The following is a 57,671-nucleotide window of genomic DNA, read 5'->3' as shown; positions in this document are numbered from 1 at the left end:
AAAAACAATTAAAAAAGCCTTTTTAGACACAGAAGACGGACAAATTTTTTACCGAATAGGAGGAGAAGGAGAACCTCTGGTTTTACTTCACATGACTCCTCGAAGTAGCGATGAATTTAAAGAGTTAATGGCAATTTTAGCCCCTAAATATCGTGTTATTGCTATGGACTTAATGGGGTTAGGAAATTCGGATAAACCTCCTAGAGAATATTCTATTGCAGACTATGCTAAAACTGTTATTTTATTGTTAGATGAATTAGGGATTCAAAAATGTAGCATTTTGGGCAGTTTAACAGGGGGTTATATTGCTGGAGAAGTTGCCGTATCTTATAGCGATCGCCTGAATAAATTAATTCTTTGTAATGTTCATGGTTTTGATGCAGAAGAAGCAGAAAAAATTGGCGAAAGGTATAGGCAAGGATTTACCATAAAAGAAGATGGTTCTCACCTCATGGAAAGATGGTTAACGCGGAGTAACTATCTGGAAGCAGAATTAAATCACCGTTGTCTTATTGATGATTTAAAAACTTTTGGTAGACCTATTTATACTGGTTTAGCAGTTAGTAAATATTGTGTTTCTGCCCAAGAAAGGTTTAAACTTATTCAATGTCCGACCTTAGTTTGTACAGGAGCTAAAGCATTAGAACCTATTGAAAAATATGGTTTAGCAAAAGCAGAAAATCAAGGTTGGTTATCTGAAGCAATTCCCCATAGTCAAGCTTTTGAAGTTGAAGGGGGAACCATTTGTATGATTAATCAAATGGCTGAAGAAATATCTAGAGTTGTTATTGATTTTTTAGATAACTGTTAAAGGAAAAAGTAACCTATTAGGAGTTTAACTTATGAGTTCTATTGACGAGACTACAGAAACCCATGAAATAACAAAAATGACTAATCTCTATGAAACTGACTTTGTGGAGTGGACTATTAAACAAGCTCAAGCATTAAACGATCACGATCTAAAAGCTCTTGATTGGAACAATTTAAAAGAGGAAATAGAAGACTTGGGAAAAGAACAAATTCATGCTGTCAGTAGTTTTATCAAAAGGTTAATTGAACACAAACTTAAACTAGACTATTCCTCTAATATTTATCCTCGAAACCACTGGCAAACTGAAATTAACAACTTTCAAGATGAAATTGAGAGAAGACTAACTAAAACTCTGTTAAACAAAGTAGATATAGATAAAGAGTACGAAAGAGCTAAAAGATTAGTTTTAAGTGAATATAAGTTAGACCTTCCCGATCAATGTCCTTATACTTTTGCAGATTTAATGCAAAGATTACCAGAAAATTGACAAGAATAATCATAAGTTACTGTTAATTTTTTTAGACAAAAATGTAGATGAGGAGAAATTAAAATTATGAAAATAAAGAGAGCATTTTTAGATACAGAAGACGGGCAAATACATTATCGAATTGGAGGAGAAGGTGAACCACTAATTTTGCTACATCAAAATATAAAAAGTAGCGATGAATATCGAGAATTAATGCCAAGATTTATTAAAGAAGAAAAGTTAGTTATTGCTATGGATTTTTTAGGTTTTGGTGAATCGGATAAACCTCCCAGAATGTATTATATAGAAGACTACGCCAAAACAGTTACTTTAGTTCTAGATCAATTAGGAATCAAAAAAGCAAATGTTCTTGGGCATCATACAGGTGCTTTCGTAGCAGCAGAAGTAGCAGCAGCATACCCAGAAAGAGTTAACAAACTGGTGTTATCCTGTATTGATTATTTTGAGGAAGAGGAGAGAAAAATACTTTATAGTAGGTTTTCTAATGCTTTTGAAATAAGAGAAGATGGTTCTCACCTAACAAACAGATGGCCTGTTCGTTTAAGCTATGTAGGTTCAATAGAATTAAATCATCGTTGTTTATTAGATGAGTTTAGATGCCATGGTTATCCTCCCTATGGTCCTTTTTCAATAATGAATTATGCAGAGAAAAGCTTAGAAAGATTTGGATTAATTAATTCTCAAACCCTAATCTTGTCTGGAACTGAAGACATTAAACAACTAGAAAAATTAGGACTGGCAAAATCAGAAAATAGAAAACTAATTACTCAAACAATTCCTAATGCTAAGAAAGTTGATATTGAAGGTGGTACAATTTACATGATGAATCAAATGTCTGAAGAAATTGCTAAAATAGTGGTGGAATTTTTAGATAATTAGAGAATTAATAATTGTATTTTTTGTTCAGTTATAAGCGATATACATAAGATAAAACCCTCCCAGGTTTTGAAATATCCCGATCGACTCGAACAAATGCTAAAAAACCATCATCAGTAATATTTCTAGGAACAGTTGAAAAACTCGGACAATAGTGAAACCAATTCTTAATCAATTGATAATTACCTAGATTCATATACCCGACTAAAGTATATCCTTCTTCGTTATAACTTTGAATTGCTGGATAATGTCCATAATAATGAGGGAGAATAGCGATTAACCACACACCTCCCCCATTATTATCTTTCCTTAAATACTTCTTTTTAGCCACTTCAAATTGGCTAGTTTCTGTTTTTCCCCAAGGTAAAAATTTACTATCCAATGCTGGAATAAACTCACTCATTCTAGCATCAGGATGATCTATTTCTGAGGCTTCATATTTAAAGGGAACTACTCCATTTTCCATCCAAAGAATTTCTAGAGGTTCATCTCCTAAAACCTTCCAATTATCAACTCTAACTCCAGCAGGAATAAAAGAGTAACTATGTTTATCTAATTGCCATTCTCCTATTTGAATAACTCCACTCAGAACAAAAAAAATTTCTAGATCGGCTGTAAATATTCCTGCGGGAGCTGTAAATTGAGGGGGTAAACTTACCCTAGATGTAGATGCACCACAATTATGCCAAGATAATAATCTTCTTGTTGCGAAAGGGACAGTTTCTGGCATTCCCTGGATGCGCCAATCTAAAATTTCTGGTACAGTATTAGAGTCGAAAATTTGGTATTGACGAGGGATAAACTGAGGAGAAATTGCTGTACTTCTCCCAGATAAATTCATCCGTCCTCTACCATCTCCTCCCCAGTCTTCTTTAATTGATGGTACTTCAAATTCACTATTGCTATTTTCTTGGTTTTCGCCCATCATACTTTAGTCCCCTGTTGAAATTGGTATTTTTTAAGTAAACTATAATGTAATCTATAGTTCTTTGAAATGGCAAGTTCCACTATGCAAAATTAATTTAATATTTGGTGGAGGTAGAAAATAAGGAATAGGGAATAAAAAATATATCTGAGTAGTAAATATACAGCAGTTTCCGAAGTTATGAGGTACATATATTGATACTTTTAGGGAGTAGGGAGTAGAGAAGATGGGAATTAGGGTAGTGAAACAAGCAAAAAATATTTACCCCGAGTTGTACCGCATTAGTTTGAAATCTGCTATATCAATAATTGTGTCTACCTATTTATAGGAGATAAAATAGACTAATCTAAATATTAATCTCTGAACCTAAAACTTAACTATTTTAAGAATTATGAAAGTTGCTTTAATTACTGGTGGAACTCGTGGAATAGGGTTAGCTATTTCTCGTAAATTAGCTGAAGATGGTTTTAATCTGATCCTGGGATATCATTCTAACCATGATGCTGCTCTTGCAGTTAAAAAAGAGTTAGAAAAATTGAATATTAAGGTTATTACTGTAGCTGGAGACATCAAAAAATCTGAAACTGTTAATGCTTTATTTCAGGTAGTTGAAGAAAACTTTAATAGTCAACTCACAGCTTTTGTTCATGTCGCTGGTTATGCTATTACCGCAACACTCCCAGGAAATTTTACTTTTGAACAGTATGAAGCAGCTCAAGAAATTTATCCTAAAGCTTTTATTCGTTGTATAGAAAAAGCTCTAACTTATATGGTTGATGGTCAAGGTAGAGTCATTGTTATTTCTGCAACAGGTGTTCATAACCCAGGAAAAGTTTATGGAATGGCCGCACCCGCAAAAGCAGCAATGGAAACTTTGGCCAAACATTACGCGATCGCTGTTGCTCCACGGGGAATTACTGTTAATATTATTACCCCTGGTTATATCAAAACTCAAGCTTGGGATGGCTATCTTGATAAAGTTCCTTATATTGATAAAATGCCTCCCCAAGTCACCCCCATGGGAAGATGGGGACAACCGGAAGATATAGCTCCTTTAGTGGCCTTTCTTTGTTCTCCAGAAAGTCGATTTATCACAGGTCAACATATCTATGTTGATGGGGGACTAGAATTATCTTTATTTTGGAATATTCATCGGTTTAGTCAAACTCTATAGCGCTACGCGCTAGGGAATAGGGAATAGCAAACTGTAAAAGGATTTTAGGATTGAAAAATGTCCGGACCAATTCTTGTATTGCTATAGAACCCCTGATCGTATCTTCATAAATATGCGCGTTTTTTTAGCTAGGAGACAGGAGACAGGAGACAGAAGACAGGAGGTAAGAGGGAAGATGTGGGGAAAAATAATACAAAAAATTCAACACTCCTTGCTGATGATTTTTCCTCAAAATTGATGCGCGAAAAGACTTGAGAACCATAATTATATAGATCTCAAATGGGTGCTATAAAAGCAGAATAATCGATGATCGTGATGAAAACCGCGATCATCAATTTTCTGGCAATCTTTTCATCAAATCTTCAAAAGTATAAGGACAAATATCGGGTAAACTAACATCATATACTTTTAAAACTTTACGCTTTGCTCGCTCATATTCAGGTTGAATATTGATTTTATTTAATAGGGTATTAGTAAGTCTTCTCTCAATTTCATCTTGGAAATCATCAATTTCATCAATCCAATGTCCGCGCGATTGGATATCATTAGTGTAGTCTAGCTTTAATCTGTGAATTATAATTTGTTTTAAAAAGCTATGAACTGCATTAATTTGCTCTTTTCCCAAGTTGTCTATCTCCTCTCTTAAATTCTCCCAATCAAGTGCTTTTTCATTATGTTCACTCAAAGCTTTTGCTTGTTCTTCTGTCCATTGAACAAAATCTGTTTCATATAGATTAGTCATTCTAATCTTTATATTGGTTTGTCTAGTCACGTCAATAGAATTCATCAGTAAAACTCCTAATTATATTATATCCGTTTAAATAGTTATAAATAAATGACGGAGAAGTCAGAATTCAGGAGGGAAGAAAGAAGAAAAGAAGGAGAAAGTTTTTTGATCACTATATTAGATTTTTAATTTGCTGGTGATGCATTGTAATTATTTTTGTTACCAGAAACGGTAGTGGGAGCATCTTGCTCCCTTATTAGCGGGCAGGATGCCCGCACTAGGCATTGCTTCTTCCTATTTACCATTACGCTCCGCAGAACTACCCTTAATTTTATAACTCTCAAGGAACTACAATAATTTTTCCCATCAAACGACGCTCCTCCATTTTCGTCAATGCTGCTGACACTCCCTCCAGACTGACTACTTCCTCGATGGTCGGTTGCAACTTTCCCTGCACAAATGCTGGTATAATTAAATTTTTGAGAGTTTGCCAACTTGCCTGATAATCACTGTTATACCAAAGGGCAATACCGTAAACTGCAATATTGCGCCCCAGTAATTTTCCCATTGGTAAAGCAGCATCTAAACCAGTAGTCGTACCATAGCAAGCAATACGACCATTATTAGCTATAACTTCTAAACAGTCAGCAAATGTCACTTTACCAGCACCATCCACTGCCACCTGTACCCCTATATTATTTGTAATTTTTCTGACTTCAGAAACTACATTTTGATTGCTATAGTCAATGCAATAGTCAGCACCCAGTTTCAATAAGTATTCCACTTTAGCTCTATTACCAGCAGTGGCGATAACTTTTGCTCCCAATAATTTCGCTAGTTGTATTGCTGCCGTCCCCACACCACCACTACTAGGATGGACTAATACCCACTCTCCAACCTGAACTTTTGCCCGATAAATAAGAGCTAAAATAGCGGTCAAATAATTAATAGGTAAACTGGCAGCTACTTCAAAGGAAATATCATCAGGAATAGGTAATAATTCTGTTGCTGGAGCGATCGCCATTTCGGCAAAACCTCCTTTAACCTGCCCTACTACCCGCATTCCTGGCAAAAACCCTTCAACTTTTTCCCCTACTGCATCAACTATACCTGCTGCTTCTTGACCCAAAATTTGAGGTAGTGCATTATTCCCTGGTCTTTTATATTTTCCGTAGGTCATTTGCAGGTCTGAGTTATTAATTCCTGCTGCTCCTACACGCATTCTAATTTCACCAATATTTGGTGGCGACATTTCTGTTTCTTCTACTCGAATACCAGTAATACCTGTATATTCATGTATGCGAACTGCTTTCATTTTTGGTGTATTATTTAAACTATTTGGTTGTCCTGCTCGCGAACGTGTGAAGATATATATTTTTTAATTTCTGACCACACTCCCCATCCCCCCCATCTCCCCATCCCCCCCATCTCCCCATCTTCCCTCCTGACTCCTGACTCCTGACTCCTGACTCCTAATTTAAGACTCTTTCTTCTTTAATTATTGTTCGTTTAACTATTTGATGATTATTAAACCAATGCCAAGTTCTAGCGCGATGATTATTATCGGGACTAATATTAATCATTTCATAGATATATAAATCTGGCATTCCTTTATATGTAATCCACAAAATAATTGTTGAATCATCTACTTCCCAAGCATAACCATCCAACCTTTCTGTATCAAACCAAATTTTTTTATCTCGATATATTCCAGGAAATTTATATTCTTCTTTTTTACCATCTTCCCACTCATAACGATTAGTTTGAAAATAGGGATATTCTCCATTATCTGGAAATTGACAAGTTAAATGAGAACTATGGCGATCGATAATATTACCCTGATTATCTACTATTGTATATGTTCCTTTCCAATCTCCTTCATGACGGACTAATACGGACATTTCTTCTCTAATTTTGGACATAATCTAACTCCTGATGGGACAAAGATAATTATGTTATAGCAGAAGGAAGAAGGAAAAAGGAAGAAGGAAGAAGGAAGTAAGTTTGTAGGTTGGGTTGATGCCAGGTTAGCGGAGCTTATCCTCCGGATAAACCCAACAAAAACAGGTAGATGTTGGGTTGCACTACCGCTTTTAATGTTCCACAGACGATCAACGGTGCGTTACGCTTTGCTAACACACCTTTTGCCTATTGCAACTGGAATTATTACTTTTATTATTGAAAAAACTCGTCAGGAGCCAACTTTAGAAGATGAAGTACAATTGGTGGCTCAGGTAGCTTATTTAGAAAGTTTACGAAGATTTTTAATAGACCATTCTGAAATATCGGAAAAACTGACAGAAACTGAGGCATCGGAAGCGGTACAAAAACAGATTAAAAAATTGGATGAAGAAATAGATTTTAATGACAAAGGACCTGGGAAAATTTTGGTTAGTTTCTATGATTCACCTTTGATGGAAAAGTTTGATGAAATTTTGATTGAACGTTTTAAAGAATCTGGTTTAGCTGAAAATAAAGCCAAAATTGTTGCCGAAAGAATTTCTCGCAGTACCCACCGTTATATGAAAGAAGCAGTGGTAGAGGTGAAAGACAATGCTAAGAAATTAGCCGGAATTTATGGATATGGGTGGCAACGATATTTGGAAATTTATGGCAGTATCGATAAGTATTTAGAGAAGAATATTGCTACTAAACCAGACGAAGAAGTATTTGATGAAAAATTCACTTTTAGGCAAATTTATGTGCCACTGTTGGACAATAGTTAGCCTTGCTAATTCAATCTAAAAGTATTGAAAGATAAAGGTTTGACCATTGATTTTTGAAGTAGCATTCTCACATCTGTACCGCGATAGCGATCGCTGATTTTCAGACTTTATTGATGTTTGATTTATCTGTTGGACAATAGTTAGCCTTGCTAATTCAATTTAAAAGTGTTGAAAGATAAAGGTTTGACCATTGATTTTTGAAGTAGCATTCTCACATCTGTACCGCGATAGCGATCGCTGATTTTCAGACTTTATTGATGTTTGATTTATCTGTTGGACAATAGTTAGCCTTGCTAATTCAATTTAAAAGTGTTGAAAGATAAAGGTTTGACCATTGATTTTTGAAGTAGCATTCTCACATCTGTACCGCGATAGCGATCGCTGATTTTCAGACTTTATTGATGTTTTATTCATCTGTTGGACAATAGTTAGCCTTGCTAATTCAGTCTAAAAGTGTTGAAAGATAAAGGTTTGACCATTGATTTTTGAAAAAATTACCGTAGAAAAATACATATTATAATATTTATATCAAAGCAATTTGAAGGAATAAAAATCATGTCAGAACTACAGGAATTAAGAAAAAAATCTCTGAATTTATCAGTAAGCGATCGCCTGTTATTACTTAAGGCAATTACAGATTCTTTGAATGAGGAACTTCGCCCTCGGCCAGAGTTACCTCCTGATTTCTTAGACAAGTTCCGAGGCATAGGAAAAACAGATAGTCCACCTCCAAATGATGAGGAAGTTGAAGCTATGCTAGAAGAACGTTTAGTGGAGAAATATTTAAAATCCTGAGAAAAATACATACTATAATATTTAGATAAAAGCAATTTGAAGGAACAAAAATTATGTCAGAACTACAGGAATTAAGAAAAAAAGCTCTGAATTTATCAGTAAGCGATCGCCTCTCTTTACTCAAGGACATTACAGATTCTTTGAACGAGGAATTTCGCCCCCGTCGCGACCTCAAAGCTGCTATAGAAGGTTTGCGAGGTATAGCAAAAACTGATGACCCGCCTCCGACTGATGCTGAGGTTGAGGCGATGCTAGAGGAACGCCTAGTGGAGAAATACTTAAAATGAAAGTTTTAATAGACACTAATATTGCGCTTGATTTTCTCCTACAGAGAGAGCCATTTTTCGGCGATGCTGATGCTTTATTTGAAGTTATTAAAAATCAGCAAATTGAAGGTTTTGTGACAGCAACAACCTTAACTAATATTTTTTATATTGTCAGAAAACAAACCAAAAGTATTGAAAGAGCAAGAGAAGCAGTTGCTATGACATTAGCATTAGAAATTTGTGACGTTAATCGTAATATTTTAGAAACTGCTTTTGCTTCTAATTTGAGAGACTTTGAAGATGCAGTGCAATTAGCTTGTGCTTATGCTAAGAATCTTGATGCTATTATTACTCGTAATGCTGATGATTTTGCTGGTGCAAGTCTGCCTATTTTGTCAGTTCAACAGTTATTTGAACAGATAAATAATTCTTGAGTAATATTATATTCGGACAATAAAGTCTTTGTTTGTAGTTGCACTTCAGCGCTGCTAGATATATTTGAGGCGCTAAAGGGCAACTATGAGCTGTTATTATAAGTGTTGGTAGTCCTCAATAGTAATAGTATGCAGGAACTAAGGAATATCTTATATCATGTTCCCCCTCCAGGGGAGCTACGAATTGCGGATAATCAGTTATAATAAAATTTAAGGACTCCGGGTATCGACAGTACCAAACAAATACTTAAATTATCAATACTATTCTCGAATATTTGTTCTTTTTCTCCTTTCTTTCCTCCTGACTAGGTCCTTCCCCTCCTGGGAGGGGTTAGGGGTGGGTTGACTCCTGACTCCTCACAACAGTCATTTATAAGTATTCAACCGTTAGCGTAGTTCCCCCGGAGGGGGAACATGATATTACACGGGAGCAAGATGCTCCCACTGTTATGCTTCGTCAAAAAAATAATGACAATGCACGACTATTACTGTAATCTTTCCTTCAAATGTTCCCCTACCCGCAAAGCATTAGCAATAATTGTCAATGCAGGAGTCACTGCCGAACTTGATGGGAAAAAACTGCTATCCACAACATATAAATTATCCACATCGTGGGTACGACAGTTAATATCCAAAACTGATGTTTTCGGGTCTTCCCCAAACCGACAAGTACCACATTGGTTTGCTACAACCTCAATGGGAACTTCCCCACGGGGATAAATGCTGCCGCGCTTCAAGACAGAATTTCCTACCTCTTTGTCTACCAACTTCAATACATCCATCCAACGATGTACTAGGCGATCGTGTGCTTCCCAGTTATTGGGAGTGTAATGGAAAAACAGTTTATCCCCTTTGACTTCAACTCGGTTATTGGGGTCTGGTACTATTTCCGAATGCAACCACCAACCAATGGAACGTAATGCTAACTGCTTCAACCCAAACCCTGGCATCGCTTTTGCTAACACAGATAAAATGGGTGGAGACTCAGCAAAAGTAATATCTTGCAGCAGACCACCTGTATTTTCTATGTGACCCATGGGATAGGCAAAATTCTCATCCCCCCAATAAAAATCATTCACACTCACACTTCTGAGAAAGTTCCCAGAGTTTGGTTTAGGACTAGGTTGCACTACGGCAGTCATCAGATGTTTCATCAGGTTGCGTCCCACTTGTCCGGAACTGTTTGCTAAACCATCTGGATGTTTTTCATTAGCAGAACGTAATAGTAATGCTGCTGAATTTACTGCTCCACAAGCAAGTACGACAATATCGGCAAAAAATAGAAATGATTGTTTGCCAATTTCTACTTCTACTGCTTTAACTGTGTTACTCGATGAGTTGGTGAGTAAACAGACTACTTTTGCATTAGCTTTAATAGTAATGTTAGGAGAGTCTAGCAGTGGTGCAATACCGAAGACTTCCGAGTCTCCAGTGGGGTCTTCCTCTTCGCGGGTAAGAGTTAATGGTAAAGTTTCTGGATGTAAACCTTGCCCGGCGATCGCATCGACAACTTTTTTAATTTCTGGATCGTGGTCAACTGCGGGATAAGGATATTCTGCACTGTGGGTAGGTTCGGTTGGGTCTTTGCTAACTTGACCGTGAACTTTATAAAGTTTTTCTGCTTCAGTGTAATATGGTTCAAAGTCTTTGTATTTGAGACACCATTCTGGAGAAATTCCTTCTTGATGTTTTACTGTTTCAAAGTCTTTTTCTCGCATCCTAATGAGAGCAGCACCATAGATTTTGGTATTGCCACCTACGGCATAATTTGTCTGAGGAGAAAAGGGTTCGCCTGCGTTGTCATACCAATTTTCGGGGGCACGATAAAGTTCTTTTTTGAAGATATCAACGTTAGCTCTATTTTGAATTTCTAGGGGCATGAAATCACCCCTTTCTAAGATGAGTATTTTTTTTCCGGTACTAGCAAGTTTAGAGGCTAAAGTTCCTCCTCCTGCACCTGTACCGACAATAATTACATCATAATGTTGGTCGTCAATAATCATTTTATTTTTCCTTTAATAATTTTTTTGAGATGTATTGAATAAGTATATAGGAGTCAGAATTAATGGAATGAGAATTCAACTTAAACTATCAATATTTAATTTTTGGGTAGTGGGAGCATCTTGCTCCCATATTAAAAATTCTCCTATTTTCAGATTTTGGTAGTGGGAGCATCTTGCTCCCATATTAAAAATTCTCCTATTTTCAGATTTTGGTAGTGGAAGCATCTTGCTCCCATATTAAAAATTCTCCTATTTTCAGATTTTGGTAGTGGAAGCGTCTTGCTCCCATATTAAAAATTCTCCTATTTTCAGATTTTGGTAGTGGAAGCGTCTTGCTCCTATATTAAAAATTCTCCTATTTTCAGATTTTGGTAGTGGAAGCATCTTGCTCCCATATTAAAAATTCTCCCATTTTTAGATTTTGGTAGTGGGAGCATCTTGCTCCTATATTCAAATCACCCCATTTTCAGATTTTGGTAGTGGGAGCATCTTGCTCCTATATTCAAAATTCTCCCATTTTCAGATTTTGGTATGTGGAAAATTCTCTCATTTTCAGAATCTATGCGTGAGCGAGACGCTCACACTACCAACATTTTCAAATCTTGTAGACAGACCGCTACAAAATTTATTCTGACTCCTGACTCCTGACTCCTGACTCCTGAATTCCTAATTATTTCACTGCCAAATATAAATGAGGATAAACAAAATAATCCAAATTACATCAACGAAATGCCAAAATAAAGAAGTAGCATTAATGCCAAAGTGACCGTTATCATAGTTACCAGGAATGAAAGAACGGCCCAACATAATACCCTGCAACAAAATACCTGTCATAACGTGCAGACCGTGAAAACCAGTCAACAGATAGAAAGTTCCACCGAATACTCCCGTTGTGAAACCAAATTCTAGACTATTCCATTCAATTCCTTGACCTACTACAAAGTAAGTTCCCATTGCCATTGTAGCAAACAGAAATATGCGAAACCAAGTCAAATCATGACGTTCTAAAGCTTTTTCGGCAAAATATATAACGAAACTACTAGAAACCAAAACTACTGTATTAATTGCAGGTTCTCTAATTTCCAAACCAGAAATACCTTCTGGCAACCAGTTGGTGGCACTCGTTTTGTAGACGATGTATCCGACAAAGAAACTCAAGAAAATTACGCTTTCTGAAAGTAGGAAAACGATAAACCCGAACATACTATTACCTTCTTCATCGTGGGTATGTTCGGCAACTGCTGAATGCAAAGGTTCCTGTAGTTGTTCTGATGCGATCGAACTATCCATGTTTTAATTCTCCTTTAATTTACTGGTTTTATCCTCGCTATAGTTGCCGTAGGTTGGGTTGAGGGGTCCCTCAACCCAACAGATGCATATTACAGACAGATATTTTTGTTGGGTTGCGCTTTCGCTTAACCCAACCTACTGGACTAAATTTGAGAGGAGCGAGAATCTCCTAGACGACTGCTATATTACAGACAAATATTTTTGTTGGGTTGCGCTTTCGCTTAACCCAACCTACTACTACCACCTAATTAATTAACAGGTTCGGGAACTTCTGCATGATGTCCATTGGGGTCATTAGAAGTCAAAGGTTCCGACTTACCATAACCGTAGGGTTCAGCAATAATTATCGGAATTTCTTCAAAATTCTCCACATCTGGTGGAGAAGAAATCATCCACTCTAAACCGATCGCTCGCCAAGGGTTAGCAGGTGCTTCCTTACCTTGTATCCAGGAACTGACAATATTTAAAATGAATGGTAAAGTAGACATTCCTAATAAAAATGCTCCCAGACTTGCAACCAAATTCCAAAATTCATACTCAGGTGCATAAGAAGAAACTCGGCGCAACATTCCCTGTAAACCTAATGGGTGCATGGGTAAAAAGTTGAGGTTAGTACCGATGAATGACAGCCAAAAGTGCAACTGTCCCAAACCTTCATAATACATTTTCCCAGTCATTTTAGGGAACCAATGGTAAATAGCAGCATACATTCCCATTGTTACCGTACCATAGAGAACGTAGTGGAAGTGACCGACAACGAAATAGGTATTGTTAACGTGAATATCTACCGGAACAGCAGAGAGCATAATGCCAGTAATACCAGCAAACACAAACATGATCAACCCACCCAAAGCAAATAGCATGGGAGTATTCAGTCTAATTTTTCCACCCCAAATAGTCGCCACCCAGGCAAATACCTTAATTCCAGTAGGTACAGAAACACACATAGTTGAAAGCATAAAAATCATCCGCATCCAGGGAGGAGTACCACTCGCATACATATGGTGTACCCAAACTAAACCACTTACCCCAGCGATCAGCATTGATGAAATTACCACCACTTTGTACCCGAATAGTGGTTTGCGACTGTAGACTGGGAATATTTCAGAAAAAATGCCGAAGATAGGCAAAATAATCACATAAACTGCGGGGTGGGAGTAAAACCAGAAAAAGTGCTGGAAGAGAACCGGGTTTCCTCCGTTGGCAGGATTAAAAAATCCAGTTCCCATTGTGATATCAAATAGTAACATCACTGCACCTGCTGTTAGTGCTGGCAGTCCGAACAATTGAATAATCTGAGCAGCAAATACTGTCCAAACAAAAGCTGGCATCCGGAAAAATGTCATACCAGGCGCTCGCATTCTCACAATAGTTGTGACAAAATTAACTGCCCCCATAATGGAGGAAACACCAGAAATGGCAACGGCAAGAATCCATAGTACCTGACCGTTGATTAAATTACCCGTGGGATTTTGTATACTTACTGGAGGATAGGCCCACCAACCTGACTGTGCGGGACCACCGGGAACAAAGAAACTAGCTATCATCAGGACGCCAACTACTGGCACCATCCAAAATGCAGCAGCATTTAGACGAGGAAATGCCATGTCTCGCGCCCCAATCATTATGGGTACGAGATAGTTTGCCAGACCAACTAAAGATGGGAATGTCCACAGAAACAGCATGATCGTGCCGTGCATGGTGAACATTCCGTTATAAATGGTGCGGTCTACAAGGTCTGATTCTGGTGTCATCAGTTCGCCACGAATTACCATGGCGAATATTCCACCTACTAGGAAAAATAGGAAAGAGGTAACTAGATATTGAATACCGATAACTTTGTGGTCGGTGCTAAAGCTGAAATATCGTCGCCAGTTAGGCGGTTGTTCGTGTTCTGGTTTTTCCGTGACATCACTGATGCCGTCAATTGTTATTTCTTTCATAAAATATTTTTTTCCTTGATATCTGCAAATAAAAATCTACTGCCATTTCTGAAGTGTAACTTCAGTCAATATCCCATTAAATTTACCCGCCTCAAATCTTTTTCTTAATTCCTGGCGCTGAATTTTACCGATCGCTGTTTTGGGAATTGTTTCTTTAGAAACCGGAATCAAGTAATTTGGACTCACGCCAATCTTTTCCACAATCTTATCCCGAATTTTCTGCATCAGGACTTGTAAGGAATTATCCTCAGTGTCAGTCGCACTGAAAAAGATTGCCAACTTATCAGTATTGTCCTCTGATTCTCTAACTGCACAAGCAGCAGTATAAGAGACTTCAATACCTGCAATTTCTTCTACGACTGCTTCAAGATCATGGCAATAATAGTTAGTACCACAAATAATAATCAAATCTTTCTGCCGTCCCGTAATAGTTAAACGCCCATCCTGGAGAAACCCCAAATCTCCAGTATTGAACCATCCATCCTGAGTGAAGGCGTTTTGGTTTGCTTCGGGATTTTGATAATACCCAGACATTACAGTTAACCCTTTAACTTGTAATCCGCCAATTTCCCCCTCTGAAACAACCTGATTTTGATCCTCGACAATTCGCAAATCAACTCCAGGAATTGGCGACCCAACTTCCACAAACAAATCATAATCTGTGGTGGAATCCAGGGAAAAATTATGGGAGAAAGTCACACCAGAAGAAACTTCTGCCATCCCCCAAGAAGGACACATCACCGTAGGAGCTAATCCGTGGGGTGCTAACAACTGCAAAAAACGCCGTGCTGTTTTTGTCACAATAGGTTCCGCTGCGTTTAAGAAAAATTTGATCGACGATAAATCCCATTGTCGTTTTGAGATAGTTTCAGCACAGTCATTGATTAAACTGTATGCAAAATTTGGGCCGAAGGCAATATTCACTTTAAACCGATCGATTAAATCTAGCCAAATTAGCGGTTCTTGCAAAAATAATTCAAAAGGAAAATGAATCTGTTTGCTGCCTAAATAAACATCTCGAATGTGGAAATATACCAGTCCTCCTACATGATCGATTGGAACCCAATTCAAGCTAATATCTTTCCTGGTAAAACCATTCATTTGGACTGAACCCATTGTTTGACTCAGCAGGTTTCTGTGACTCAGTACCACTCCTTTTGGTATACCTGTACTCCCAGAAGTAAACATCATGACTGCCACATCATCCGGTTGACTAGAATGCCAGTTAGTATCAGGTTCATTCCCGCACAATTCCTCAACTGTCAGCACTGGAAACTTTCCCACCTGCGATAGTTCTGGAATCTGAGGAATTTGTTCAGCAAATACGACATCTGTCAACAACAATGGCTGCTCTAGCATCTGTAAGGTATGGGCAAGTCTGCTAGTAGTTTTGTTGATTTGTTCAGGTGTATAGTTAATACTCCTAACTGGAACTGGAACAAAACCACCAAGGACGCACCCCCAGAAACTACTGATAAAGTCTTGATAAGATTCAATTTGAAAAACCACCTTTTCTTGTGGTTTTAATCCAAATTTTCTCAAGCCTGACAGAATCTGTTGAGCTTCTAAAAGTAAGTCTTTATAGGTTTGGGTTTTTTCTGATTTATCCGGTTGGATATAAACAATTTTTTGGTCTGTTTTGGCTGCTGTTTGTAAAATTTCAGCAAGAATAGTTGGGCTGTTTCCCGATATTACGGGGTAAATTTTTTTCATAGAGCTATATTTTTATCTCTTCCCTTACCTCCCTCTCAACTATGATAATTAACAACAGGAGGTGCAGCGGGTTTAACAGTAGGCCAACCTGCTTCCACTGGTGCTGTTGATTTTTCCATATATTCAGTGGTTGCCTGATTTGCTGCGGGAGACAGTTCGGTATTTGCTGCTGTGGCCAGCCAGCTTTGATAATCTTTAGCAGATTCAACTACTACATCTGCTTGCATAGTGGCAAAATATGTACCGCTATATTGGGAGTCAGTTAGACTATATTTCCCAACACGAATGGGAGTAAATTCAAAATTTATTGAATGGTTGGGAATAATGTCTTGCTTCAGTCGGAATGCTGGAATATAAAATCCATGCAGCACATCTTCTGAATTTAATGCTACCCGTACTCGCTTATTTGCTGGTAAATGTAGTTCAGTGCTAGTAACGCCATTTTCTGGATATCTAAATACCCAAGACCATTGTTTGGCAATAACTTCAATTTCTTCTACAGGTTCAGTTACAGGTTTTAGTGGGTCTGCAATTGCTGATTCCATTTCTAATGGTGTATGCAGATGTACTAATTCCATCGGTCCCTGAATTCCCATTTGTTGGTAAATATTGTAGCTATAAGCAGCAATCCAAAATACGAGAAAAATAGGAATTGCTGTCCAGACAACTTCTAGGGTGACGTTGCCTTCAATGTGGGGTCCGTCGCTGTAGTCATATTTAGCAGCACGTTGGAATAGAACTGAATACATTAGAGTTCCAGTTACCCCCAGAAAGATGAATGTACCAAGGGTGACGAGAAAACTAAATAGGTCATCAATTAATATAGATTCTGCTGCTGCTTGAGGTGGTAACCATGAATAGGATAGTCGTCCAACCCAAATACTAACAGCAGTTAAAACGAGAGCGATCGCTCCCAATGTCAAAATAGTCCTGATTTTCATATCAAAATACCCTACTAAATTACTTAGGGAAATCTAAAAGCATTAACATATAAAGACAAGTGCCTTTTTGGGGTCGAAAAAAGTGCCTGGTTTTCAGCTCTTGATGCTCATGCATGGCTTGTATTTTAGGCGCATAGTTGGGCAGAAAAATCATTCTTACAATTCTTACCGAAAAATTGTGATTTAAAGCCTCCCCTGAAAAGGGGATAAAAAGAAAAATTTCCTTAAGCGTCAATCCTATTACAGGAGAGGTAATTGTTAATTATTAATTATTAATTGTTGAATCCTACCTCGTATAAATTTCCCGTTCCTCCTGTCTCCTGTCTCCTGTCTCCTACCCCTACTAAAAGACTTTTGAGCGCAAACCCTACTTAAGCACTTGGTTGGGATTTTCGCCTATTTTTAGCAACGCATCAGCAGTATTATGTACTCCAAATTCAGCAGCTAACTGTGCTCCCAGAGTCCCGTGAACATACATCAGAAACATGATGAATAAACCCACTGCTAAATAGCTCCACTGCACTTGTTGGAGTTTGTCCTTAGACCAGATATAGCGTTGAAATCCTCTCCAGATTGTCATACCCACAATGAAGGCCAACAGGAACACACCACCAACACCGTGCCAGAGCATAGTATCCATAGCTCCCAACCCCCAGGCACTTTTTAGCTCTGCGGATGGTCTCGCTAGCATGATTTCATAAAAACCTGCTGCTACCGTGAAAAATGTAATTATTGATGAAGCTAGCATATTGTACCAACCTACATCAAAAAAATTAGAACGAGTAGTGGATATTGCTAAAAGTTTAAAGACTGGTTTTTGTAGAGGAAAGAGTATACCCACGATATCAAAGGCGATCCCCATAATAAACAAACCTAAAGTCAGATGAACTAAATTAGGATGAATTGGGATGCTGTATGGGAGACCATTTGCTCCTAATTGAGAACTCAAACTATCTATTAATTCTGGGTTCATTGTAAAATTCCCTCCTCGATCGCTTCTACTACTGGCACTGTATGTAACCCATATACCCAAACCAGTTTATCCCCAAGATATACCTGGAAGAAAACTATACCTACTAGCACCAACCCCAATCCCAGATATGGCATCGGCAGTTTTTCTGTATTATTTGAACGAATCACATACCGCCAACCAGTAAGTGCAGCAATGATTCCTGATAGAGACCAACCAATCAAGGTATGTAAATTTAGGACTGGTTGGACTACTTCGTAGGGTTGTGCCAGACCAGCTTCAAACTGACCAAATATTATGGCGATAAAAATAGAAATTGTGGCGAAAAACATATTCCACCAGCTTACTTCATATAAACGGTAATTACGAGTAAAATAACCAATAAGATCGCATACAAAAGCAAATAATACCATCGCTATTACGAAGTGGACAACGATGGGATGTATTGTATCTGGATAGGGTAAGTAATGATCGTTTAATGGTGGTAGATACTCCCACATAGTCTTCTCCTTCAGTAGATAAGTAGATATGCTTGAAAAAAATGTAAATTTTACGAGTTACTACAGGCAAATATTTTCATCAATTTTTTCTTACAACTTTCTAACTGAATTTATAAAATCTGTCTATTTTTTACCGTATCAATTCTCACAGTTTTTCTCAAAACATACTCATTTTTTTTCTTTAATCAAAGTGAAAAAGTAATGTAGTCAAGACAACATAATTTTTTTTTCAGATTTTACGGTTTGTCATAATTAACTAAACTATTTTTATTCTGAAAAGGTAAAAAATCTTATAATCTATAGGTCTGACAATCCTTAAAATTACATATCTTTTCTGTAATGACTATATAGCTTAATTTCAAAAGATTATAGGTATTTAATTAGAGGGGATTATAAGTCGGATTTTGTATTAGCAATAATCGACCTCAACTCTACAAAAGCTAGATATTTAATTAAAATTTAATATTATGATATTTTCAATCTGACTCAAATCCTGTAACTAAATTTACAGAACAATTTAATGTTTTTCACGCTAAATCAGTCTTGCTTTCCAGATTTTTTTATGCTATAATTGAGATTAGCTGAAAAAGTATTTTAGTAGGGGTAAGAGACAGGAGACAGGAGATAGGAGAAATGTGAATGAGCGAGGAGGTAGAAATAAGAATTGTCCCAAGATTGTTCTGCCCAACTATGCGCCTAAAATACTGACTTTTTGAGCGTTTTTGACTGAAACAGGCGCACTTTTTTCGTTCCCAAAAAAACACTTGTCTTTATAATATGTCAATGCTTTTAGATTTAATCAGCAGAGCAATAATTAATGATTAATATTAATCTTTATCCCTTATGGGTTTAATACCCCACCGTCTACACGGTGCAAATGCGGTTGGTGGGGTGAGAATCCCCATCGACCCCATTCTCCTGACTCCTGACTCCTGACTCCTTCTTCAAATTAATAATTTCCTTAAGAAGTTTTCTCTAATCAAGTTGGGAAGTGAGCGAAATTTGAGAATATATGTAACGAAGACAAACTTTCTCCACAATCGGAATGCTATAATTTATCTAAAATTAAGAATCTAAAATTGAGTTACTCTGCCCAGTAAATAACTACATTTTTGGGAGGATTAGTAATGATTTTTACGAGAAAAGACGATACAAACTTCACAACAACAGTTAGGGAAATAACTGCACCAAAAAAAACAAAACAGACGTTAGTAATTATTGACCGCCGTGTGGATAATTATCAGCAGTTGGTTTCAGGAACTTATCCAGAGACAAAAGTGGTGGTGCTGGATGTGAGAAAAGATGGCATTGAACAAATTACAGGAGCTTTATCAGATGAACTAGCTACCAGTCTTCATGTAGTTTGTCACGGTGCTGATGGTATTTTGTACTTGGGTAAAACTCCTGTGAGTCAGGAGAATATTTATCAATATAGAGGGTTACTGCAAGAATGGGCAGTTGAGGAGATTTTGCTTTATGGCTGTAATGTCGGTGGCGATCGCCAATTTCTCAATTCTCTCCACGAGTTAACAGGAGCGAATATTGCAGCATCGGCGCATCGGGTGGGAAATATTGCTAAAGGTGGCAGTTGGCAGTTAGAAATTCAGATAGGTCAAGTTAATTATGGGTTGGCGTTTTTGCCAGAAGTTATTCAGGAGTATTCGGGGGTGTTTGCAGTTTCCTTTAGCGAGCCTACTAATTTTGCAGTGGGAGATAACCCATTGTCAATAGCAGTAGGGGAGTTCAATGGAGATGGCAATCTCGACTTAGCTACAGCTAATGTTTTATCCGATGATGTGTCAGTATTATTAGGAAATGGAGATGGCTCTTTTGCTGCTGCTACTAATTTTGCAGTGGGAGATAACCCATTGTCAATAGCAGTAGGGGAATTCAATGGAGATGGCAATCTTGACTTAGCTACAGCTAACTATATTTCTTTGAGTGGTAGTGTCTCAGTTATTTCAGTATTATTAGGAAATGGAGATGGCTCTTTTGCTGCTCCTACTAATTTTGAGTTAGGAGATGAACTACGCTCAATAACAGTAGGAGAATTTAATGGAGATGACAATCTCGACTTAGCTGTGGCCAATTATTTCTTCGCTGATGTGTCAGTGTTATTAGGAAATGGAGATGGCTCTTTTACTGCTCCTACTAATTTTGAGGTAGGAGATTTCCCACTGTCAATAGCAGTAGGAGAATTTAATGGAGATGACAATCTCGACTTAGCTGTGGCCAATTATTTCTTCGCTGATGTGTCAGTGTTATTAGGAAATGGAGATGGCTCTTTTACTGCTCCTACTAATTTTGAGGTAGGAGATTTCCCACTGTCAATAGCAGTAGGAGAATTTAATGGAGATGGCAATCTCGACTTAGCTGTGACTAATGAATTTGATGTGTCAGTGTTATTAGGAAATGGAGATGGCTCTTTTGCTGCTCGTACTAATTTTGAGACAGGATATGACCCAACCTCAATAGCAGTAGGAGAATTCAATAGAGATGGCAATCTCGACTTAGCCACAACTCATGGTTTCTCCAATGATGTGTCAGTGTTATTAGGAAATGGAGATGGCTCTTTTGCCAATCCTACTACTTTTGCAACAGGAGGTTATCCAGGGTCAATAGCAGTAGGGGAATTCAATGGAGATGACTATCTCGACTTAGTTATGACTAATTCCCATGATGTTGTCTCAATACTACTCAATACTACCGGACCTCCTGGCACTCCAGAAGACGATAATCTCTCTGGCACCTCCAGAAACGAATTGATAGATGGATTAGCAGGCAATGATACTATTGACGGTGCAGGGGGAAATGACACTCTTCTAGGCAATACTGACAACGACTCCCTCATAGGTGGTGCTGGCGACGATCAACTCGATGGCGGCTCAGGAATAGACATGATGATTGGTGGGCCGGGGAATGACTATTATGTGGTAGATAACTCAGAAGATACCGTCACAGAATTAGCCGATGCAGGTAATGATACTGTCAACTCCTCTATCACTTACACTCTAGGAGATAACTTAGAAAATCTCAATCTCACAGGCAACGATGCAATTAATGGTACAGGTAATAGCCTAGATAATACCATCACAGACAATATAGCAAATAATCGTGTTAATGGTAACGACGGCAATGACATTCTCAAAGCTGGAGGTGGTGACGATACTGTTAATGGTGGTAGTGGTGCAGACCAAATCATTGGTGGTAGAGGCAATGACCTGTTGCGTGGTAACGACGGCAATGACACTCTCGAAGGTCGCCCTGGGTTTGATATCTTACTCGGTGGCAATGGCGACGATATTTTAACAGGAGGTATTGGTCGCGATCGCCTCAATGGAGGTGCAGGCAACGACACTCTCACCGGTGGAGCAAGCATTGACCGCTTCATTTTCAACACTAACCAAGAGTTTGAAACCCCTACAATAGGTATAGATACAATCACAGATTTTGATGTACAACGAGACTTGATTTTGTTAGACAAAAAAACATTCACTGCTTTAGAGAGTGATGCAGGTGAAGGTTTCAGTGTGGAAACAGACTTTGCCATAGTTGAAAGTGATGATGCTGTTGCCACTAATGGTGCTTTTATTGTTTATAATTCTGCCAGTGGCGCATTATTTTATAATCCTAATGGTAGTGAATCTGGTTTAGGAGATGGTGCTCAATTTGCCGTTTTGAATAATGATGCTTCTCTGGAAGCGAATAATTTTCAAATTAGGTAGTAAAATTAATTGGCTAAATATTGCTACAAAATGAGCAACTAATTAGGATTTGCTGAAAAAGTCTTATGAGTGAGGGTAGGAGACAGGAGACAGGAGACAGGAGACAGGAGAAATGGGAATTATAGAGGAGGTAGTCGGAAAAATTGTCCCTCAATTTTTCTGCCATAACCATCCCAAAATACTAGCTTTTTGCAGCTCTTGCCACTGAAAAGCTGGTACTTTTTTCAACCCAAAAATGCTAAAACCTTTATATGTCAGTGCTTTTAGATTTAATCAGTAAACCCTAATTAATATCAGGGTAAGCATTCCGCAGGAAGAGCTGACTGCTAATAGCTGTTTGCGCAGCATTCCGGAGGAAATGCTTACATATCAGGAATTAGGATTATAACCCAATTCCAAATGATTAATTTAAGCAGTAACTGAAGTAGTTAATGTTGACATTTCATTTTGTTTAATCCACTCAAAAACTCGATTCAATGCCCACCAAACATCAGGATCTTGAGCATGAACTTGACAAGATTTACTGCTAACATGAGCTACATGACCACCATAACGAGTTAACATTAAATCAATGGCAGAATTACTCTCACAAGCAGTTTTTAAATCTGCTCCAATTGTTGGGTCAAACATGGGGTCATCTTCAGCATAAATAATCAATGTTCGTTTTTTTAAATGAGGCAAAAAATATAGAGGACTTGTTGCTTTATAGTAAGCTTCTACTGATGAAAATCCTAACTTTTCAATAATAAATTCTTCATGAAATTTCCACATACAATCTGCTCGTTCTATTGCCTCTGGATCGATAAAATCTGGATGATGTTCATGAATTAACCGAACTAATTTTTTGAGGTTTTTAGTAATTCCTTTATCTAAGTATCTTCCTAAAGGAGAACTATCTAAATAAGACAGAGAACGTTGAGCTTCTAGACTGGGGCAAATAACTGCACAGCCACCAATATCTGTTTCTGCTAACCCTAATTCTGGAGCCAAACTTTCTGCTAATTTTGCACCCCAAAGTGCTAGTTGCCCTCCGAAAGAATATGCAGTAAACCAAAAATTAGGCGGACAACCCATTGCTTTTGCTTGAGCAGCAATATGAACAAAATCCTGCCCTTCATAAATGCCATCTGAAGTTAGAGCTTGTGATAATAATGCTGTCTTGCCATGGGCACGCCAATCAAATAAAATAATGGCATAACCTTGAGCATAAGCTTTGCGTCCTAATAGTTTTAAGAACCATTGATTATCTAACTCTCCTGTAATTCCATAAGTCCCAATAATTGTACCTTTTGGGTTTTCTGGAATAGCCATCCAGCCAAAAATTGGCACATTATTTGCTCCCATAAAAATTTTCTCTTGGTAAGAAAGCTTCGGAAATGTAGTAGTTTCTTCCCAAAAACGGGGTATCCAAAAGGCTGCATAAAGGGTCATTGCTAAACCATTTTTCAGGAACCACGGAGGAGTATAAGAAGGATAACCCATAGATAAATTTTAATCTGATAAAACTTAAATTTGTTGATTAGATAGTATATCAGTTGGCGATGAAATTTTATAATCCAGAATTTTTCGGTCAATAATACCAAATTGATAAGTGTTTGCTACAAATAGCTAGGATATTTCGTAAGGAGTCAGGAGTCAGGAGTCAGGAGTCAGAATGAATGGCTTCAATAGCATTTTTCAGGTCGGAAATCATCTTTTTTGTCAAAGGGAATATCCTGCACCTGTCTTTTTATTTCTCTTACTATTCGTAACATTCTTTTTTTTTAATTGGTATAATATCATGTCCGTTTGAATACTTATAAATCAGGGAGTAGGGAGTAGGGAGTAGGGAGTAGGGAATAGGGAATAGGGAATAGGGAAAATATAGAGATTTGCTCTGCAAGTGACAGGATAGTTTTTTTCATCACTAATTATCCGGACATGATATAACTGGTCTTTATAATTTATAAGTAATTTAACCACCACTTGCCTCGATGCTTTTTCTTATACTTAGCAAACCAGTCACAGATAATGTATAAAAGGAAGGTTATTAACAACCAAATTAGATAAACAATTGGTAAATCATACCCAAATTCTTTTGGTTTCCAATTGATGCCTACTTGGGAGAAAGTAAAAGGTTCTATACCATATCTAGACAAGGCAAATAAAATAGCGGTTAGATGAATTAAGTAGATGTGGATAACATAGAAAAATAATGGTTGTTGCCCTAATATAATTAATGGTTTAAAATAACGTATTTTTGTTTTTTCCAAACAATAAAGTAATAATATTGCTAGACCGAGTGTAATTAGTAAATAGAGTAGAGAAGGCGGATATTTATGACAATTGATAAAGGATAGTAAGGTATTAGGAAAGTTAGACTGGATTGACCAAGGATTGGGGTCGCCATAAATATTAGTTGCTCGGATAATGATAAAAGCAGCAATCGTACTTAAACCGATGTTTATTAATAGCTGAAGTCGCCGTTCTTTTTCCATTTCAAACAGTGTTCCGAAAGCATAACCTAATGCCATTACTCCGATCCAAGGAATCAGAGGATAGAGGATAAACAAGCGAAACCCAGAAATTGGTTCAATCATTTTTTGCTCGTGAAGTATTGTCCAAATCCAACCAATATTTCCTAATTGTTCTGCTTGTACGTTATCAAAAAGATTATGTCCGACTATCAGGAAAATTGCGATCGCGCTAGCGGAGCGGAACGGAGTTCTATCGCAGCAATTGTCCGAGTAGGAAGATAGATCGCTGCTGCTAAGAAAATCATCGACCATCCGATCGCCCACAATACTCCGGCAGCAGAAAAAGTGAAATTCAAGTCAAACCTCCAGCTCAAACGTACTACTGTTAAATCTAGAAATACTAACCACAGTCCTCGGAGCAACAAAAACCGAGAAAGTTGTTGTTTAGTTTTGCCACGTTTGAGAGAGAGATAAGCACTAATTCCTGCTAAAAAAATGAATAGAGTTGTCGCTAAATAAAGGGAAAAAATCACTCTAACCTAGACAGAGCAATAATTCCCAGCATTTTTGCTATCCAATAGCTACAATCCTTACAGAACAAGGTTTTTGGGGAATTTTTAAGTTATAAAGCGACAAGTCTAATGTAGGCGCGCAAAGATGAGTCACCCATCGTGTCAAAAACAGAGGAATATTTGACTGAGTAAGGTCTAAAGGATTAAAGTCGGCATTGGAAAAAAATCCTCGTACATGGTCTAATGTCATTAGCACCATTACGAGACGAGTCCACGCAAAAGGTCTATTGATATTATTCGTGGAATGCGGTCTGGAGTTTGATTATTTGCGATTAAGACTAGCTGGTTTATATTAGATTTTTCCATCGGTGAGCGTGATAAATTAGTTGCTATTCAAACAACCAACATTTTTACAATATTTTCCTTTCCACAAGATAACACCATTGGCAACAATTTCAATATTTGAAGTGTATTTTACATCTGAAGAGCGATCGCGAATTATATCATGTCTGGTTGCATCGTTAGTGTATAATCAAGTTGAAGAAAAAAAGAGCGATACGGCGCTCCACCACGCTCCACGAACGCCACTATGCCAAAACGCTTTATAGAACCCATTGGATATGTCAGCATCTAGCACATATTTAGATTTTTTGTTGATGCTGGCATAGATGGCTGCTATGGCATCATGCGTTGGCCACCGGAAAAGACCATAGCTATTAGGTTCAAAACGTCCCTCCCATTCTGCTTCCATACCTAATTTCACCAGGACTTGTAATGCATGATCGTACATTGTTGGAATTCCCAGCGGTCGTTTTTCATCCTTTCCTGGTTTTGGTATCTAGACTCTAAAGATAGATTTTAGGTAAAAAGGGTATAAATCCAGTATTGATAAGGGTTTTAGCCAATTTTATGGATTTGACGTCTTTCCCCTGCCTAGACATTTTTTCGGCTATAAACTAGCCAAAAAAATGTCTACAGCAGTTTTTATTTGAATCGACCACAGTAGGGACGTTCCATGGAACGTCCCTACAAGTATTATTGTTTTGAATGTGTGGTTCACCAATCTGAAAAGCGCTGTAAGTACCATTATCTAGGAATAACTGAAGTTATTAGCCAATATAGCTTATGCCTGAAAAAATTTTTCTCTACATTTTTCTCTACAATTGTAGGTTTTGTAGGTTGTTTCATTACCTGTAATAATGAATTTAAAGCATAATCTTCAGATGAGTTGACTTGCCGATCAAAAAGAGCAATATTCATCGCTAAAGGAAGAGCGATCGCTGCTACATCTGGCTCTAATTCTTCAACTAATAAATCAATAGATTGAGGTACTCTAATCGCAGAACGAATTCCGTCTAACATATTTTCATCTAATCCCAATTGTTGTAAATTAGGACATATTTCTTCCCATTTAATTTTCTGATTTGGTTCCCCTGCTTGAATAAGATAAGCTATCAACCTTTGCAGTTTTCCTTGTTGCTTGGCTGTCATTATTTGGATCGGTTCGGTTGCAGTTATTTCTTGGGAACTATTTTGAGGTTTTTCTATATTAATACCATCGACAATTTTTTGCCAATCTTGGTTATCGCAAGATTCTGGTTTTTCTACAGTTAAGGAAATAGTTATTTTTTTGTCTAGATTAGCATTAAGTTCGATTACTTCTGCTTTTACTCCCAAAAAACCTAGCCATTTAGCAATTGTATGAATTAATGTTAGACGGGTTGAGTGACAGTTTGCTAATAACCGAACCTGGGTCCGAACCATGGGGCGAACTATTTGTGTCAGCATTATGATTAACGTACTGTCTTCGTTATAAGTTTACTTTTCTATAAGATAACTAATTTTTTTTGTCTGAATAGCAATTTTAGCTACAGATTTTTTTTTGCCTTGCAGTATTCTGAATTAAATCTCAAAATTCCTACCAAATTTGATATAATACTAAACTGATAAATGTTTGCTAGATTTTCTTGAGCGGGGGAGTAGGGGAGAGGTCATTTCAGTTATCAGTTATCAGTACCTCTCTACCTGTTTGCGCAGCATTCCGCAGGAAAGTCAGAGGCTTAAAATATTGAACTTGATTTTCTCTTGGTAGATTGGATATGGCGCAGGTTTCTTCCCCATCCCTCTAGCGCTTTTTCATCCCCTTTAAAGGAGGCTTTAGACCTTATTTTTCGGTAAAAATAAGAATAATTAATAATAACTGGCTAATAATTATCAAAAAAAATATTTAGTCTGTGTTAATTACTTAATAATTGAAGTATTACTTAAATATAGCATTCTTTTTTCAAATTGGTATAATACTAAATTGATAAATGTTTGCTACAAATAGCTAGTGTCGCTACGCGGAAGTTAAAAGTTAATCATTTTTAATTTGTAATTGTTTTATGATTTTGTAACTGGTTAGTTATTTCCACCATCTTGCACTAGGGTATTTCTTATAATTTCCTACGGAATGCTCCGCAAACAGAATTCAGGAGTCACACGGGAATAGATTTAATAGCATTTTTGATGTTGTAAATTATCTTTTTCATCAAATATATTTTTTAGGCTTTGCTCTCTATAATTCTATGTTTTATTAAATCTTAATTCCTTATTTGATACAGCAGATTCCACTTTAGTACACCAGTCGCGGGCAAGATACCCGCACTACAAACATTGAATCTTAATTCCTTATTTAATAATTTAGTATTTTCGTCTAACCCCTAAAACCTAAGCCCTAAAACCTCAAACTTTCTTCATAGCATTCTGGCAAAATGTTCTAACAATAATCGATGAATAAAAATATAGCCACCTCCTACTTTTTGTAAAAATATTAACTGGGTTGCATAGTCAAGAAAACGAGCATAATTCCAAGGAATATAACCATTAAAATATAAAATAACTCGTAAAATAAAATGTTTAACACAAGCTTCTCCCCCTCCCACAGCTAATCCGAAAATCAACCCATATTGACCCCATACTATGAAGGATAAGTCTAATAATTTAGCAGATAAACTCATTAATATAGCTGCAATTAAACCAAAGATTAAAGAATTTTTAGTTGACAGTAAAATTCCTTGATTGGGAATTGTAACTTCTTCTATTCCCGGACCTGTCATACCACGAACTATTCCTAGAATTATTCCTAAGCTTAATCCAAATATTGCTCCTCTAACCGTAGTAATATAGAAATTATGCTTGAAGATAGCTCCTGATAATATCATAAATAATAGACCAGAAATTATTCCTCCAGTTATGCCAATAATTACTCGGTTGATAGTATATTTTCCTAACCATTTTAAATTAGTGACTGTTTGAATAGTTTTAAATCCAAAAAAACGCCAAAAGTATACACAATGAAATGTTACAACCCACACTATTTCAGACAAATCTAAAAATTCATGAAATACATTCCAAAACAAGAAGAAAATTATTGTCAAAAGAATAATAATATAACCAATAATATAAATTTTATTGCGTAGCCAATAGGGCTGCATTCGTTCAATTAAAAATACGGTTTCTGATTCTCTAACCATTTGCTTTGCTAACCAACTTAGCCATCTTTTGACTTTCTCTTGAGAATAGGGAATATTAACTGAACGACGCTTAAACATTCGCTCAATATAAGCATTAAATAAATGTTTTCTCAATTCAGTATTACTACGACCAGTTAATTCTTCAATTGATATTCCTTGATAAGCTAAACTGATAATACTTAAAATCAAAGGAGACCGGGAAAATTCTTGCAATTTAACATCAGATTCTAATGCTTTTCTTACTGCTGCTAATTCTGAACCTGCATTTTTTAAATATTCTTGAATTTGCTCTAAACTTAAGGGCTGTAAATAAATAGCTGCTTGAAATTTTAACTGACTTGAAAGGGCTTCATAATCACGAATCCGGCTACAAACTACTATTTCTGTCTGCCCGTATTCTTGACATAATTTATTCAAAGCATCTACACAATCTTCTCGTTTTTCTCTACTAACTTCATCTAAACCATCAAGTAGTAAAAGTAACCTTTGTTCTTTTATCCAAGTTTTACCAATTTGTTGATAAACTTGATATTTAGTATGTAATTCTATAACTAACCAATCAGCGATCGCTTGTTTTTTACCTTCCCAAGAAGACAAGTTAAAAACAACAGGTATTGGTTGAGTTAAATCAGCTTCAGTTCTATTAATTAAATCTCGTGCTAATTCTAATAAAGTTGTCGTTTTGCCAGAACCAGGTTCACCCAAAATTAATAAAGTTCGCCCCGCGCCTAATTCATCAAATTTATCAATAATTCGAGTACCAGGCGGTAATTTTTGCTGGGGATTTTCTAAGTCTGACCATAGTAAACCCCAAGGACGATTTACTGCATTTTTTCGTTCTTCTAATCCTAGTTCAATTAATACTTTGCCGTGCAAGGAAGTTTCTAAAACACCTTTAACCCAATAATTTTTTACCTTGTTCAACAATATCTGACTATTTCGATATTCCTGCCGATTTATTAATAAGTTAGTATCCGAATTTCGCAGATATTTACTATCTTTTACTATTCCCGCTTCTGGCAAAACATTATTTATCCAATTTAGATTAAAAATTGCTTCATAAATGCGATTATAAACCTTTAATTTACCTCGGTTATGAATAACTAACCCAGTTAATCTTAATTCTAATTGTTCAGGACTTTGATTAACTTTTACTCCTTTTGTCTGCAAAATTTTTTGATATAACAATAATAACTTCTGACGTTGATTACTTAATAAGAGGCGATCGCGAATAGTCCGTAAATGTTGTGGTTCATCCTGACTTTCCCAATTATCTATTATCATGCTTCGGACAAAATTTTCTACCCATTCTTTCTCCCTACCAAGGGGAATAAAAGACTCAGATTTTAGGATGAGTTGGCATAGCTTCTGAGTCAGAAAAGGTTGCCCCCCAGTCCAATTTAATATTGCTTGTAATATTTGTTGATGATTATTATATTTTGTAGCTAATCCTGTTACTAAAGGTTGAGCTTCTTTAAAACTAAAACCAGTTAATTCTATTCCACGACCAATGTTAAAAGGACTCCCAATTTTATCTCTAATTAGATCAGCAGGAGTAGCTACACCAAAAAAAGAAAAAGTTAAACGTTTATATTCCTGATTTTGCCCTCTTTTGTCGTAACAAGAGCGAATCACCCTAAAAAAATCATCTACTTGAAATTTTAAACTAAGGGTACTATCAATTTCATCAATAAAAATTATAATATTTCGGGAAATTAACTTGAGAATAATCGATTGAATAAATTTGCTAAAACGCTGCCCATAAGATAAATTATTATGCTCAAACCACCAACTTGTTAAATCGAAGCGATCGTATAAATCCAAACTACTAATAATACTGTCAATTACACTTGCATACCACTGTTCGGGAGTAATGTCTAAATTACCAATTGCACTTAAATCGATACCAGCACAAATAATTCCTTCCGTTTGTAAAATTTCCATAGTTTGTATTCGCAAACTAGACTTACCCATCTGTCGAGAATTAAGAACATAACAAAATTCTCCTGCTTTTAATCCACGATATAATTCTAAATCTGCTTGACGTTTAATATAGGTAGGAGAATCAATTGGCAAACATCCACCAACTTGATATTGATAATTTGTCATAGCTTATTTTGACAGAAGGAAAAAAAATAAAATTTTTATATTTTCGAGGTTTTAGCAATTATACCAACTTTAATTGATCTGAAAAAATATTATTTATCACTAAAGTGGTTTGAGCAACCTACATTTTTCCAATTTGTCACAAATTATCGAGAGTTTGAAAGAGGTGAAAATATTTTTTTATAGATCGAGTTAGCGATCGCCGGATAGTATGATTGAAACCAACTTTTCATACTTTTACCAGAGGTCTAATTCCTGACTATCCCCCCATCAATTTATAGAACCCATTTGAGAGCTATTTAAAAAGAGATGGGGAGATGGGAGCATTTTTCTACCTTTTTCCCCTTTCAAAATAGATGGGTAGATGGGGAGGTTGGGAGACAGGGAGCTGGGGAGTATTTTTCTACCTTTTTCCCATATTCATTCCCTCCACCTCCTGACTCGGTTCTCCTGACTCCTGAGTCCTCGCAAAAAGCTGAATCGCCCACAAAGATACCAAATGGCTTCTATAATGGGACTTAAAAATTTTTAGGTCGAAAAATGGCGCTCGTGTCAGTCTAGATAAGGAAATTACATCAATGCCCTAAAAATGCCTAGAACCCTTGGTAATTAAGGATTTATGCATTTTTGACGTAAAAGCCTCTGCCCATCTATATTTGAGCCTATTTTCTGGCTTTATTGTGTGTAAGTCCCACTAATAGGTATTTCTTAAGTTTTGTAGTAGAAACTTTACCTGAACATTAGAAATATCCGCGCTTTCAGGCCGGAGAGGATGTCAAGTTTGAACATTGGTTTTGTATTCTTAATTATTATCAGAAGCTGACAGACCAAGATAAACCAGCAATGTTAATTTTTGAGAAAAATAAAGAATTGATGGATGCTGAAGCTACTTTTATTTGAAGTGTAGAAAAATTGCTAGCAATATCTCCATCTTAAGTGAAAAAAATAATCGCGAATACTTATAGCGATTTTCACAAAGGTAGACTATAGACAAAATATAAGTATGTTTTAAGTTTAATAAGTTACAGACCTGACAGATGTATTCTATGTTAATGAAAACCGCTATAATTTTGAAAAATCTTGAAAAGAACAACACTCCTCAAATACAAAGCAGGGATGTTCCATCGAACATTCCGATAATTATCGTTTTCATTGACTATTTTAAGGCAGCCTATTGTGGGATATCTTCCCATTGTAGGGACTGCCGCGCAGGATAGCTTGTGCAAAAAATACTCTCGACATCTAGCTATTTTACGATTAGCTACTTGATAATGGCGTGAGGTTTCTGCAACAGTTAAATATTGAAGATGACCCTATATCATGGAGATACCTGAGATGGAGACGAGGGAGGTAAGTCTTCTATTTGAGCTAAGGTTTCCTGAATACGCGGAGTTGCGAAAAACCTTTTTGCATCCTCCAGCAAGCGTTTTCCCCACAAGTTTTGGTCAAGATAATCAATATCTGCATATCTACTATCTAGTTGTAGAGCTTTTTCTCCCATAGCAAAACCTTGTTGTTTATCCCCTTTAGTATAAAGAGCTACTGATAGCGCTAGAAGTGGTTCTGCTGCCTTACTATCTAAAGAGATAGCTTCACGCCATTTTCTGATCGCATCATCCACATTTCCCATCTCGTACTCAACTAAGCCAATATTATTAATTGCAGGCCATAGATTTTTTTCGAGGGAATAAGCTTCTTCATATTGATCGATCGCTCTTTTAAACTTACCACGTTTGTAATAAGCATTACCTAGATCGAATAAAGCACCAGGACTATCTGGTTTGAACTTCAAACCTGCTCTTAACTGCTTGATAGCTTCTCCATACTCAGCTTTTTGAAAGTAAGCTCTACCAAGAATAAATCGAATATCAGCATTACTTGGATCGAGTTCTTGAGCTTGTTCTAGAGCTGTAATACCTTCTTCTAACTCTTCAGCTTGAATGTAAAGACTGCCTAATAGTGCCCAGGTCTGTTGACTATTTGGGGCTAACTCAGTGGCCAATTCAGCTCTTGATAAAGCTAACTCAAATTGTTGAAATCTTGCTAACTGTACAGCTTCCTCAGCTAAACTTAAACCCGTTTGTTCCAATTGAGCTGAGTTTAGCTGTAGTATGTGAGGAACTAATGCTTGTCCCAGCATCGGTTTCACTGTAGTGCCCCATAGGCCAAGGGTAATGAATAAAGAAACTAAGAAATTTCGATTTGGCACGGTAAAGAGTATTTATGGTTAAGAAGTTCAGTTGAAAGTATAAAGTATATAATATGATAGGATACCATTCGACTAAACTTACCCAAACTTACCCAAAACGGTATTTTGAGCTTTGGAGCTAGCTTCCTGCGCGTGCTGACGCAATGCTGCGCAAACACTGAAGACCATTGACCCCAGTCTGTAACTTATCTTCTCCACAGGTTTAAAATCCCTGGAAACTCCACCTAGTAATTCAAGTATAACAGAAGTTTTGCCATTTACCACTAAAAAATTTGAAAAAAAGTAGGGAAAGAGTATATTTAGGTAGGATTTGAGCTTCTGTTTTTACCCTAAAAATTTTATAATTTGCAGTATACTACTATTACATATATCTGAAAAAGAATCTGAAACCCTTATCCTGTCATAGGTGAAAATCTAATTTCTGGAGATGTCTATTGGAAATAATATATCTATAAATAATACATCTATAATTTCCGCTTCAGACTTTTAATAAATTCTCTTGGTAAAGATCCTCTGCTCTTTTTTTTTCAGTAAGGACTGTCTGATTTATATTTTTTCTTTTCTAGAGCGTGAACAGTATTCAATTAAACTATTGGTATAATAATTTCAAATTCAGTACCCTTGCCTGGTAAGGAATTTAGTTTAAGCTTTCCACCATGTTTTTCAGTAATAATTTGGTAACAAATAGCTAGACCCATACCTGTTCCTTTACCTACAGGTTTAGTGGTAAAAAAATTTTCAAAGATTCGATCTTGTATTTCTAGAGGAATACCTTGCCCATTATCAGCTATTCTAATAGTCAACCAATCAGACTCTTTCCTAACTATGACTTCTGTGCTTATTTCAATTTGAGGTTGCCAATCACACAAGTCCAATTCAGCTAATTTTTCATTAAGTGCATCAATACTATTACTAATTAGATTCATAAATACTTGGCTAAGTTGACCAGAATAGCAACTAATCATTGGTAAATTTGTACAATAATTCTTAAGAATTTTGATACCATTTTTAAGACGATTATTTAAAATAAGTAAGCTACTATCTATACATTCATGGATATGTGCTTGTTTCTTTTGAGACTCATCCATGTGAGAAAAATTGCGAAGACTATTCACAATTTTCAGAAGTTGTTCCGAACCCAATTTAATACCTTGAGTCGTCTCAGCTAATTCTTCCTGTAAAGAATCATAATCTATTTGTTCTTTAATTCGATTGATAATTGGAGATGGCTCTGATATTTGATCATAAGCAGATAAAAGCTTAGTAATTTCTTCTAAATAAGAAGTTAGAAATATTAAATTATTCCAAATACAGTTAACAGGATTTCTAATTTCATGGGCTACCCCGGCAACCATTCTTCCCAAGCTTGCCATTTTCTCCGTTTGAATAGCTTTTGCCTGAGTTTGTTTTTGTAGTAGATAATTCGTAAGTTCGTGAATATTTGACTGAGCGACTAATAACTGATGCACATCCAAAAGTCTATAAACATTAGCTTCTATTTCTACAACTATTGGGTCATATAATAACTCAGGCTGTCTCTGCAAAGATTTTTGTGCTGCTTCTACTATCAACGTATTACCAGGAAGAATAGATATATCTGTTTTGGAGACATGATATAAAGCTTCTATAGGTCGCTTGTAAAACATCTCCATACCATAGCGACTTCCCATTTTTTCAAAAAATAATCTTCGGGAAATCATACCAACTAATTTATCTTGCCGATCTCTCAAAATCACACCAGGCAGCAAAGGGTTGGCTTCAAACACAGTTGCAATATCTTTCCCAAGGTAGCTAGATACAATTTGAAAGTCTTGCAGAGGTAGTTCCTGTATAGTTGACTCTAAAGATAAAAATTGACTTTTAACCTCTAAATTAGGCACAATAAATGAATCTGAATATGACTCATACAAAGCAAACATATTAAGGGAATTCCTAGTATTTTTGTATCAATAGATACTATTTATCAAAATATTCCTGATAGTTTGCTTGCACATCTGGAATATATTATCATGGCTATCTTTAACTTTTCTAGCACAATCCTCAGAAGATCATCAGAGCTGATAACAATTGCTTAATTTTATTTCTTAATAGATTTGTTTGTTTTATCTAATATGTATAGATTATGTGGCCTATATCTTGGTCACAAATAAAAAAAGGTTTAATTATTTCATTGCATACTACTTGATAGATAATAATCTATATAGTTGGATACTATGATAAATTTATGACTGTAAATGTAGGTAAATCAGTAATTATTCTTATAAAATTTAAGTAAGTAAATTGAGCAAAGTACTCAATATTTTTATCTATAACTAATACCAATTTTATGTGAGGTTGCACAGAATTACGTGTTAGGTATTAGGTGGCGCGGTGGCACAGAATTATGAAATTTATTAACTTGTATATCTTGATCTACAATCAACTCTGATTAAAACATTATTCTATGCAACTTCATATTAATTTGGTATAACTATAATATATAATTCTGTAACGATACCAGTTATTTTTTAATAAATTGGGATCAAAATTTAATAAATTGAATATATGTAAATATGTGTATGATTATAGTTTAAGATATATGGATTCACTAAGCTTACCTACTTACTTAAGTAGAAATACAAGTACTCACCCGTAAGAGTTGTCATAAATCCTCAACTTTCTATATCAACAGTTTGAAAATCTTTATCCACGCTGCCTTTTTCCAGAATATTTATTATATAATCATCAAAGATGGCTGCTAGATCAAATCCTCTTAATTAGCTATAAATACTGTTTTTTTCCTTAAACTTAAATAACAGCAAAATTACTGTAGGACAAAAATATTCTAGTAATGAGTTTGGAAGTCTGCTCTATAGACGATAGGGTAAACATTAGTAAGGATTTTACTTATTTAATATTAAAATTAAACTATTTTGTTATCTAATATGGATTCAACATTGACTGCGTTACAAGAACTAATAGAAATAGTAGCAAAATTACGTTCTCCAGATGGGGGGTGTCCCTGGGATTTAGCTCAAACTTCAGAAACTTTAACTCCTTACATTATTGAAGAAGCTTATGAAGCAGTTGATGCAATAAAAAGCGGAGAGAAAGAAGCAGTAGTTGATGAATTAGGAGATTTATTATTACAGGTGGTTTTGCAAGCACAAATAGCTAGTGAAGCAAATGATTTTACTTTAGCTGAAGTCGCTCAAAATATTAATCAAAAAATGATTAGAAGACATCCTCATGTATTTGGAGATGTGAAAGTAAATAGTACAGAAGAAGTTAAGCAAAATTGGGAACAAATCAAAGCAGCAGAAAAAGGAGAAACTAATGATTTATTTAGTACAAAACTCAGTCGATACGCTCGACAGTTACCTCCACTTATGGCAGCAATGAAAATTTCTAAAAAAGCTGCTGCTCTTGGTTTTGAATGGGAAAATATTGAAGGAGTTTGGAGAAAATTTCACGAAGAAGTTGGGGAGTTTGAAGAAGCTTTACAATCTGAAGATCAGGAACATCAACAAGCAGAAATGGGAGATATTTTATTTGTTTTGGTGCAATTGGCAAGGTGGTATGATTTGAATCCAGAACAAGCTTTACAAGGAACTAATCATCGATTTTTGCAACGGTTTGCTTTAGTAGAAACAATGTGCAACCGTCCTCTTTCTGAGTATACTTTGGCGGAGTTTGAACAAATGTGGCAAAATGCAAAAGCACAATTAGCAAGGGAAAAAAAGAAGTATGTATAGCAGTTAGAAATTGGATGAAATACAAATTTATAGATAATTGGCTCTATCAGATTTTAGGTAATATTATGTCCGTTTAATAGGGTGATGAAAAATTTTCTTCTCTTGTTCCTGATTCTTCCCTCCTGACTCCTGACTCCTCGGTTGTTATTTATAAGTACTTAATTGGACATAATATAAGTATCAATAAACTTAAAATTATTCTTGAGTCAAACTTAATTCCTGCTATTGATTTTGTTGCACCAAATTAGCAAACTCAATCATCACTTTTTCATACTTTTCACCCGCCACTTCTAATAAATCAATATGACCAGCACCATCAACCCAAAAGGAAAGTTTAGGCTCATTAGCTGTGTTAAAAAGTTGTTTCCCCTGGGAAAAAGGAATCACTCGGTCAGAATTTCCGTGGATTACCAAAACTGGGCAATTAACATTTTTTATCTTATCAATATTGCGAAACCTGTCAAAGGGATAAATAGGGATGCGCGTCACAACCCGAAATGCAGTTGTAAATGAACTTTCAACTACTAAACCAGCCACAGACTGCCGGGATGCCAAATCTACTGAAGGCCCTCCACCAACTGAACGTCCATAAACAATAATTTGGTTTGTAGGTATGCCCAACTGTTGGGTCAAGTATTCATAAGCTGCATTAATATCTTGGTAGGCATTTTTCACTGAAGGATTTCCCTGACTTGTTCCATAACCCTGATAGTCGTAGGAAAATATACTAAACCCAATATCTCGCAAATCTCGCAACCTGGGCAAAATTTCCCCTAGGTCTTCAGCATTACCATGACTGTAGAGAATAGTATACTTTGCTTTGGGTAATGCTAAATAAACACCTGTAATTTGGACTGTATTACTAGACTGAAGCTTGACAAATTCCTGGTTTTCTTGATAGCTAGATGGACGGGGTAAAAAAATCAGCCGATCTGAGAAAAAGAAAGCCCAAAAACCAACAAGGACATAGATAATTAGGGTAGATCTGATTAGTCTAAGAACAGAAAATTTCCCTATAAGTAATCCTATAATATTTTTCTTATCCATAAGAAAGAACTGGATATTTACCTATATTATTCTATACGGAATAATTTGTAACGCAGCTCTAGTGTTGAGCTGGCTAGCATTATTTGTACTATTGCGAGGAATATAAATGCAATTAGAATTTCCAGATGACCTCAAGTATCTTGAAACCCACGAGTATGTAAGAATGGATGGCGAAATTGCCACTATTGGTATCAGTGCCTATGCTATTGAGCAGTTGGGAGATATTGTATTTCTGGAGCTTCCAGAGGTGGGAGATCAAATAGAAAAAGAAGGATCGTGTGGCAGTGTTGAGTCTGTCAAAGCAGTTGAAGACTTGAATGCTCCTATTACTGGTACAGTAATAGACCGCAATGAAGAAATATTAGAAAGTCCAGAGCGGTTATCAGAAGAAGACCCATACATAGAGGGTTGGCTGATGAAGGTGCGCGTTAAAGACCCTGATGAACTAGAAGGAGATGATATTTATTCTGCTGAGGAGTATCGTGAAATGGTAGAAGGAGAGTAGGTAGTAACCAAAAATATTCTCAAATCTACAACAATAGCTTGACTAAGTTCATTATACACCTCCGAACAATAATGTAGAGATGTTCCATGGAATGTCTCTACAAAGGTTGCTTGAAAATGATGGAGGAGTCATTTCAGTTATCAGTTATCAGTTATCAGAAAAAATCAGGAAGAGGAGAAGAAAGTTTTTTTTCACGCTATTAAACGGAAATTATATCAGCCTTAAATGATGAAAATTTTTCAGCAGGGGTAGACTTTTTCTGGCTAAGTTATTTGAAATAGTATCTAGTTATATCAAATCCGTTTTATTGGACATAAAAAAAATTTCCAATCGTCATAACTATGCTCATCAAAGTGATTCTCTCTACTCCTGAACTCCTGACTCCTAAATACTTAACCATTCTATAACTGTTTAACCAGATTTGATATTAAATAAGTATTTTTCAGATTATTTACCTTATCTGCGTTTATTAATTTTTCTGCCTTATTTTCTCTAACTACGGAGGAGTGATAACTCAGGAGTCAGGAGGAAAAAATCAGGAATTAGGAGAAGAAGGATAAGAAAGTTTTTGATCACGCTATTAAACGGAAATTATATCAGCCTTAAATGATGAAAATTTTTCAGCAGGGTGTAGATTTTTTCTGATAACTGATAACTGAAATGACCTTATCTGTCTTTATTAACCTTTCTGCCTTATTTTCTTTGCTGAAGTTAGTGGTATTAATGTTATTTTATTCCTCATCATAAATTGTTTTTTGTGAATTTATCTGGTCAAGCATGGCTGATATTTTTTTTAGTTAATTTGGCTATCTTAATTCCCGGATTATGATAATTTGAAGGTGATCTGATATAATAGGAATATATAAAAAAAATATAGTCGGGGTAGTACAATGAAAAAATATATATGGTTTAGTTTAACTGTCATAATCGGCTTAATACCTATATCTGTAAAAGCAGAAACATGGAATGGGGAAAAAATTTCTCAGATGATTGGTGCTATGAGTTGGTGTACAAATAATGCTGCTAAAAATCCTTCGGAAGCATCTATTTATCAATCTGCTAGACGTGCTGGAACTATAGCACTTGAGAAGGCTATTATTAATGGAGATATAGATAGTAATGAAAGCCTGAAAATTTTAAAAAAATCAGAGAGAGAGGGAAAGTATTTTGACCAAACACTGAATCCAGAGCGTTGTAAACAAATCTGGCAAAGTGTTAATGAAAATCCAAAATTTTAGAGACTGTTTGTAAATGTTATTAAACTACAACAGGAATTGACAATAATTAGTTCCTGAAATCTTTGTAGTTTTTACCGAATAATTAAGGTTGAAAGCATCTTCTTCTTTGAAGAAATAAAGAAAAAAATCCTGTTTGCCAATCCTAATCGGTTTTCAAGGGAGGTAATTGTTAATAATTAATTGTTGAAGATATGCTTCATCTATAGGACTACGCAAATAGGACGCGGATATTCCTCTATTCCCTACCCCCTACTCCTTACTCCCAATTCCGGTGCGGAATGCTGCACAAACCACTCAAATTTATTGTCAAACGCCAAAGAACTTACTGCTATATCACCCTGGGCGATCGCTAAGGACATTGTTCATTAGAAATTTTTCCATCTGGCATAATTGTTTGACACAAAGTAGCAAATAATAACGTTGTTTTTTTATCCAGTTTTGCACCACTAAGATTTGCATTAGTTAAGTTAGCTTGACTTAAATCTGCACCTCGCAAATCTGCATTATTTAATGTAGCAAAACTGAGATTTGCTTGATATAAGTTGGCATTATTAAGTTTAGCTTCTACTAATCTTGCATAACTTAAATCAGCTTCTACCAAAGTAGAATTTGTCAATTTGGCATGAGTAAAATTAGTACCACTTAACTTGGCTTTTTCTAAATTAGCATTCATTAATTGAGCATTTTCTAGATTAACTCGATCCAGAGAAACTATTCGATTGCAATCTGCATCTAATTGTCTGCATCGAATTAATTCTGTATCATATAGAAATTGTAATAATAATCCTTTGAGTATTTTATTATCTTCTAAACGAATTGATAAAGCTAATGTATTAGCCCTAATTAAATCTAAATAATCAAATTTATCCGTATCAGTATTATTAATATTTGATCGATCTACCAAAATTTCTCGTATTTCTTTCAGGTAGTTTTCCCATATTTGTTCGTGGAGGCGTTTATCAGCAATTTGTTCTTGAATCTGTTCTAAATCGTAAGTAATAAAACTGGCAATTAAACCGATAAAAACAGGCAAAAATATTTTCTCAAAAACTTCCCAAGGTTCTTTCTTAGCTATAGAGGATAAGAGGTTATTCAAGTAGATAACTGGATGAACTCTTTCTGGCTTCATTGTAATCGGGTTTAACTCTTTTTCCCGATAGATTGCAAAGACAAAAATAAAGAAAAATATGAAAGTAATTCCTATAGTATATCTGAACAAAGGCAAACTATTAATTTGTTCTAAAATAGATTCCCAATTAAAAAAATCTTCTCTTGAGTCATGCTGCCAAGTTTCAATTTGAGCATAATTAACAGTACGATCGAGTACTTGATTCTGGCGTAACTTAACTACACTAAATGATACTGATAAAATACTCAAAATTCCTAAGCCAGCAGCAATAAATTTTATTTTCATAGTCAAAAAAATACTATAGTAATCCTATTTTATTTGTGTATAAAAATCTTACTATTTTTAGGAAACAGGGAACAGGGAACAGGGAACAGGGAACAGGTAAGAGTTTCAGTTTTTTTATCTACTTTTTGATTTTTCACAACCAATTTAGGATTGCTATATTACAGCAATAGTATAAACTTTTACCGAATAATTAAGGTTTAAAGCCTCTTCTTTAAAGGAGAAAAAAGCGGTCGTTTTGCTCCGCAAATATGTTGCGTAGCATGACCTAGGAAAAAGCGCAGCTTCCCGTAGGGTGGGATGGCAAGGTCTCCTCGCCATATCCAATCGACCAAGAGAAGAAAAAATTTTCCCTACCGCGTCAATCCTCTCCTTAAAAAGAAGAGGTAATAATTAATAATTAATTGTTGAAAATATCTTCATACTGAAAAGTTTCGATTCCGTATTATTTCAGTTCCAATAATAAAAAATCAAATCAATTATCCCACAGAAATTATCAATTCTTTCCCCCTACTGCCTAACCCCTACTCCCTACTCCCTCTTTTCCGGAGATGCCTACTGATAACTGATAACTGAATTGACAATCCCAAAATTTGGCCTCTAAACAAAAAAAATTATTTTATCTCCCATGAAGTTATGAATTTTTGTTAAAACTTAATCAGAAGTTAACTCCAAGGAATATAAAAGTGGTAGTAATACACAAATCTAATACAAAGTCAACCGCTCAACTACAACACCAGAATAATGGCCAGAAATCTACTAACTTTTGCCAACGACATATTGGCCCTGCTTCTGACGCAATTCAAAAAATGTTGACAGTATTAAGTGTTTCCTCCCTAGATGACCTAATTGACAAAACAGTTCCACAAGTAATTCGATACCAAAAACCCCTAAATCTACCAAAATCTCTGAGCGAGACTGCTGCTCTTGCCCAAATCAAAGAAATAGCCTCCAAAAACCAAGTCTTTCGTTCCTTCATAGGAATGGGTTATTACGACTGCATCACCCCACCAGTTATCCTCCGCAATATCCTAGAAAACCCTGGTTGGTACACTGCTTACACTCCCTATCAAGCAGAAATAGCTCAAGGACGAATGGAAGCATTGCTGAATTTTCAAACCATGATTACAGACTTAACAGGTTTAGAAATAGCTAACGCTTCCCTACTCGACGAAGCTACAGCAGCAGCAGAAGCAATGAGCATGAGTTACGGTCTGTGCAAAACTAAAGCAGAAGCTTTCTTTGTTGACTCTAACTGCCATCCTCAGAATATTGAAGTTGTGAAAACTAGGGCACAACCATTGGGAATAGAAGTTATCGTTGGCGACTTTCGCACCTTCACCTTTGACAAACCAATATTCGGCGCACTCCTCCAATATCCTGCCACCGACGGCGCAATATATGACTACCGCAACTTTGTGGCAAGAGTTCACGAAGTGGGAGGTTTAGTTACTGTTGCTGCTGACTTACTCAGTTTGACTTTGTTAACGCCTCCAGGAGAATTTGGTGCTGATATTGCTGTAGGTAATACTCAACGTTTTGGCGTGTCTCTGGGATACGGCGGTCCTCATGCTGCCTATTTTGCGACAAAAGAAGCTTATAAACGACAAACTCCAGGACGTATTGTCGGAGTTTCTCAAGATGCTAACGGCAACCCTGCGCTAAGGTTGGCATTGCAAACACGGGAACAACATATTCGCAGGGAGAAGGCAACGAGTAATATTTGTACTGCTCAAGTTTTGCTGGCAGTGATGGCAGGTATGTATGCGGTTTATCACGGTCCTGATGGTTTAAAGGAGATTGCGGAAAATATTCACAGTTTGACTGTTAAGTTGGCAACAGGTTTAAAACAGCTTGGTTATCAAGTTGGTGCAGAATCATTTTTTGATACTATTCGGATAACAGTGGGTGCTGAATCTCCTCTGAAAAGTGCAAAAGAAATTATTGATGCTGCTGTTTCAGCAGGTATTAATCTCCGGAGTCTCGACGATCAAACTTTCAGCATTTCCCTAGATGAAACCACAACTAATATAGATGTGCAAAATTTGTGGGAAATTTTTGCTGGTGGAGAACCATTACCAGACATCGAAAACACTCCCCCCCTTACAAAGGAGAGTCAGGGGGGATTACATTCCCGCACCAGCAGTTATTTAACTCACCCAGTATTTAACAGCTACCACTCAGAAACCGAACTATTGCGTTACCTCCACCGTTTACAGGCAAAAGACTTATCCCTAACAACATCAATGATACCGTTAGGTTCCTGTACAATGAAACTCAACTCTACAGCAGAGATGATACCTGTAACCTGGCCGGAATTCGCCAAAATTCATCCTTTCGCCCCCACTTCCCAAACCAAAGGTTATCAAATAATGTTTGAACAACTAGAGGAATGGTTAGCAGAAATCACAGGTTTTAGCGCCATCTCTCTACAACCAAATGCAGGTTCCCAGGGAGAATATACAGGTTTATTAGTAATTCGCGAATATCACGCTCACCGAGGAGAAGCACATCGCAATATTTGTTTGATTCCTGAGTCTGCTCACGGTACAAACCCTGCTTCGGCAGTGATGAGTGGGTTGAAAGTTGTAGTCGTCAAATGCGATAAACAAGGAAATATAGATATTGCAGATCTAAAGGCGAAGACAGAAAAAAACAAAGATAACTTAGCTGCCATTATGGTTACTTATCCCTCAACTCACGGTGTATTTGAGGAAGAAATTTCTGAAATATGCGAAATTATCCACAGTAACGGCGGTCAAGTTTATATGGATGGAGCGAATATGAATGCTCAGGTAGGTTTATGTCGCCCCGCAGAAATAGGAGCAGATGTTTGTCATTTGAATTTGCACAAGACTTTTTGTATTCCTCACGGTGGCGGTGGTCCGGGAATGGGTCCCATAGGCGTTCAATCTCATTTAGCACAGTTTTTACCAGGTCATTCTGTGATTAATATTGGTGGAGAAAATTCTAGTGGAGCGGTATCTGCTGCACCTTGGGGTAGTGCCAGTATTCTGCCAATTTCTTGGATGTATATTGCCATGATGGGTGCAGATGGTTTGACTGAAGCAACCAAAGTAGCAATTTTGAATGCTAATTATATTGCTCAACGGTTGGAGAATTATTATCCAGTTTTGTATAAGGGTAAGCATGGGTTTATTGCTCACGAGTGCATTTTGGATTTGCGTCCGTTGAAAAAGTTGGCTGGTATTGAAGTGGAAGATATTGCCAAACGTTTGATGGATTATGGTTTTCACGCGCCGACTGTTTCTTGGCCTGTGGCGGGAACAATTATGGTGGAACCGACAGAGAGTGAGTCGAAGGAAGAGTTAGACCGTTTTTGTGATGCAATGATTTTGATTCGCCAGGAAATAGAAGAAATTGAAACTGGGAAAGCAGATAAACAGGATAATTTGTTGAAAAATGCACCTCATACCGCAGAGAGTTTGATGGTGGATGAGTGGAAACATGGTTATTCTCGACAACGTGCCGCTTATCCCGCACCTTGGACGCGGGAGCATAAGTTTTGGCCTGCTGTGGGAAGGGTTGATAATGCTTTTGGCGATCGTAATTTTGTGTGTTCCTGTTTGCCGATAGAAGCTTATAGTTAAAAGCGGTCAGCGGTCAGCTATCAGCTATCAGCCAAATTTGTAGGGTGCGTTAGACGGCGTAAATTTAGACTCTGAAAGAGATTTAGCAATCCGTCGTAACGCACCGCCTCTTTCATAATCAGGACTTACACACGGACACTAAATCCAGTGAGGGCGCAATTCGGAGCTTGGCGGAACGCCAATGCCATTTGCTTCGCATAACTATCGTTAACGCCCCTACATATGGCGTTTTAAAGATGAATTTGCGTAAGTCCTGATTATGTTCGGTGCGTTACGCTTCGCTAACACACCCTACCAGACTACTAGACTGTTGCCTGTTCCCTGTTCCCTGTTGCCTACCATCACCCGACTTTTTCAGCAAACCCTAAATATAGCAATCAAAACAAAGATTAGGAGACACTCCCCAAAAAATTAAAACCAATGTCTTACAGTAAATTCACTATAGAAGAGTTGCAAAAAACCTTTAATTTAACAATAGTTGAAACCGTGGGAAAGTTTAATGACTTGCCAGAAATTCCACCGAGTCAATTTTTACAAGAAGCATTGCAATATTACTTACCGTTAGCAGTCGCTATTGGCACAGAAAAAGCACGATCAGAGTTAATTATTGCACCGATTTTATTTGCAATCAAAAAACAGTTAGACAATCAAATAAGCATTTTTTCGGGTGTAGAATTTAATATCGATACTGAACAGGGATTGAATGGTTTTTGTGACTTTATTATTAGTTGTTCCAGTTTGCAACTTTTGATTGAAGCGCCAGTTGTTGCTTTGGTGGAAGCGAAAAACGATAATATCAAGTCGGGTTTAGCTCAATGTATGGCAGAAATGGTCGCTGCCCAAGTTTTTAATCAAAGAGAAGATAACGAAATTCCTTTAATTTATGGGGTTGTTACTACTGGAACTACTTGGCAGTTTTTAGAGTTAGAATCTCAAACTATGACAGTTGATTTGGAAGAATATTCTGTTAAGAATTTACCGAAAATTTTAGGAATTTTAACGAATTTTGTAAGTTATTCGACCGTGAGTTAGTAGTAGTGGACTGTAGTAGACTGTTTCATATAAAATGATACAATAGGAAATCTACTAGAAAATGAAAAAAAGTAGATATTAGCAGTAAACGTAAAAGCGATCTCAACGTTGCAAAAGTAGGGGCAGGTTCCGCGTTAAATTAATGGTGTTATAAATTATCTGATGATCCCGCCCCCAAGGATATAATGCACTACAGAGTTTCTCCAAAAGTGACATCTTCATACAAACTATTAATGCTAGTCCGAAAGTCAATACTTGCCAGATGAATTTCACTGCCTTGAGTGTAAGTGTGCAATACCCAAAGACCTTCAGCATTGCGACGAAAGCATTCTAAACGTTGGCGTTTTTGGTTAATCAAAACGTATTCTTGCAAAGTTGGTAATTGCTGATAGTTGGCAAATTTGTCACCGCGATCGAATGCTTCAGTGCTTTCCGATAAAACTTCCACTATTAAACAAGGATATTTTTTATGATTTGGCAAAGCTTTATCTCTGGCGTCGCAAGTCACCATAACATCAGGATAGAAGAATGTATTGGTAGTTTCTATAAGAGCTTTCATGTCCGACATATAAACACGACAACCACTGCCTCGCAGATAATTTCTCAACAGTGCAAATAAGTTTCCAGCAATGGTGACATGAGCATCACTAGCACCTGCCATTGCGTATACTTGTCCATCAATATATTCGTGTTTGATAGAGCTGAGTTCTTCTCCTGTTAGGTATTCTTCAGGAGGAATATAATTTGTGTTTTGGTTAGCAATCATGTTTTGGGAGATAGAGGTATTATATGATTGTATCATTAGCAATAACGAGAAACCAGAAACTAGCTTTCTCCAAATATGTCTCTACGGATGCGTAGGAAATATAATGTTAAAATCATGATATTTTTCATTATCAAAGCTATATTTTTTTATTTATGGAAGATTACCAAGCAGCTTTTTTAGAACGCTATTCTGATACAGAAATATTAGATAAATCAGGAATAAAAATTGGAGCTATGCACTTTGGAGGTGTCACTATTGAGTGTTTATTAAAAGCAATGATTTTTGCTACTTTACCAAACAGTGCAACTAGAGAATGGAAAACAGATAACAATAATCCAGGACATACTTTTACTAATCCAGGACATAGCTACACAGAAGCATTAAAACGACACAATAAACTTAAATCTAGAATTGATAAATTTCCTCAAGTACGAAAGTGGTTGGATGAAATTGAAAACCCAATGTGTCAACATTTTATAGATATACGTTATTTTGCTATTGAAGCTAATAATGTAAATTATAAAAACTGCTTCAACACATATCAAAAGCTTATAGGATGGCTACAAAAACAAGCTACTACACTTTAATAAATTAAAGGAACTAAAAATGCAAGAAAATTGGCAAGTATTACTAAAGCAAAATATTAAAAACCAATACGTTCAAAACTCTCAAGAATGGGTTGATGTAAATATTTCCACATCAGGTTTGCTCAATTTAACTTTAGTTAGCGATCGCTTTTTTGGTTTATCCATCCCTCATCGGAAAGAACAAATTTCTAACTTATTAAAATCTCAAGTGCCTCATTTATCTCCTGGGTTTCTTTCCTTATATACACCTAAAGAAGCTGAATCACTAAATATTTCACCTCCACAAATTTCTGAGACATTCTCATTAGTAACTTGGCAAGATTTAGCTATCCAAGCAGCAAACCCACAAAATCAACCTCAACTACCCCAGAAAGAACCCAGTATACCCAGAACAGTGACATTTTATTCTTTTAAAGGAGGAGTAGGTAGGACTACTGCATTAACTCATGTAGCCTCAATTTTAGCAATGCGAGGCCGTAAAGTTGTAGCTGTAGATTTAGATTTAGAAGCACCTGGGTTAAGTACAGCATTTAACCTTAAGGAAAAGCCAAAATATGGAATTGTTGATTATTTTTACGAACGTTCCTACTTACCAGAAGGAATAGAACCCAGTATTTTAATTACAGACATATTTAGTGAAGTAAGAATACCTAATGCCACAGGTAGAGTATTTGTTGTTCCTGCTGGATATCTTAGTCTTGATTATGTGTCTAAAGTTGACGATCTTCATGCCACAACTGTTATAGATGGAGATAAAAATCTTTGGTCTATTTTTAAGCAGGAAATTCAAGAACAATTAAAACCAGATATTCTCTTAATTGACTCTAGAACTGGGATTAATCAATGGGGTGCTTTATCATTAATTCAAGCTGCTGATGAAGCAATTATTTTTATTTTTCCTAATGAACAAAATCAACAGGGAATAGAGCTACTATTAGAATCTCTTCAAACTCTGAAAAACCTATCTATTAATTTTGTTTTTTCTCCTGTAACTGATGTGACAAATAGTGGTTTAGATAAAGTCAAAAACATTTGGAATTCCTTGCTTGAAAAGATAAAAAATGAAACATATGAAAACTATGATACTGATGAAGAAGATTCAAATACAAGTAACGAGCAACCAGAAAATGATGAATTATTAGTAATTCCTTACCTTGTACCAATTGCCTTAGCTGATAGTTATCCCATACCAGAAATACAAGATTACTATAGTAAAATCACTAATATAATTGATGAAAAAAATAATGAAATTAAACGCAGTAAAGTTTTAAATATTGTTGAACAAAGATGGGAAATTCTTGAAAATCTAAAGTTTCCTGAAGTAAATGTGGCCGATCAGAAGCAAGATTTAAGCTTATTGTTTCAGCGCACTACTGATTTTGAAAAATTTTTAGATGACACAACCTGCCTAATTCGAGGGAAAAAAGGAACAGGTAAAACTGCCCTATATTGGTTATTTTTAAAACATCAAGAACTAGCTCAAAAATTAGCTCGCGGACGGTTAGATAATACTGTATTTTTATCAGGACACGGTAGATTTCAAGAAAGTAGACCTACCCGTGAAGAATTTCAAATTATTCATGGAACTTTGCAGGAAAAGAATGGAACATGGGAAGCTTTTTGGAGAGCTTATTTACTATTTAGATGTGATCAGGAAGAATTACTAAAATTTCCCAGAGGTAATAAAGGTAAAAGGGGAAAGTTTACCGAGCTGAAAAAAATAATTAATAATTTACCAAAAGATACATGGCAGTCTGAATCAACTAAAGCTTTATTAGAATTATCTACTAACTCTCAACTCATACTTACAGTTAAAGATGCAGTAAATATTATTCTTAATCAAGAGGCAAAAGAAAAGTCTCAAAAATTATGGTTTCTTTACGATGATTTAGATGAAGATTTTTCGGAAGCAGGAGAATTAAGACAACAAGCATTAACTGGATTATTTCAATTAGTTCAGTCTTGTGATGCAAGTAGACTAACAGAAATTAGATTTAAAATTTTCTTGAGAGAAGATATTTGGAATCGTTTAAGTTTTGATAATAAAAGTCATTTTACTGGAAGGGATATTATTTTACAGTGGAATCAAATAGACTTTTTACGTTTAGCGCTTCGTCAAGCAATACAATCTCAAGATTTCAAAAATTTAGTTGACCAAGTTTCTCCTGTTGCTGTTGAAAGTATAGATATAGCGAATGAAGAAGAGCTTGATAAAGCATTAGAATTACTATGGGGAAGTCGTCGTCGAAGAGGAAAAGTATCTCGATGGGTTTATGAACGCTTAACAGACTCAAGTGGCACGACTTTTCCTCGAAGTTTAAGTCTATTACTTGAAGGAGCAAAAGAACAAGAATTAACTTTCAGAGGAAAATCATTAACTCAAATCCGTACAGAGCGTCTACTGCAAGGAAAATCTCTAGAATTTGGGTTAAAAGAAGCATCAAAAAAGCGATGTCAAGAAATTAAAGAGGAATATCCCTATCTAATTAATTTCTTTGATTCTCTTAAGGGAAAATTAGCTTTTTTAACAAAAGAAGAATTACAAGAAATATGGCAGAACTTACCAGAGAAAATTCTAGAAAATTTTGAAGAGTTTATTTCTTTGATGGGGGAAATAGGAATTATTGAATTTTGGGAAAAAGAAAAACGCTATAAATTTGCAGATATATATGTTTATGGCTTTGAAATAATTCGCCAAGGTACAGTATAGAAATTTCTATCTGCCAAATTTGCCTAAGTCTTATTAGTGAATTATCTCAATTTGTGCTGAGAAAATGAAAAAATAAAATCTCTATAATCTGGATTCAGAAAAGCATCAGAAAAGTGATGTGAAAAAATTCTAGAGGAATATCCCTATCTAATTAATTTTTTTGATTCCCTTCAGGGAAAACCAGCTTTTTTAATCAAAGAAGAATTACAAGAAATATGGCAGAATTTGCCAGAGAAAGTTCGAGAAAATTCTAGAAAATTTTGAAGAGTTTGTTTCTTTGATGAGGGAAATAGGAATTATTGAATTTCGGAAAAAAGAAGAACGCTTATTAGCACTCAGCTTTTAGCTGTTTCATAAATAATGAATATACACTCTCCCTTGTCAAGGTCAGTTTTTTCCAATACTTTGAATTCTCCTTAAATCTATTAATACTAATTCCTCCTCAAAAAGCAATAAATTAATAACTGATAGCTGAGTGCTGAATACTTACGGATTATCTCAATTTTTGCTGAAAAAAGGAAACTCATTACAAATATCCCACCGCTTACCATTATGAATTAATAAAGTTAACTGAGAAGCTGTAAATTCAAAGTCAAGCGATCGCTCCCGAAATTCTAACCAAGCTGCTCTAAAATTCTGTTTAGTTAAGTCTCGAAAAGCTACAGTAACATGAGGAGAAAAAGGGCGAATTTTAGAAGGGGGATGCACAATTCCTAAAGTAGTTTCTGTAAATCCAATTAACTCTTTTTGTATTTTTAATAGTTCTGGAGTTTTGACAACATTAACATAGATAACACGAGGTGGAAAAGCAGCAAACCCAGACAAAGTAATGGAAAAAGCAGAGCATTTTTGGGCAAAAGTCTGTAAACACTCCTGCAAAACTGCTAAATTTTCAGTCGGCCATTTAAAAGGAGGCTGTAAAGTAATATGAGGCACGGACCTTAAAGCATGACTGCTATTATATTTAGTAGCAAAATATTCCTTAATTTCCGTAACTTGGTTTTGAATATTTTCAGGTGGCACAAGAGCCACAAATAATAAACGTTTTGACTGACCCATAAAATTAAAATTCAAAAAATAAAATGCCTTGGTTTGCCAAAATAGAAAAAGGTATAGTTGAAAAAACCATATTTGACCAATATGTACCAGCTCATAAAGCTTATGTCCAAGAATTAATTGCTAAAGGACATAAAGCTAAGAGTGGTTACTGGAAAAAACATCAAGGAGGAATGTTACTATTCGAGGCCAAATCTATGGAAGAAGCCCAAAAAATAGTAGCTGAAGACCCCTTAATCAAAAATAATTGTGTCACCTATGAAATTTATCAGTGGTGCATAGTTGCAGAATAAAAAATTGTGTTATAGTAATAAATGATTCGGACCAGCGCGGCTGTAACGCCTAAACCTTGTCAGGACCGGAAGGTAGCAGCAACACGGGATGCTTATGGTAGGCGTTGACTCCGGGTCACCCAATTAATCAGGAGCCAGAAAAATATATTATGGATAATTTGGGAGGAATTATTCAAAGGGCAGTTTATCTAGGAGTGGGATTAGCCTCCTATGCAGGAGAGAAAGCAAATCAGAAATTAGCAGAACTCAGAACAGAGACCCAAAAACTGGCAGATGAGATGGTTAAGCGTGGTGAAATGACTACGGAAGAGGGTCGTAAATTTGTTGAAGATATGATGAATAAGGCCATGCAACAGCCACCGGTAGAGGCATCTCCAGACACAAGACCTAGTGAACCACGTCGTATAGAAATTCTTTCTGAGGATGACAGTTCATCAGAGTCAAACCAAGAAGTAGATAAGATGCGCCAAGAAGTGCATAAGCTACAGGATGAATTGCGTCGGCTACAAAAAGATTAAATCTTCGGACAAAAATTAAGCTCTTCTCCAAGAGTTTAGACACCCTAAGTTTAAAGAGAAAAGCTCAAACAGATAATAATGGAAGACTGGTCAAAAAACTTGTTTGAAGTAATTGAAACTGCTGCTTTAGAAGTAGAAAGTTTCTTCAATGAAATGGCAGAAGAAGTTTCTGAAGTGCTTGATGAGTGGGGAAAGTTCTCGGAAGAGATTACTGAAGAAATACGTACTAACTTTATTGTAGATTTAGATGAGTATCTAAATGATTTAATCGACCCTATTATCGAAGTATATCTGGACTTAGATTTTGATGTGGGAGGGGAAGATATAGACTATTTTGTGGATCGTGTAGAACCAACACTAGAAAAACATCCAGCTTGTAGAGGATGTAGTAATTATCATGGTCAAGTTTATGGCGGAAATTTATTAGTTTGTGGGATGCACCCTTATGGTGTAGATGGAGAAAGTTGTCCAGACTGGGAATCAGATAATAGTAATTTGAAGTGACATACTCCCACACTAAGCAGGTGCTATAGTGCGGGCTTCTCGTTTCGCAGCCCCGGTATCCCGTCGGGCTCCACGAGCTTTAAGAACGGAATGCCCTGCCGCTCTTTTTGCACATAAAAAACTGCTCACCTAGTTCCGCAATAAGATTTTATGTTTTCCCACGGTTGACTAGGAATTCGGGCTAACAACCCCATATCCTATTGAATTTTCATGGTTTATTACTGGCGGCGATTAGCTCAAACCAGCATAATTCGATGATAACATAAAAATTTGTAAATTAATGGTACATCTGCTCCCATTAATTTACCGCCGATTCATCTGGTCGCCAAATCACAGATTATGGCGTGAGGCTCAAGGGCGATTTAGCTAAACAAAAGCTATAACTGATAACTGATAACTGAAATGACTTTTGCCTTGCGCGGAGCACTATATGAATGAAGTGAATTTAGGGACTCTTTACATTGTTGGTACACCAATAGGCAATCTAGAAGATATAACATTTCGAGCAATAAAAACCCTACAAACAGTAGACTTAATAGCAGCAGAAGACACTCGCCACACCAACAAATTATTACAACATTTTGATATCCAAACTCCACAATTAAGTTACCATCAACATAACCAACAAAGTCGTATACCTGAATTAATCGAAAAATTACATCAAGGAAAAACAATTGCTCTAGTAACTGATGCAGGAATGCCAGGAATATCTGACCCTGGATATGAAATAGTAAAAGCTTGTGTTGGAGCAAATATATCCGTAGTACCAATACCAGGAGTAAGTGCAAGTATTACAGCATTAAGTGCTTCTGGACTACCTAGCAATAAATTTATATTTATCGGTTTTTTACCAAGCAAAAGTAAACAACGTCAACAAGACTTAGAAATTTTACCCAACTTACAAGAAACCATAATTTTATATGAATCTCCCCATAAGCTCAAACAAACCTTGGAAGATTTAGCTAAAGTATTAGGTAAACAGAGAAAAATAGTCTTAGCTAGAGAATTAACAAAACTCTATGAAGAATTTTGGCGTGGTACAATTGGACAAGCAATTATTCATTATCAAACTAATCAACCAAGGGGAGAATTTACCCTGATTATTGCAGGAGCTGAACCAGATACACCAGTAATATCAGAAGATACTATTAAAGTAGAATTACAAAAACTTTTAGAACAAGGAATTTCGCGGTCGCAAGCTAGTCGCCAACTGGCCTATCAAACAAACCTGTCCCGTCGCCAAATTTATCAAATAGCTCTAAAAATATAGTTAGGGTTTGGGGTAGGAGGCAGGAGGCAGGAGGCAGGAGGCAGGAGGCAGGAGGCAGGAGGCAGGAGGCAGGAGACAGGAGTTAGGGGAATTTAGAGGAGGCAGGAGTAAGAATTGTAAGAATTATTTTTATGCCCAACCTTGCCTAAAATACTAACTTTTTGAGCGTTTTAGACGTGATACCAGGCACTTTTTCAATGCCCCAAAAAGGCACTTGTCTTTATATGTCAATTCTTTTAGATTAGATCGGTCACGCCCTAGTTATCAGCATTAAATATTAAGAAGATCAAAAAAAAATAGGAAGTCATTATCCACACTATGCTAAAATTGTATAGCTTGAGTTAAACCTCAAATTTACCTAAGTTAAAGATATACTCGAACATGAAAGTTTTCAAGGTACTGCGGGTTTCTGTAACTAAGATTACCGAGTCTCCGCTGAAGCTCAGTATTCAAGCAGAGGGACTGACTGCAACTTCTGGCTGGACAAATCCTCGGTTAGATAACTCAGCCGATCCTAATCCAGATGATTCTGTCCTAGAATTTAGTTTTGACGCTGATAAACCATCAGATGTTAGTCTTCCACGCTTAACACCAATTATGGCTACTGTGGACTTTACACCGACCAATGGTGCAGATGCGGTAATTGTTTCGGCCCGCATTAATTCCATTACTGTTCATGCTGGTGAGTTTATCACACCTGGCCAGATAAGCTCTCAACCTACAACATTGGCAGTAGGAGAAGAAGAGCCTCAATTTACGACATTGGCACTAGGAGAGGAAGAACCAAGTACGCGAGCAGTAGGGGAGGAAGGTCCTCAACCAACTACATTGGCATACGGAGAGGAAGGTCCTCAACTCATTTCACAAGCTCAACCGACAACATTGGCATACGGAGAGGAACAACCTCCTCAACCAACGACACAAGCAGTAGGAGAGGAAAGTCCTCCACCAACGACACAAGCAGTAGGAGAAGAAAGTCCTCCACCGACAACACAAGCAGTAGGAGAAGAAAGTCAACCAACGACATATGCAGTAGGAGAGGAAGGTCAGCCGACGACATATGCAGTAGGAGAGGAAAGTCCTCAACCAACGACATATGCAGTAGGAGAAGAAGGTCAACCAACGACACAAGCAGTAGGAGAGGAAGATCCTCAAGCGACAACACAAGCAGTAGGAGAGGAAAGTCCACCAACAACACTGGCAGTCGGTGAAGAGGGTGGTCCATTTGGTTGGTACTAATGATTAAATCAGCAGATGGTAAATGTTTGCTAATTGCAGGTGGGCAGTTAGACCCGAATCTTACTCGACTGATTGAAATTGCTCAAAGTCAACAGGTTCCTATTTGCGAGGTACTTCATGGGCAAGAAGAAAGTCCAGAGTTTTCATGGCATCTTACTCAGGGACAACCTACAATAAAAGACCGAGTTGTATCGGCAACTGGAGCGTTTATTCGGTATGACGTTTTTGGTAATTTGAGCGCTCCCAAATCTGGAGCATCACAACGGGCGTCGGGTTGGTATCAAACCCTCTATGGTTGGTTACTCTCACAACCCCAAATCCGGTTGTTCAATCGTAACCATTTACCTGCAGTTGGCAATAAACCAGCAATGCTGATTTTAGCCCAAAAGTTAGGGTTGCTCATTCCTGATACTTTGATTACAAACGAAGCTGAGGAGTTGGGCAAATATTCTGCTGGGAGTGCAATTGCCAAGCCAGTTGCAGGGGGTGATTTTTGTTATTCCCTAGAACAATTGCATTCCTCTATCCAGTTTCGGAATGGTTGTGCAGCTATGCCAGCTATTGTCCAAAATCGATTAGTTGCGCCAGAAATTCGGATATATATAATAGGAAATTATGCCTTTGCTTTTGAAATTCGTAGTCAGCATCTAGATTATCGGGTCAAACCAGATGCGGAAGTTATTCCTCTTGCAACACTGCCAGATGAAGTGGAGTTATTACGAAAGTTAATGGCCAGTTTAAATATGGATTTTGGAGCTGCTGATTTCAAAACAGATCCAAAAACGAAGCAACTTGTATTTTTAGAACTGAATAGTTCACCTATGTTTGTTAGGTTCGATCAAATGGTTAAGGGGTCTTTATGTGAGGCGATGATTCAGACCTTGCTCGGATAGGGTTTTCATAGACATCTCCAGAAAAGGTTCTCAAACCCTTATCCCGCTGTTCCAAAATTGGCATTTTTGGAGAGGTCTATTAGAGATAGGGAAAATTACCCATCCAATACTTCTACTGGTTATAGTTATCAGGATTCAGTTTTATTAGGCTGATAATAAGTAATCATTAGAGAAAAATTGGGTGTTGGTGAACTGAGCTATGAACTATAGGGAACAGGTACATCTTTCCAATAGACATCTCCAGAAAAGAGGGGGGAGAGGGGAGGGAGTAGGGGGAAAGAATTGATAATTTCTGTGGGATAATTAATTTGATTTTTTATAGTTGTTTAACTTAAAAATGAGAGGTTTTTTCATCTGAAACTTCCTCAGAGCAAAACAGCTTTGTCTCAATCTAAAGTTAAATGACTATATTATTGGAGATGTCTAATGAAGATAGTGGATTAGTAAGCCAACAGAACCTCTACACTCAGTGGCAACGCACCTTTAAGTGATATGGGATGGCAACTAAACTAGATATAGCACTCCTGGATAAATAGTTAGTATTATAACATAATCTCAACCTCGAAAACAAGTTACGATTTAGGTAAACAAAAAAAAGCTGACGGCTGATAGCTAATTGCGATAAAAAACTGTGAACTCAATAGAATCTTTCTTAAAACGCTTTGAACACTTTGGCGTTGAGCTTGGTCTGGAGCGCATTTACCAACTCTTAGATAACTTGGGAAACCCCCATCAACAAGTGCCCATTATTCATGTCGCCGGGACAAATGGTAAAGGTTCTGTCTGTGCTTACTTATCTTCAATCCTCACAGCAGCGGGATATAAAGTTGGACGTTACACTTCACCCCATTTAGTAGACTGGACAGAACGTATTTGCCTTAACGAACAACAAATTTCTCCGACTAAACTAGAAGAGTTATTGGAAGAAGTAGAAGCAGCTATTAATCCAGAACAAGCTTCACCCACTCTGTTTGAAGTTATTACTGCAGCAGCTTGGTTATATTTTGCTCAACAAGAAGTAGATGTAGCAGTTGTAGAAGTAGGTTTGGGAGGAAGACTAGATGCCACAAATGTTTGTCAGCAACCAATGGTAACTGTGATTACTTCAATTAGTTGGGAACATTGGCAAAGGTTGGGTCCAACTTTAGCTGATATTGCTGGTGAAAAAGCGGGTATTCTGAAACCAGGATGTCCTGCAGTAATTGGGCAACTACCACCAGAAGCGGAAAAAGTAGTACAAAAACGGGTTAATGATTTGGAGTGTCCCGTAGTTTGGGTGAAACCTGCTGAATTATTAGAGGGGAGTAGAGAAAATGATTCTCTGCCAATGGCTAATTATCAAGGTATTGAATACCCACTCCCATTACTTGGAGATGTACAGTTAATAAATTCAGCGATCGCTATTGCGACAATTCATATCCTGGAAAAACAGGGTTGGCAGATTTTTCCAGCAGCAATTAAAGAAGGAATAGCTAATACTAAATGGCCTGGGCGTTTGCAATGGACAAAATGGCAAGACCGTAAATTATTGATTGATGGTGCTCATAATACTGCTGCTGCCCAAGTATTGGGGAGATATGTCAGGACACTTAATTACCAATCTATCAGTTGGGTTATGGGTATGCTCTCAACTAAAGAACATTCAGAAATTTTTCGCGCTTTGATTAGACCGGGCGATCGTTTATACCTAGTTCCTGTTCCAGACCATAGTTCGGCTGATACGGGTCAGCTTACTACTATAGCTAAGAATATTTGCACAGAATTAGCATTCTGTCAAGCTTACCCCAATTTAAGAACCGCGATGGAAGAGGCTGTGGTTGACAGTGAAAATCTGATTGTTTTATGTGGTTCTCTGTATTTATTAGGATATTTTCTAGCAACTAGCGGGAACTAAAGACCCTACTATTGAAATTTCTGTTTTTGTGTTTGCTAAATACAGGTATTTATGAAAAATTGCCTCAATTTTTTCTGGGTTTATATCGTGTTCGGATAATTAGTGATAAAAAACTTTCTTCTTCTCTTCCTTCTTTTTTCCTCCTGACTCCTGACTCCTGACTCCTGACTCCTCCGTCGTTTATTTATAACTGTTCAACCGAACATTATATTATTGGTTTATTTATAAATTCAGAACATCCTACAAACTGAGCGCGAAC

General features: G+C 36.6%; 48 protein-coding genes, 1 other RNA gene and 1 pseudogene (2 of these 50 cut by a window edge). 26 read left to right on the top strand and 24 right to left on the bottom strand.

What is annotated here, in order from left to right:
• The 3 genes from F6K06_RS03555 to F6K06_RS03545 all read left to right on the top strand — a co-directional run.
• Positions 1 to 811, top strand: partial view of an alpha/beta fold hydrolase gene (locus tag F6K06_RS03555; RefSeq protein ID WP_124147007.1) — the 3' portion only. It extends 5 nt beyond the left edge of the window; 811 of the gene's 816 nt are visible here — the last part of the coding sequence; its start codon lies beyond the left edge, outside the window; it ends in the stop codon at positions 809 to 811.
• A 31-nt stretch (positions 812 to 842) separates the two neighbouring features.
• Positions 843 to 1,298 (top strand): DUF29 domain-containing protein, encoded by a 456-nt coding sequence (locus tag F6K06_RS03550; protein WP_124147008.1) that lies wholly within the window; start codon positions 843 to 845, stop codon positions 1,296 to 1,298.
• A gap of 66 nt (positions 1,299 to 1,364) precedes the next feature.
• Positions 1,365 to 2,177 carry an alpha/beta fold hydrolase gene (locus F6K06_RS03545; protein ID WP_287239290.1) on the top strand — a complete coding sequence of 271 codons (813 nt, stop codon included), beginning with the start codon at positions 1,365 to 1,367 and terminating at the stop codon, positions 2,175 to 2,177.
• 28 nt (positions 2,178 to 2,205) lie between these two features.
• On the opposite strand, the gene F6K06_RS03540 is transcribed toward F6K06_RS03545, so the two are convergent.
• Positions 2,206 to 3,102, bottom strand: coding sequence for a DUF4437 domain-containing protein (locus tag F6K06_RS03540; RefSeq protein ID WP_287239291.1), 897 nt, complete (start codon positions 3,100 to 3,102; stop codon positions 2,206 to 2,208).
• A 388-nt stretch (positions 3,103 to 3,490) separates the two neighbouring features.
• Here F6K06_RS03540 and F6K06_RS03535 point away from each other — a divergent pair, with 388 nt between their 5' ends.
• Positions 3,491 to 4,273 carry an SDR family NAD(P)-dependent oxidoreductase gene (locus F6K06_RS03535; protein ID WP_124147010.1) on the top strand — a complete coding sequence of 261 codons (783 nt, stop codon included), beginning with the start codon at positions 3,491 to 3,493 and terminating at the stop codon, positions 4,271 to 4,273.
• 112 nt (positions 4,274 to 4,385) lie between these two features.
• Positions 4,386 to 4,511: a hypothetical protein gene (locus F6K06_RS03530; RefSeq protein WP_275670440.1), complete on the top strand. Its 126-nt coding sequence runs from the start codon at positions 4,386 to 4,388 to the stop codon at positions 4,509 to 4,511.
• A gap of 93 nt (positions 4,512 to 4,604) precedes the next feature.
• On the opposite strand, the gene F6K06_RS03525 is transcribed toward F6K06_RS03530, so the two are convergent.
• The 3 genes from F6K06_RS03525 to F6K06_RS03515 form a co-directional block, all read right to left on the bottom strand.
• Positions 4,605 to 5,060 (bottom strand): DUF29 domain-containing protein, encoded by a 456-nt coding sequence (locus F6K06_RS03525; RefSeq protein ID WP_205127517.1) that lies wholly within the window; start codon positions 5,058 to 5,060, stop codon positions 4,605 to 4,607.
• A gap of 280 nt (positions 5,061 to 5,340) precedes the next feature.
• Complete coding sequence (locus tag F6K06_RS03520) at positions 5,341 to 6,315, bottom strand: NADPH:quinone oxidoreductase family protein (RefSeq protein ID WP_124147011.1); 975 nt, start codon at positions 6,313 to 6,315, stop codon at positions 5,341 to 5,343.
• A gap of 157 nt (positions 6,316 to 6,472) precedes the next feature.
• Positions 6,473 to 6,922, bottom strand: a complete 450-nt coding sequence (locus F6K06_RS03515) for a DUF3598 family protein (RefSeq protein WP_124147012.1) — start codon at positions 6,920 to 6,922, stop codon at positions 6,473 to 6,475.
• Between the two features lie 222 nt (positions 6,923 to 7,144).
• On the opposite strand from F6K06_RS03515, the gene F6K06_RS03510 reads away from it, so the two are divergent.
• From F6K06_RS03510 to F6K06_RS03495, 4 genes are all read left to right on the top strand, one after another.
• The gene (locus F6K06_RS03510; RefSeq protein WP_287242192.1) at positions 7,145 to 7,726 is read left to right on the top strand and encodes a hypothetical protein; all 582 of its coding nucleotides are present in this window, start codon (positions 7,145 to 7,147) and stop codon (positions 7,724 to 7,726) included.
• Positions 7,727 to 8,281: 555 nt separating this feature from the next.
• Positions 8,282 to 8,521, top strand: a complete 240-nt coding sequence (locus F6K06_RS03505) for a hypothetical protein (RefSeq protein WP_124146578.1) — start codon at positions 8,282 to 8,284, stop codon at positions 8,519 to 8,521.
• A 53-nt stretch (positions 8,522 to 8,574) separates the two neighbouring features.
• Positions 8,575 to 8,808, top strand: a complete 234-nt coding sequence (locus F6K06_RS03500; protein ID WP_124146579.1) for a hypothetical protein — start codon at positions 8,575 to 8,577, stop codon at positions 8,806 to 8,808.
• Positions 8,805 to 9,221 (top strand): putative toxin-antitoxin system toxin component, PIN family, encoded by a 417-nt coding sequence (locus F6K06_RS03495; protein ID WP_124146580.1) that lies wholly within the window; start codon positions 8,805 to 8,807, stop codon positions 9,219 to 9,221. Before F6K06_RS03500 ends, F6K06_RS03495 begins: the two co-directional genes overlap by 4 nt.
• 485 nt (positions 9,222 to 9,706) lie before the next feature.
• On the opposite strand, the gene F6K06_RS03490 is transcribed toward F6K06_RS03495, so the two are convergent.
• From F6K06_RS03490 to F6K06_RS03460, 7 genes are all read right to left on the bottom strand, one after another.
• Entirely contained in the window at positions 9,707 to 11,224 is a 1,518-nt protein-coding gene (locus tag F6K06_RS03490; RefSeq protein WP_124146581.1) for a GMC oxidoreductase, read from the bottom strand.
• A gap of 675 nt (positions 11,225 to 11,899) precedes the next feature.
• Positions 11,900 to 12,514 (bottom strand): heme-copper oxidase subunit III, encoded by a 615-nt coding sequence (locus F6K06_RS03485; RefSeq protein WP_124143030.1) that lies wholly within the window; start codon positions 12,512 to 12,514, stop codon positions 11,900 to 11,902.
• A 248-nt stretch (positions 12,515 to 12,762) separates the two neighbouring features.
• The gene (gene ctaD, locus F6K06_RS03480) at positions 12,763 to 14,457 is read right to left on the bottom strand and encodes a cytochrome c oxidase subunit I (RefSeq protein ID WP_124143029.1); all 1,695 of its coding nucleotides are present in this window, start codon (positions 14,455 to 14,457) and stop codon (positions 12,763 to 12,765) included.
• A 36-nt stretch (positions 14,458 to 14,493) separates the two neighbouring features.
• A complete protein-coding gene (locus F6K06_RS03475) occupies positions 14,494 to 16,170 on the bottom strand; it encodes an AMP-binding protein (protein ID WP_124143028.1) in 1,677 nt (558 codons plus the stop codon).
• Between the two features lie 35 nt (positions 16,171 to 16,205).
• Positions 16,206 to 17,111, bottom strand: a complete 906-nt coding sequence (locus F6K06_RS03470; RefSeq protein WP_124154334.1) for a cytochrome c oxidase subunit II — start codon at positions 17,109 to 17,111, stop codon at positions 16,206 to 16,208.
• Between the two features lie 367 nt (positions 17,112 to 17,478).
• Entirely contained in the window at positions 17,479 to 18,084 is a 606-nt protein-coding gene (locus F6K06_RS03465) for a DUF2231 domain-containing protein (protein WP_124143026.1), read from the bottom strand.
• Positions 18,081 to 18,581 (bottom strand): DUF2231 domain-containing protein, encoded by a 501-nt coding sequence (locus tag F6K06_RS03460; RefSeq protein WP_124143025.1) that lies wholly within the window; start codon positions 18,579 to 18,581, stop codon positions 18,081 to 18,083. Before F6K06_RS03460 ends, F6K06_RS03465 begins: the two co-directional genes overlap by 4 nt.
• 1,127 nt (positions 18,582 to 19,708) lie before the next feature.
• Between F6K06_RS03460 and F6K06_RS03455 the strand changes: the two genes are divergently transcribed.
• On the top strand, positions 19,709 to 22,306 hold the full coding sequence (locus F6K06_RS03455; RefSeq protein ID WP_287242200.1) for a DUF4347 domain-containing protein: 2,598 nt from the start codon (positions 19,709 to 19,711) through the stop codon (positions 22,304 to 22,306).
• A gap of 408 nt (positions 22,307 to 22,714) precedes the next feature.
• On the opposite strand, the gene F6K06_RS03450 is transcribed toward F6K06_RS03455, so the two are convergent.
• From F6K06_RS03450 to F6K06_RS03440, 3 genes are all read right to left on the bottom strand, one after another.
• The gene (locus F6K06_RS03450) at positions 22,715 to 23,788 is read right to left on the bottom strand and encodes a YheT family hydrolase (protein WP_287242202.1); all 1,074 of its coding nucleotides are present in this window, start codon (positions 23,786 to 23,788) and stop codon (positions 22,715 to 22,717) included.
• Positions 23,789 to 24,249: 461 nt separating this feature from the next.
• Entirely contained in the window at positions 24,250 to 25,074 is an 825-nt protein-coding gene (locus F6K06_RS03445) for a heparan-alpha-glucosaminide N-acetyltransferase domain-containing protein (RefSeq protein ID WP_287242205.1), read from the bottom strand.
• On the bottom strand, positions 24,972 to 25,295 hold the full coding sequence (locus tag F6K06_RS03440) for a hypothetical protein (protein ID WP_287242208.1): 324 nt from the start codon (positions 25,293 to 25,295) through the stop codon (positions 24,972 to 24,974). The genes F6K06_RS03445 and F6K06_RS03440 overlap by 103 nt, the downstream gene beginning before the upstream one ends.
• A gap of 365 nt (positions 25,296 to 25,660) precedes the next feature.
• On the opposite strand from F6K06_RS03440, the gene F6K06_RS03435 reads away from it, so the two are divergent.
• Positions 25,661 to 25,882, top strand: a complete 222-nt coding sequence (locus tag F6K06_RS03435) for a hypothetical protein (RefSeq protein WP_124154333.1) — start codon at positions 25,661 to 25,663, stop codon at positions 25,880 to 25,882.
• Here the strand turns inward: F6K06_RS03435 and F6K06_RS03430 are convergent.
• The 5 genes and pseudogenes from F6K06_RS03430 to F6K06_RS03410 all read right to left on the bottom strand — a co-directional run.
• Positions 25,882 to 26,112, bottom strand: a pseudogene (locus tag F6K06_RS03430) (RNA-dependent DNA polymerase); the annotation flags it as partial. The gene F6K06_RS03435 and the pseudogene F6K06_RS03430 overlap by 1 nt on opposite strands.
• 248 nt (positions 26,113 to 26,360) lie before the next feature.
• Positions 26,361 to 27,062 carry a hypothetical protein gene (locus F6K06_RS03425; RefSeq protein WP_124143022.1) on the bottom strand — a complete coding sequence of 234 codons (702 nt, stop codon included), beginning with the start codon at positions 27,060 to 27,062 and terminating at the stop codon, positions 26,361 to 26,363.
• Positions 27,063 to 28,009: 947 nt separating this feature from the next.
• Entirely contained in the window at positions 28,010 to 30,898 is a 2,889-nt protein-coding gene (locus F6K06_RS03420) for an AAA-like domain-containing protein (RefSeq protein WP_287242212.1), read from the bottom strand.
• 1,315 nt (positions 30,899 to 32,213) lie between these two features.
• Positions 32,214 to 33,035: a tetratricopeptide repeat protein gene (locus F6K06_RS03415; protein WP_192901031.1), complete on the bottom strand. Its 822-nt coding sequence runs from the start codon at positions 33,033 to 33,035 to the stop codon at positions 32,214 to 32,216.
• A 653-nt stretch (positions 33,036 to 33,688) separates the two neighbouring features.
• A complete protein-coding gene (locus F6K06_RS03410) occupies positions 33,689 to 35,023 on the bottom strand; it encodes a sensor histidine kinase (protein ID WP_287242216.1) in 1,335 nt (444 codons plus the stop codon).
• 1,005 nt (positions 35,024 to 36,028) lie between these two features.
• Between F6K06_RS03410 and mazG the strand changes: the two genes are divergently transcribed.
• Positions 36,029 to 36,838 carry a nucleoside triphosphate pyrophosphohydrolase gene (gene mazG / locus F6K06_RS03405; protein WP_124143019.1) on the top strand — a complete coding sequence of 270 codons (810 nt, stop codon included), beginning with the start codon at positions 36,029 to 36,031 and terminating at the stop codon, positions 36,836 to 36,838.
• 222 nt (positions 36,839 to 37,060) lie between these two features.
• Here the strand turns inward: mazG and F6K06_RS03400 are convergent, their stop codons facing one another.
• Positions 37,061 to 37,885 (bottom strand): alpha/beta hydrolase, encoded by an 825-nt coding sequence (locus F6K06_RS03400; protein WP_124143018.1) that lies wholly within the window; start codon positions 37,883 to 37,885, stop codon positions 37,061 to 37,063.
• 106 nt (positions 37,886 to 37,991) lie between these two features.
• Here F6K06_RS03400 and gcvH point away from each other — a divergent pair, with 106 nt between their 5' ends.
• Both gcvH and F6K06_RS03390 read left to right on the top strand, forming a co-directional pair.
• Complete coding sequence (gene gcvH / locus F6K06_RS03395; protein ID WP_124143017.1) at positions 37,992 to 38,390, top strand: glycine cleavage system protein GcvH; 399 nt, start codon at positions 37,992 to 37,994, stop codon at positions 38,388 to 38,390.
• Between the two features lie 890 nt (positions 38,391 to 39,280).
• Complete coding sequence (locus tag F6K06_RS03390; RefSeq protein WP_124143016.1) at positions 39,281 to 39,628, top strand: hypothetical protein; 348 nt, start codon at positions 39,281 to 39,283, stop codon at positions 39,626 to 39,628.
• Between the two features lie 349 nt (positions 39,629 to 39,977).
• On the opposite strand, the gene F6K06_RS03385 is transcribed toward F6K06_RS03390, so the two are convergent.
• A complete protein-coding gene (locus F6K06_RS03385) occupies positions 39,978 to 41,042 on the bottom strand; it encodes a pentapeptide repeat-containing protein (RefSeq protein ID WP_124143015.1) in 1,065 nt (354 codons plus the stop codon).
• A 683-nt stretch (positions 41,043 to 41,725) separates the two neighbouring features.
• Here F6K06_RS03385 and gcvP point away from each other — a divergent pair.
• Together gcvP and F6K06_RS03375 are read left to right on the top strand one after the other, a co-directional pair.
• Positions 41,726 to 44,650 carry an aminomethyl-transferring glycine dehydrogenase gene (gene gcvP / locus F6K06_RS03380; protein ID WP_192901030.1) on the top strand — a complete coding sequence of 975 codons (2,925 nt, stop codon included), beginning with the start codon at positions 41,726 to 41,728 and terminating at the stop codon, positions 44,648 to 44,650.
• 420 nt (positions 44,651 to 45,070) lie between these two features.
• Positions 45,071 to 45,682 (top strand): hypothetical protein, encoded by a 612-nt coding sequence (locus F6K06_RS03375; RefSeq protein WP_287242219.1) that lies wholly within the window; start codon positions 45,071 to 45,073, stop codon positions 45,680 to 45,682.
• 190 nt (positions 45,683 to 45,872) lie between these two features.
• On the opposite strand, the gene F6K06_RS03370 is transcribed toward F6K06_RS03375, so the two are convergent.
• The gene (locus F6K06_RS03370) at positions 45,873 to 46,448 is read right to left on the bottom strand and encodes a Uma2 family endonuclease (protein ID WP_287242222.1); all 576 of its coding nucleotides are present in this window, start codon (positions 46,446 to 46,448) and stop codon (positions 45,873 to 45,875) included.
• A gap of 152 nt (positions 46,449 to 46,600) precedes the next feature.
• On the opposite strand from F6K06_RS03370, the gene F6K06_RS03365 reads away from it, so the two are divergent.
• Complete coding sequence (locus tag F6K06_RS03365) at positions 46,601 to 47,035, top strand: hypothetical protein (RefSeq protein WP_124143013.1); 435 nt, start codon at positions 46,601 to 46,603, stop codon at positions 47,033 to 47,035.
• 19 nt (positions 47,036 to 47,054) lie between these two features.
• Positions 47,055 to 49,745 (top strand): ParA family protein, encoded by a 2,691-nt coding sequence (locus F6K06_RS03360; RefSeq protein ID WP_124143012.1) that lies wholly within the window; start codon positions 47,055 to 47,057, stop codon positions 49,743 to 49,745.
• Positions 49,746 to 50,243: 498 nt separating this feature from the next.
• Here the strand turns inward: F6K06_RS03360 and F6K06_RS03355 are convergent, their stop codons facing one another.
• Positions 50,244 to 50,804 (bottom strand): 2'-5' RNA ligase family protein, encoded by a 561-nt coding sequence (locus tag F6K06_RS03355; RefSeq protein ID WP_287242225.1) that lies wholly within the window; start codon positions 50,802 to 50,804, stop codon positions 50,244 to 50,246.
• A 23-nt stretch (positions 50,805 to 50,827) separates the two neighbouring features.
• Here F6K06_RS03355 and F6K06_RS03350 point away from each other — a divergent pair, with 23 nt between their 5' ends.
• The 8 genes from F6K06_RS03350 to F6K06_RS03315 all read left to right on the top strand — a co-directional run bounded on the left by F6K06_RS03350 (position 50,828) and on the right by F6K06_RS03315 (position 57,412).
• A complete protein-coding gene (locus F6K06_RS03350; RefSeq protein WP_287242226.1) occupies positions 50,828 to 51,094 on the top strand; it encodes a YciI family protein in 267 nt (88 codons plus the stop codon).
• Positions 51,095 to 51,117: 23 nt separating this feature from the next.
• An RNA gene (ffs, locus tag F6K06_RS03345) (signal recognition particle sRNA small type) lies at positions 51,118 to 51,214 on the top strand.
• Positions 51,215 to 51,243: 29 nt separating this feature from the next.
• Positions 51,244 to 51,612 (top strand): phasin family protein, encoded by a 369-nt coding sequence (locus tag F6K06_RS03340; protein ID WP_287242228.1) that lies wholly within the window; start codon positions 51,244 to 51,246, stop codon positions 51,610 to 51,612.
• A gap of 78 nt (positions 51,613 to 51,690) precedes the next feature.
• Complete coding sequence (locus F6K06_RS03335) at positions 51,691 to 52,116, top strand: hypothetical protein (protein WP_287242230.1); 426 nt, start codon at positions 51,691 to 51,693, stop codon at positions 52,114 to 52,116.
• A gap of 430 nt (positions 52,117 to 52,546) precedes the next feature.
• Positions 52,547 to 53,386 carry a 16S rRNA (cytidine(1402)-2'-O)-methyltransferase gene (rsmI, locus tag F6K06_RS03330; protein WP_287242232.1) on the top strand — a complete coding sequence of 280 codons (840 nt, stop codon included), beginning with the start codon at positions 52,547 to 52,549 and terminating at the stop codon, positions 53,384 to 53,386.
• Between the two features lie 381 nt (positions 53,387 to 53,767).
• Entirely contained in the window at positions 53,768 to 54,625 is an 858-nt protein-coding gene (locus F6K06_RS03325) for a hypothetical protein (protein WP_205127607.1), read from the top strand.
• The gene (locus F6K06_RS03320; RefSeq protein WP_287242235.1) at positions 54,625 to 55,518 is read left to right on the top strand and encodes a RimK family alpha-L-glutamate ligase; all 894 of its coding nucleotides are present in this window, start codon (positions 54,625 to 54,627) and stop codon (positions 55,516 to 55,518) included. Before F6K06_RS03325 ends, F6K06_RS03320 begins: the two co-directional genes overlap by 1 nt.
• A 631-nt stretch (positions 55,519 to 56,149) precedes the next feature.
• Positions 56,150 to 57,412, top strand: a complete 1,263-nt coding sequence (locus F6K06_RS03315) for a folylpolyglutamate synthase/dihydrofolate synthase family protein (RefSeq protein WP_287242237.1) — start codon at positions 56,150 to 56,152, stop codon at positions 57,410 to 57,412.
• A 205-nt stretch (positions 57,413 to 57,617) separates the two neighbouring features.
• On the opposite strand, the gene F6K06_RS03310 is transcribed toward F6K06_RS03315, so the two are convergent.
• Positions 57,618 to 57,671, bottom strand: partial view of a response regulator gene (locus F6K06_RS03310; RefSeq protein ID WP_124143004.1) — the end only. 753 nt of this gene lie beyond the right edge of the window; the window shows 54 of its 807 coding nt (coding positions 754-807); the start codon falls outside the window, past its right edge; it ends in the stop codon at positions 57,618 to 57,620.

The sequence above is a fragment of the Okeania sp. SIO1H4 genome (assembly GCF_010672695.1).
GTDB classification, from domain to species: Bacteria; Cyanobacteriota; Cyanobacteriia; order Cyanobacteriales; family Microcoleaceae; genus Okeania; species Okeania hirsuta.
The sequence above is the reverse complement of the archived record's forward strand: the minus strand, read 5'-3'. Positions and strand labels throughout refer to the sequence as shown.

Coding starts and splice junctions, on each gene's coding strand:
- gcvH (WP_124143017.1), top strand. CDS start 37,992: ATGCAATTAGAATTTCCAGATGACCTCAAGTATCTTGAAACCCACGAG.
- F6K06_RS03350 (WP_287242226.1), top strand. CDS start 50,828: ATGCCTTGGTTTGCCAAAATAGAAAAAGGTATAGTTGAAAAAACCATA.
- F6K06_RS03505 (WP_124146578.1), top strand. CDS start 8,282: ATGTCAGAACTACAGGAATTAAGAAAAAAATCTCTGAATTTATCAGTA.
- F6K06_RS03355 (WP_287242225.1), bottom strand. CDS start 50,804: ATGGGTCAGTCAAAACGTTTATTATTTGTGGCTCTTGTGCCACCTGAA.
- F6K06_RS03455 (WP_287242200.1), top strand. CDS start 19,709: ATGATTTTTACGAGAAAAGACGATACAAACTTCACAACAACAGTTAGG.
- F6K06_RS03450 (WP_287242202.1), bottom strand. CDS start 23,788: ATGGGTTATCCTTCTTATACTCCTCCGTGGTTCCTGAAAAATGGTTTA.
- F6K06_RS03545 (WP_287239290.1), top strand. CDS start 1,365: ATGAAAATAAAGAGAGCATTTTTAGATACAGAAGACGGGCAAATACAT.
- F6K06_RS03525 (WP_205127517.1), bottom strand. CDS start 5,060: ATGAATTCTATTGACGTGACTAGACAAACCAATATAAAGATTAGAATG.
- F6K06_RS03400 (WP_124143018.1), bottom strand. CDS start 37,885: ATGGATAAGAAAAATATTATAGGATTACTTATAGGGAAATTTTCTGTT.
- F6K06_RS03500 (WP_124146579.1), top strand. CDS start 8,575: ATGTCAGAACTACAGGAATTAAGAAAAAAAGCTCTGAATTTATCAGTA.
- F6K06_RS03490 (WP_124146581.1), bottom strand. CDS start 11,224: ATGATTATTGACGACCAACATTATGATGTAATTATTGTCGGTACAGGT.
- ctaD (WP_124143029.1), bottom strand. CDS start 14,457: ATGAAAGAAATAACAATTGACGGCATCAGTGATGTCACGGAAAAACCA.
- F6K06_RS03485 (WP_124143030.1), bottom strand. CDS start 12,514: ATGGATAGTTCGATCGCATCAGAACAACTACAGGAACCTTTGCATTCA.
- F6K06_RS03465 (WP_124143026.1), bottom strand. CDS start 18,084: ATGAACCCAGAATTAATAGATAGTTTGAGTTCTCAATTAGGAGCAAAT.
- F6K06_RS03415 (WP_192901031.1), bottom strand. CDS start 33,035: ATGCTGGGACAAGCATTAGTTCCTCACATACTACAGCTAAACTCAGCT.
- F6K06_RS03445 (WP_287242205.1), bottom strand. CDS start 25,074: ATGGTCGATGATTTTCTTAGCAGCAGCGATCTATCTTCCTACTCGGAC.
- F6K06_RS03515 (WP_124147012.1), bottom strand. CDS start 6,922: ATGTCCAAAATTAGAGAAGAAATGTCCGTATTAGTCCGTCATGAAGGA.
- F6K06_RS03530 (WP_275670440.1), top strand. CDS start 4,386: ATGCGCGTTTTTTTAGCTAGGAGACAGGAGACAGGAGACAGAAGACAG.
- F6K06_RS03335 (WP_287242230.1), top strand. CDS start 51,691: ATGGAAGACTGGTCAAAAAACTTGTTTGAAGTAATTGAAACTGCTGCT.
- F6K06_RS03365 (WP_124143013.1), top strand. CDS start 46,601: ATGGAAGATTACCAAGCAGCTTTTTTAGAACGCTATTCTGATACAGAA.
- F6K06_RS03475 (WP_124143028.1), bottom strand. CDS start 16,170: ATGAAAAAAATTTACCCCGTAATATCGGGAAACAGCCCAACTATTCTT.
- F6K06_RS03460 (WP_124143025.1), bottom strand. CDS start 18,581: ATGTGGGAGTATCTACCACCATTAAACGATCATTACTTACCCTATCCA.
- F6K06_RS03495 (WP_124146580.1), top strand. CDS start 8,805: ATGAAAGTTTTAATAGACACTAATATTGCGCTTGATTTTCTCCTACAG.
- F6K06_RS03520 (WP_124147011.1), bottom strand. CDS start 6,315: ATGAAAGCAGTTCGCATACATGAATATACAGGTATTACTGGTATTCGA.
- F6K06_RS03535 (WP_124147010.1), top strand. CDS start 3,491: ATGAAAGTTGCTTTAATTACTGGTGGAACTCGTGGAATAGGGTTAGCT.
- F6K06_RS03425 (WP_124143022.1), bottom strand. CDS start 27,062: ATGCTGACACAAATAGTTCGCCCCATGGTTCGGACCCAGGTTCGGTTA.
- F6K06_RS03370 (WP_287242222.1), bottom strand. CDS start 46,448: ATGATTGCTAACCAAAACACAAATTATATTCCTCCTGAAGAATACCTA.
- F6K06_RS03375 (WP_287242219.1), top strand. CDS start 45,071: ATGTCTTACAGTAAATTCACTATAGAAGAGTTGCAAAAAACCTTTAAT.
- F6K06_RS03420 (WP_287242212.1), bottom strand. CDS start 30,898: ATGACAAATTATCAATATCAAGTTGGTGGATGTTTGCCAATTGATTCT.
- F6K06_RS03540 (WP_287239291.1), bottom strand. CDS start 3,102: ATGATGGGCGAAAACCAAGAAAATAGCAATAGTGAATTTGAAGTACCA.
- F6K06_RS03340 (WP_287242228.1), top strand. CDS start 51,244: ATGGATAATTTGGGAGGAATTATTCAAAGGGCAGTTTATCTAGGAGTG.
- mazG (WP_124143019.1), top strand. CDS start 36,029: ATGGATTCAACATTGACTGCGTTACAAGAACTAATAGAAATAGTAGCA.
- F6K06_RS03470 (WP_124154334.1), bottom strand. CDS start 17,111: ATGAAAATCAGGACTATTTTGACATTGGGAGCGATCGCTCTCGTTTTA.
- F6K06_RS03390 (WP_124143016.1), top strand. CDS start 39,281: ATGAAAAAATATATATGGTTTAGTTTAACTGTCATAATCGGCTTAATA.
- F6K06_RS03410 (WP_287242216.1), bottom strand. CDS start 35,023: ATGTTTGCTTTGTATGAGTCATATTCAGATTCATTTATTGTGCCTAAT.
- F6K06_RS03385 (WP_124143015.1), bottom strand. CDS start 41,042: ATGAAAATAAAATTTATTGCTGCTGGCTTAGGAATTTTGAGTATTTTA.
- F6K06_RS03360 (WP_124143012.1), top strand. CDS start 47,055: ATGCAAGAAAATTGGCAAGTATTACTAAAGCAAAATATTAAAAACCAA.
- F6K06_RS03325 (WP_205127607.1), top strand. CDS start 53,768: ATGAAAGTTTTCAAGGTACTGCGGGTTTCTGTAACTAAGATTACCGAG.
- F6K06_RS03550 (WP_124147008.1), top strand. CDS start 843: ATGAGTTCTATTGACGAGACTACAGAAACCCATGAAATAACAAAAATG.
- rsmI (WP_287242232.1), top strand. CDS start 52,547: ATGAATGAAGTGAATTTAGGGACTCTTTACATTGTTGGTACACCAATA.
- F6K06_RS03320 (WP_287242235.1), top strand. CDS start 54,625: ATGATTAAATCAGCAGATGGTAAATGTTTGCTAATTGCAGGTGGGCAG.